We start from the raw sequence: 56,196 nt of genomic DNA, 5'->3' as shown, positions 1-56,196 counted from the left end.
AGAAATTGGAACCAGGCTTATGAAGAATTCGCGTTTATTGCTCGGCTGGGTCGCAGCCGCGGCAGCTGTGTCGCTCACCGGATGCGGGGGAGCCACTCCCACCGCGGCGGTGGCCAAGCCGGAGTCGGTCGTCATTGCGGTCGGCGCCCTCCCGGACAGCCTCACCCCCGCCCCGTGGGGCGGCAGTGCATCACACGTTGTGCTCAGCGGACTCGGTTCCCAGCTGCTGGAGTACAAGACCGGCGCAACTGATGACCAATCATGCTCGACGCCGTCTACTGCGGTGACCGGCCGGCTCGCCGAAAGTGCGGTTGCCGCCCCGGACGGCAAGGGGGTCATCGTCAAGCTGCGGAAGCTGACGAGCCAGTTTGGAAACACCCTCTCGGCCGAGGACGTGAAATGGAGCCTCGCGATCGGGATGGTGCGGCAGCCCGTCATGAAGGGGACGCTCAAGAGCAGCGGATTCAATGTGGACAACCTCGTCACCGTGATCGATGACCGCACTGTTGAACTCAACACCCTCGGCATGACGTCATACACGCTCGAGTCACTGCAGAACAATCTCTTCTACATCCACGACAGCAAGGAAGCGAAACTTCACGTCACGCCGGATGACCCCACGGCCAACAAGTGGCTCTCGAAGAACCTGGCCGATTACAGCGGGTGGAAGCTCGAGGAGTTTACTCCCGGGACGTCCCTGACGGTGACCGCGGACCCGAACTGGGGAGGCGATCGAGGCTCGGTAAAGCGGGTTGTGGTCAAGGCCGTTCCCGACACCGCGACCCGGACCCAATTGGTGAAGACCGGCGAGGCCCAGATTGCCAACGGCTTCGAATATGACCAATACGGCTCCATGACCGGTGTCAGTGGGGTAAGTGTCCTCAAGTGCACCAGCCAGACACGCGACACCATGATGTTCAACACGAAGACCGGTCCGCTGGCAGACGAGAAGGTTCGCCAGGCAGTCTCCATGGCGATCGACCGGGCCGCCCTGGCCAAGGGTGCCTACGCCGGCCTCGCGGACCCGGCGGGCTCGATCTTTCCCGCGGTGAAGGATTCGCCCACCTACAAATATGACCCCGACGGGGCCAAGAAGCTGCTGGCACAGACCCAGTACGCGAACGGATTCCCCCTGACACTCAGCTACAGCGTGAGCCGCCCGGGTCCCGTCGCGAAGAGTTCAGCCGTCCTCATCCAATCCATGCTGGCGAAGGTGGGCATCACGGTGCAGCTGTTGAACGTTGCGAGCCCGACCGACTTCTCCTCGGCGCTCATCGACGGACGTTTCCAGGCCGTCCTGTACTCCGAGCCGATCGTCATCGCAGACCCCGCGTTCTACACCTACGCGTTCTACTCCACGGGAGCTCCGAGCAACAGCACCGGATGGTCCAATCCTGAATTCGATGCCGCCCGGACCCAGCTGGCCGCCACCCCGAGCACGAACACGGACCAGCGGACGGCCCTGCTCAAGAAGATGGCCGGACTGGTGGACCAGGGCGCCCCGATCCTCTCCCTGGTGGAGGTCCGGAACCTGATCGTCAAGCAAGACACCTTGACGGGTGCGGTACCGCTCACCAACGACCAGGTCTATTTCGCCGGTCTGGGCAAGTAGCAAATCCCAAGAAGCACATGGTTCTGGCCGGCGGGGCGACCGCCGGCCAGGACTCACCCGACCCCAGATCCGCTGTGACCCCGGATCCGCTTGAAGGAAGAAACCATGATTGAAATCTGCGGCAAACCCGTCCGCGACACCCTCGAGGAACTGCTCGATCCCGCCACTACTGCACTGGTTGTCATCGACATGCAGGTGGGAGCTGTTTCGCACGGTGGCGCAATAGGGGATTCCGGACATGACATGAGCATGATGCCGTCCGTTGTCGAAAAATGCGGGCGGGCCATCACCGCGGCCCGTGCAAATGGGGTGCCGGTTTTCCACATACGCGTCGAGAACCTTCCCGACGGCGCAAGCTCGCCGGCGGCCTGGCTGCGTGCCCTCTATACCGCAGCGAACGGCCGCCCCATTGACCTCGGCAAGCTCAGTGCCAAAGGCGACCCCGCGACCGAATTCTGCGAACCCTGCACGCCCGAAGACGGGGAAGTCGTGATCACCAAGCGACGCCCCAGCGCATTCATCGCCACCGAACTCGCCCTGCTGTTGCGCAGCCAGGGGATTGAGTCGGTAGCGCTCGTGGGCGTTTCCACCGGTGGCTGCGTCGAAGCGACCCTGCGCGACGCCGTGCACAACGACTTCTATGCCGTGCTGCTCGAGGATGCGGTGGGAGCCTACGACACGGTGGTGCACGACGCCGCGTTGACCGTCATGCGGGCCCGGCACGACGTCTGCACCCTCGACGAAGCTATTGCTGTCTGGGAGACAGCCAGCGCCTCCTGAACCATCCGGATCCAAGGGAAGGAGTGAAAATGGGCGGTTTGCTGAGCGGCCGGATCTACCGGCTCGGCGGGGACATCGAACTGGATGAGCGCGTGAGCTGGTGCCCGCCTGGCGTACAGCGTGCGCAAGCGGTGAACTGCTACTTGATCAAGGGGCCGTCCGGTTCAGTGCTGGTGGACACCGGGATTCGCCTTCACCAGGAAGGCATCATCGAACAGCTCGACCGGCTGCTGTCACCCGGAGAGCCACTATCCATTGTCCTCACCAGGACAGAAATGGAATGCTGCCTCAACATCCCGGCCATCGAGGAACACTTTGCGGTTGGCGCGGTCTGGTACACGGGCGGAATCACAGTGCCCCGTTCGAAGGCCGAATCCAAGCGGATTGCCGTGGATCCGGGGACGTCGATGCGCGTAGAAGTGCAGGACGGCGTCGTCGTCGAACTCGTGTCGCCGCTCCTCCGGCTCCTGCCGACCCTCTGGGTGTTCGATCCGGAATCGGGCGCGCTGCTGACCTCGGATGCGTTCACGCACGGCGGGAGTGCCAAGCCGGAGACCCGCGAGGGGCTCCGGAAATTCCGCTGGTTCACAGGGGCAGATACCGGGCCGATCGCCAGGAACGTTGCCGACATCTTCCGGGACCGCGATGTCCGCGCCGTCGGGCCCGGCTACGGGACACCCTTTGTGGGCAGGGACCTGTGCCTTGAGCAGGCACAGCAGCTGGCGCGGGCAATCGAGGAAATCGGGATCCAGAGAGTGAGAGTCCAGTGAAGCACGATGCAGTCGAACTCCGATGGCTTGCCGACGGAACCTATTGGCTGGGTGGCTGCCTGTCGGCCAACGCCCAGGGGCAGGAAGTCCACTATCACGTCTCCTCCTACCTGGTGGTGGGCTCCAAAGCGACGCTCTTGGTGGACACGGGGGATCCGGCTCACCGCGCCCTCCTTCTCGCCCAGCTTGAATTGGTTCTCGGTGAACGTCCCCTGGATTATGTGTTCCCGACCCATCCCGAGATCCCGCACGCCGGCAACCTGCCTGCCCTGCTGGACAAGTATCCCGGGGCGCTCGTAGTGGGGGATGTCCGTGACTACCACCTGCATTTCCCCGAATACCGCTCCAGGTTCCGGACACAGGCGGCCGGAAGCCGGATCGATCTTGGCAATCGGGAGTTCCGCTTCCTTCCGGCCTTCATCCGGGACCTGGAGAACACTCTCTGGGGCCACGACGACGGCGCCCGGATGATGTTCGTTTCGGACGGCTTCTCCTTTATCCACGATGTCCCCGCAGCGCGCGGAGACGGGGAAGCAGAGGACGACGACGAACCGGTCCACCTTCCCGGCCAATGCCGCCTGTTGTCGGGCGAGATGCCGGAACCTCCCACCGTGGACCAAGCGGCGTATGGCACCGGGAGGGCTCTCTACTGGACGAAGTTCGTGGATGTCAGTGATGCCTTCGAGGCGATCGAAGCGGTACTGGACACGCTTCCCACGAAACTGATCGGCCCGGCCCACGGCAACGTGATCGACGACGTCGACGGAATGCTCAGGACGTCATTGGCCGCGCACAGGAGGGTCTATGCGGAAGGCCGCTGATTGCATAGTGAAGTTCAGTTCAATATAATGAATTCTAGAATTCGACGCTTCGATTGATAGCGACGAACGGCAAGGAGTGAGTCAATGCGAGACCTCATTGGATACGGGGAAAACCCCCCGGTCGTGACGTGGCCGAATGGTGCCAAGGTGGCCATCTCCATGGTCATCAACTACGAGGAAGGCGCGGAGAGCTCCATAGAAGCCGGTGATGAAAGCGACGAAGACGTCACGATTTTCGGTGGTTGGTCCTCGGATCCGCGGCGGCGGAGCTTGATGAAGGAATCCTTCTTCGAGTACGGCAGCAGGGTAGGCATCTGGCGCTTTCTGGCTTTGCTCCGGGACTACAACGTGCCCGCGACATTCATGGCGTGCGGCGCAGCCCTGGAGCGAAACCCGGAGGCCGCCCAGGCGATCGTGCGCGATGGACACGAGATCTGCGCGCACGGCTACAAATGGCGGGGGACCGTTGGAATGACTCCGGCCGAGGAACTGGCCGAAATCCGGGCCTGCGTCGCGGCGATCGAGGGAGTCTCGGGTGTCCGGCCGGTGGGTTGGTACGTCCGCGAAGGAATCACGGAGAACACCCGTGCGATCCTCAAGGACGAGGGCTTTCTCTATGACTCCAATTCCTACGCGGATGACCTGCCGTATTTTGTCTCCGCCGGGGAATCCCGCCACCTTGTGGTCCCTTACTCAGGCGACACGAACGACGCGAGGTTTTGGGGTCCCGGAAGCCTCGGGACAGCGGATGACTTCTTCAATGTACTGAAGGACAGCCTCGACTGCCTTCTGATCGAAGGGGAAACCGTGCCCAGGATGATGTCCGTCGGAGTGCACTTGCGCATCGGTGGGCGGCCCAGCGTGGCCTTGGGCGTCAGGCGCTTCCTGGAGTATGCCCGTACCCGGAACGACGTTTGGTTCGCCACTAGGGAGGAAATTGCCCGGTGGTGGATCGCCAACCCGCCTGCCGCCGGTCAGCTCGAACCAGCGTACGAAGGCCGCGCGTGACGACGTCGATGCCGGGAGGACGGACTCCAATGGCCACGGATATTTCGCGACTTGTCCACAACGTGGACGAGCAAGGCTTCACGACGCTGGAGAAGACGGGACTGCGCGGACAAAAGGACCAGGGGCTCGTCTCTACGCTCATCTCGCGTGGCCTGAGCGGCTCCGACGATCTCTGCGTCAGTTGGGGCAGGATCCTCCCCGGGCAACATCACCTGTGCCATCACCACCCCGATGCCTCCGAGTTCTACGTGGTCATCTCGGGCGAGCCCCTCGTCCATCTGGGCGACACCGAGTACCGGGCCAAGCCTGGCGATGGCATCTACATTCCCCGCGGCACCACCCATGGCATTACCAACGACGGCGACGAAGACGTCAACCTTGTTGTCGGCGTCAGCAAGCCCGCCGACTGGCAGTTCGTGGCGGACGAGTGATGGCGGCGTCGCTGGTCCGGCAGGTCGGACTCATCACGGCCGAGCCGACCCCCACGCTGTTGTCCGTGGTTGCCTACCGAAACCTGGATTTCGTTGTCCTCGACGCAGAGCAGACAACATTGACCTTGCAGCAATGCGCGGATGCGGTCCAGCGACTGTCGGGCGCCAATACCCGGGTGGCCGTCCGTGTCCCCGACCTCGACGACATGACCTTGGTGGCGTTCGCGAACACGGGCGTGGACGAGATTGTGCTCCCCAGGGTGCGGCATCCGAAGGAACTTGAAAGGGCCTATCGGGCGACGAGGTTCAGCCCTTATGGGTTCCGGCCGAAACAGGCTTCGTTCGCCTCGGCGTTTGGTGCGGACTATTCGCTGGAGCCCCGGCTGACGGTCCTTTTTGAGACGGTGGAAGCCGTCGACGCCGTCGAAGACTTCGTCGCGTTGGAGTGTTTCGACGGCGGCTGGGTTGGCCCCACGGACCTGGCCGGCGAACTGATGAAACAGGGGAGGCCCGGGGCGGTCGCTCTTGAGGAGTCTGTCCAGCGCGTCGTCGACGTCCTCGGCGCCGCCGGCCAAAGCGTGGGCCTTCCTGCCGCGGACATTGCCAGTGCCGGCGATGTCCACGCCCGGGGCGCCGATCGCGCCGCGGTGTACTGGGAGCGTGAGCTCGCCTCGATGATCGCCCAGCTGGCTGATGCCGTCGCTCCGGAGACCCGGGTGACGAGGTGCGACTCCCTGTGAAAATGAACCGCGTGGTTCTTCTGCAGCGATGCCGATGCTGGCATGCTGTGACGATGAAGAAGGGCTCGACGCCGGAGGATCCAGCCAGGATTCTTCGTTTAGTTGACGAGTCTTCGATATACTGATGAGTGCTGGAACACTGAGGAGCCGTATTGGGAAGCACGGAAGTGGTTAAAGTCGACGACGATGACACTCTGCACCGCAACCTGTGGATCACCCACTTGGGGGCCATGCTCAAGGAACAGCGTGCCGGGCGATTCACAGTCGAGGAATTGGCGGACCGGGCCGGCGTCAGCGCCGGACTGATCAGCCAGATCGAGCGCGGCATCGGTAATCCGTCATTCGCCACGCTCCTTCGCCTCGCCAATTCCCTCGGTGTGCCGTTGGCGAGCATGTTTACCGACCCCAGCGAGACGCAGAACCACATGCTGGTGCGCCGGGCCGATCGCCGCCGCATCGAGATTCCTTCGCAGGGAATCGTCATGGAACTGATCGTGCCGGATGCGGACCGGAAGCTTGGCGTCATCAACATGACCATCCCCGCGCATTTCGACGGCGCGGAGGTTCCGCATTCGCACGAGGGTGAGGAGTGCGTCGTGGTCCAGACCGGCACGCTCGTGGCGAGTGTTGGCGGGCAGGAGTTCACCTTGGGCGAGGGCGACAGCCTGACCTATGATGCCACGCTGCCGCATTGGTGGAGCAACCTCACGGACACCGCGGCCGTCATGGTGGCGATCTCGACGCCGCCGTCGCTGGGCAAATCGCATTGATCAGCCGCCCGCCCGGCCCGTCGTCCCGTTTGGGAATGCTCGTGCCGTCGTCGAACTCGAACGCGGAGTCCCTGACAGCCGACATCCTGGCCGGATCGCCCGACATCGGCGTCCACTACAGCCGCTTCCGGCTCCCGGCGGACCTCGATGACCGCATCGATGCGACGGTTCTCGGCGACGCGCCGTCACTGCTCAGCCATGCTGAGCTGGATGCCATCGCGTTCCATGGAACGTCGGGATCCTGGACCGGCCTCGAAGGCGACCGGGCACTCGCCGAATCATTGACGCAGGCCACCGGCGCGCCAGCCACCACGGCGTCCCTCGCGCTCGTGGCCGCCCTGGAAGCGCTCGACGCCGGCCGGGTCGCCGTCGTTTTTCCCGGCCCCGCGGGCATCGTGGCACTCATTGAACGTGAGTACGCAGCCAGCGGCCTGGAAGTAGTCCGTTCCTCGGTGCCCGCGACGTCGATGTCCAATCCGGAGATCTCGCGGATGTCCAGCACCGAAATCGGCGCGCTCATGCAGCCCGCCTTTGGTTCCGACGTCGACGCGGTGGTCTGTATCGGGACGAACCTTCGCTCCGCCTATCTTGCGGCCGGCTTCGAATCCGAATTCGGCGTGCCCGTGGTCGACAGCGCAACAGCCACGCTGTGGCATCTCCTCCGGCTGGCCGGAACTGCGCGCCCGATCCCTGGTTGGGGCGCGCTGCTCGCTAGGGCCTAGGGCTCGTCTTCAGCAGCCAGGCCTGGATGATCTGCGATCGCGTCGCAATCCACGCTTGGTTTTTGCCCGCGTGGGACAAGAACGCATCCAGGGCGGCGGCGTAGGCAGGGCGGCCAATGAGGCGCGGGTGCAAGCCCACGTTCATGACGGACGGGCCGTGCCGGCTGTCAGTGAGCATCATGTCGAGCGTGCCGCACAAGTGGCGCGCGAACGCGGTGGCCGTGGGGAACTGCCTGAAGAGGCCCGAGTCGTTGGTGTCACCGGCGTAGGGCAGCACGGGCAACCCCGTTCCGTCCTTCCCCGCCTTGTCCATCCCGGTTCCGGAGTGCGGCAAGTCATCGTTGAAGCTATTGGACTCGTACATGAATCCAGCGGCGGCGAGAATGTCCCGCGTGCCAGGGTTGAGTCCGTCGCGGGAGTACCAGCTGGTCGGCGGAACGCCGGTGCTTCGGGCGATGGAGTCGCGGGAAGCGGTAATGAGCGCGCGCTCCTCCTCGGGAGCGAGCCCGGCGTGGGTATCCCAGTTGTAACCGTGGTCGGCAATTTCGTGGCCGTCCCTGACGAGCGCAGCAGCGATCTGCGGGTTTTGCTCAAGTGCCGTGGCGCAGCAGAAAGCCGTTGCCTTCGCGTCGTGGCGCCTCAGAATGCGCAACACGCGCCAGATGCCTGCCCTTGATCCGTATTCGAAAGCGGATTCCAGCGTGAGGTTCCGGACGGTGGGGTGGGCGGGGTGCTTGATCCAGTGGGCTCCAAGATCGTCCGCTGGGCCCCCGCGGGCGATGCTGCGCTCCGCTCCATCTTCGACATTGATCACCAGGGACACGGCAACGCGTGCATCCCCAGGCCAGCGGAACTCCGGTGGATGCTCGCCGTAGCCCACGAAATCCCGGGAGGTGGAGGGGACTGGCACTGTGGAATCTCCTCTGCGCTTTTTCTCTGTGGTTATAGTGAAGATACTTCGATATCATGAACGTAATCGATAGGGAGTCGAATGTCTACGCTCATCCACGGTGGCACCGTCGTGCCAGGCACAGGCACTACGGTGCTCGAAACGGGAGCAGTGATCCTGCGCCGCGGTCGCGTCGCCGACGTTCTCGAGCGTTGGGATCGCGATCAAGCGTTCGACGGCGAGGTGATCGATGCGAGCGGATGCGTCGTGATGCCTGGTCTCATCAATAGCCACGTCCATGGGGTGACTCCCGGGCCGCTCATGCCCAGCGGCGCCCCCGCGCTGCCCGACGACGAGTGGTTGGCGAATCTTGACCGCCACCTTCTTGCGGGAACCACCACAGTGCTGAACCTTTGCGGTTTCTGCACCATGGACCATGTCCGGGAGGCGGACCGCCGCCATGCGGTCCAGGTCCGCGGAGCAACGACGTACTTGCCCGAGCCTGAGCGGGCCGCACGACTGGCTGACGGCAGGGGACTGCCCGCCCAGTCCGGCCACCGTACGGTGGAGAGGATGCTCGAGGACGGCGCGATCGCGATCGGCGAGCTCGGCGGCGGTCAAACCCTCGGCGGGGGAGGGCAGGACCTGAGCTACATCCCCCGCGCCATCGAAAAGGCGAGCGGCGTGCGCGTGCACTCGGCGCAGGCCCGGCGGATGAAGGAAGCCGTCCTTGGCCGCTTCATCGATCCCGAGGCTTGCGACATGGCCGCACTGCGGGCCGCGGCCGCCGAAGCCGGCTTGGAAGGACAGATCGGCCTCGTCGAATTGCGGAAAATCATCGGGGATTCCGTGTTGCCTTCCATCGGGCCAGCACTCAACGGCATCCGGGAGGGCGTCGAGGCCGCGGCTCGGTTCGGCGTCCCGGCGATTGTGCACAGTGCAGCCGCGACAGCCCGGGTCATGCGCGAACTCATGGACGGGACACCACGGGCCACGGCAGGCGGGTCGAAGGCGAGCGTCATTGCCTCCCACGCCAACCACCCCTCGCACACTCCCGCGGAGGCGCTTGCGCTGGCCAAGCTCGGCAGGGACCACGGTTGGCCGGCCGAAGTCTCGGTTTTCGACCTGCTGCACCGTAAACAGACCGTGACCACGCGGGAGCACTGGGATGCTCTGCTGCAGGAGCCCGGGCTGGTGGACGTCCTCGCCACGGACTACGGCCACGAGGGCCACCACGATGAATTGATCTCCGCCGTGCAGGATGTGGCCGAGCATGGCTACAGATCCTTGGCCGGAGCAGTGGCCATGGCAACATCCGCTGTGACCGGGTTGATTCCGGGGATTGCGCCGAACGGTGGGCGGATTGAAACGGGACGGGATGCCGACGTCGTCGTCGCCAGCGCCGAAGACTTCCGCGACGTACGGTTCGTCTTCGTCGGCGGCGTCTGCGTGGTGCGGGACGGTCGGCTGACTCCGGCGGCGCACCGGTGAACGGGCCCTTGACTCCAGAGCAGTCCGCGCGACTCATCGAGCTGGTTGGCGAGGCCATCCAGCGGGAGGACGAGGCCGCCGTTGAACGCTCATTCAATGACTTTCAGCGCGGCATGGCCGCGTTGAGGGCCGATTTCGACCCCCGACGTTTGCAGGAAGCCCCTGGAGGAGGCGCGAATGACTGAAGCATGGGAACTGGGAATCACGGAGGCGTCCGGGCTACTGCGCCGCGGCGAACTTTCGGCGGCCGAGCTCGTGGAATCCGTCATCGGGCGGCTCGAAGCCACTGAAGATTCAGTGCATGCGTGGGTCCACGTCGACCGGCTAGGCGCCCGAAACGCGGCCCGCGCTGCGGACAATAGCGCGGCGCGCGGAGAGTTTCTTGGACCGCTCCACGGGATTCCGCTTGGCGTGAAGGACGTCATCGACGTGCGCGGGATGCCGGCTGAAGGCGGGTCCCTGGCGCTCAGGGGCCGAGTTGCTTCCGACGACGCCGGTGTGGTGAGGCACTTGCGGCGGAACGGGGCAGTGATCCTGGGCAAGACGGTGACCCATGAGTTCGCCTTCGGACAAGGGACCCCGCCGTCGAAAAATCCCTGGGGTGCGGAGCGCTACGCCGGCGGGTCCAGCATCGGTTCGGGAGTGGCCGTGGCCGTCGGGAGCGCACCGGGCGCCCTGGGCACGGATACCGGTGGATCCGTGCGGAATCCGGCGTCGGTGAACGGGCTGGTGGGCCTCAAAGCCACGGCCGGACTGGTGGACGGTTCGGGCGTTCTCAACGTCAGCCATACTCTTGACCACATCGGTCCGATCACTCGAAGCGTGTCGGATTGTGCGGTGCTGCTCCAAGGCATGCTGGAGCCCGCGACGGCGGCACGCCTTCAGGAGATGGTGCTCCCCGAGGCGATGCCGGCCCCGACCCGGGTGGCGGTGGATCGTGGCGCTTGGGCCGAGTGGGAGGTCACGCCGGAAGTGGCTGCGGTCCTTGAGCAGGCTCTGATGGTTTTGCAAGGACTCGGGGTGGAGCTTGTTGAGGTGTCCCTCCCGGAACTGAAGATGGCCCTGCCGGCGAGCTTGGCGATTTCGCTGTCCGAATCGGTTGAACACCATCGCGAACTATTGGCCGGAAGCGCTGACAAGTATCTCCGCGGAACCCGCGTGATGATCGAAACCGGCGCCTTGGTGCCGCGAGAAGACGTCCAGTTGGCGCATCAAGTGCGCTCGTCTCTTCGCGCCTTCCTGCGGACTGCCATGGACAACGCAGGAGTCCAGGCTTTGGTGTCCCCGACGCTGCCGTCCATCGCGCCGATCGAAGCTGACATGTCCCATTCGCTCACCGGCTCAACGGGGAAGGATTCCCTCTCCAGCGCGCTCATGATGCTCTCGCCGGCCAACCTCACCGGAATGCCCGGACTCAGCATCCCGTGCGGATTTGCCGGAGGACAGCCGGTGGGGATGCATTTCCTGGGACGGGAATTCGCGGAGGCGGATCTCTTGGGCATCGCGCACGTCTATGAGAAACACACCTCGTGGCATGCCAAGGTGCCGGTGCGCCGCTGAGCCGTAGTAGCCGTGAACTTTGTCACATAAGCTACTAGGAGAGTAGGAAGAGGTTGGCAGTGCATCCAGAGTCGCGTGGCTTGCGATTTTTCGGCGCGCGCTGGAAGGCCCGGCCCCTTGCCTCCCAGATTCTGGTGTGGTTGCTCTGCATCCTCTTTGTGACAGTCACTCTGGGCGCGCTTCTTTACACCCAGATCAGCAACCAGACCCTCGAAGACCAGTACAGGCTCCGGGCGCTGGGAATCGCCACGACGGTGGCGCAAATGCCGGAAATCGTGACGTCGCTGGGGAACGGAGATCCCACGCACTCGATTCAGGCGATCGCGAGCAAGGTCCAGTCCCAGGCACAGCCGGACTACGTCGTGGTCACCGATCGGAAAGGTGTCCGGTACTCCCACCCGAATCCAAACCTCATCGGGCAGACCCTGGAAGAACCCGTCGCGGTCCTTGACGGGCAGACCCACGTCGGAATAGACAAAGGCAGCCTTGGCGACTCAGTCAACGCCAAGGCGCCGGTGCGCGCGGCGGACGGGACCGTCGTCGGGCAGGTCTCGGTGGGAATCCTGGAGACCACGGAAAGCAGCGAACTCACCAAGCAGGTGCTGCTGATCGCCGGCTATTCAGCCGTGGTGCTCGTGATCAGTGCCATGGGTTCGGCCCTTCTGGCGCGCCGAATCAAGCGGGTCACCTTCGATCTCGAACCGGTGGAGATTGCGTCCCTCCTGCAAGAGCGCGAAGCCTTGCTGCACGGCATCCGCGAGGCGATGATCGGCTTCGACGACGACGGCCGGGTCACCGTCATCAACTCCGAGGCACGCTCCCTGCTACATCTCGAAGAAAACGTGCTGGGAGAGAAGATCGAGGATCTTCTGCCGCCTGGACGGCTTCGTTCCCTCCTGACGGGTGAGATCAGCGGAACCGACCAGATCGTGATCACCGAGGACGCCTTGCTGGTGGTCAACCGGATGTCCGTTGCCCTGGCTGGAAGGAGCATAGGCTCGGTGGTCACATTGCGTGACCGTACCGAGGTTGAGGGCCTCGTCCGCGACCTTCGCTCGGTCGAAGGCCTGATGGAAGCCTTGCGCGCACAGGAGCATGAGTACGCCAACCGGCTCCACGTGGTGGACGGACTCCTGGAGCTTGGAGATGTGGACCAGGCGCGGAATTTCGTATCGCGGATTTCGGACACCTCGCGCTCACTTGGCGAAGGACTGCGCTCGCGGATCGAGCCGCCGGAGCTCGCGGCGCTGCTGCTCGCGAAAATCACCGTGGCTGCTGAGCAGGATGTGGAAATCTCGGTGACCGACGACTCCCAGCTGCGCCAACCGTTCCTTGAAACGCAAGCACTGCTGACGATCGTCGGGAACCTCCTGGACAACGCCGTCGAGATCCTCGCGGAGCAACCCACACCCCGTGAGGTGACCATCCAACTGGACGACTCCTCGGGTATTTTCATTTGCGTGACCGACAATGGCCCCGGTGTTCCTGCAGAATTGGTGGGCACGATCACCGCGGACGGTTTCACCACCAAAGAACCGCGGCCAGGAATGCGTCGCGGGATAGGCCTTGCGCTGGTGAGCCGGATCGTTCACCGTGCGGGAGGAACCATGGATGTTTTCCCCGGACCCGGGGGACGCTTTGAAATCTGGTTACCGGAACCGCGTTTGGAGTCCGAAACCCCGGTCATGACAGGAAAATCGATCGAATGATCCGCACCTTGGTGGTCGACGACGACTTCCGCGTAGCGCGCATCCACGCCAGCCGCGTGGCCAAAATAGAGGGATACGAATGCGTCGGCGAGGCACACACTGCGGCGGAGGCCAGGGAAGCCGTGCAGCGGCTCAAACCGGACCTTCTTCTGCTGGATGTCTACCTCCCCGATGAAGACGGCATCAGTTTACTGCGGTCCCTTCAGGGGGCCGGCGAAAAGCTCGACGCCGTCATGATCACCGCCGCCCGGGACCTTGAGACGGTACGGGCCGCCATGCGCGGGGGAGCGGTGTACTACCTCGTCAAACCGTTCGGCTTCGAGCAGCTGCAAACCCAGCTCGAGGCCTATCGGCGCTGGCGGCAGGAAGCGGAGTCCCGGACCGTGGCCGACCAGGCGACCGTGGACCAGCTCTTCAGCCTGCGCCGGACGGCTCCCCCTGCGAAAGCACCCCGGCGCCTGCCGCCCACCATGCAAAAGGTCCTCGACATGGTGGTTCACTCCACGGAGCCTTTGGGTGCCTCGGAGATTGCCGGCAGCGTCGGCATCAGCCGCCCGACGGCCCAGCGCTATCTCAGCGAACTGGAACGCAAAGGACTAGTTGACCTGCATTTGGCCTACGGTTCGACCGGCCGCCCGGTCAACACGTATCTGCCGCGCAAGGGGTGAGGGCCGGCGGCGGGATATGCTGCAGACGCGGAGCACGCTCCGCTGAGCCGGCGTCCAGCGCCGTTGTGGGGATTTTGGGGGACGAAAAGTGAAATCTTGGAGCCTGGCCGTCGTGGCCGCGGCGGCATTCGCCTATCTGGGCGCTGTGCCTGCGATGGCGGCACCTTCGGAAGTTCTGGACGTGAGCGGGGTGCCTGTTGGCGTGGTGGTTGGTTCCGACGGCACTGCGTATGTCGGCAACTATGGAGCGGCCGGCGGCATCAGTGTGATACCGCCCGGAGACGCTAAGCCTTCCCGGACTATCACCACGGGAGGATATACCTCCGGCCTGGCATTGGCCCCGGACGGCACCCTGTACGTCGCGGAACGGGACAGCGCCAGCAATCAGTACGACGTGGGCGTTATTCCTGCTGGCGCGAGCGGCGTGGCCCGGAGAATTCCGGTTTCCCCGGGGAGCCATCTGATCGCCGCGGGACCTGATGGGACGATCTATGTTCCGAACCACTCGGAGCACACCGTGTCGGTCATTGCACCGAACGGATCGACCGTGGGCCGGACAGTACCCGTCGGAGCAGGGCCGGTGGAGGTCGCAGTCACGAAGGACGGCACCGCGTTCGTCGCGAACCAAATCGCAGGGACGGTCTCGGTCATTCCTTCCGGAGCGAGCGCCGTCTCACGGACCATTCAGGTTAGTTCGACACCCGGGAACACCGAGAACCCCCACGGGATCGCGGCCGGGCCCGACGGAACAATTTACGTCACCAGCATCAGTTCCGATCGGGTAGCTGTCATCAAGCCGGACACTGACACGGTCGCATACCGTATCTTCGTCCCGGGAGGCCCCCAAGAGGCAGCCGTCGGGCAGGACGGAACCCTGTACGTGACCACTGTCCAGGACCGCGTGCTGTCCGTCGTCCCGCCGGGCGCAGCAGCTGTGGGATCCTCCATCCCAACTGATAAGAACTCCGGCCATCTGGCGGTGGCTCCGGACGGGACGCTCATCGTGACGAGCCCGGGCAAGGGTACCGGCGACGGCTCAGTGTCCCGATACTCCGCCATCGCTCCGGGCGCAACAACCTCTGCAGCCTCGAAGCCCGCGTCTGCGGCCACCACTACCGGAACGCAATCCGACGACGGGACTGTCAGCCCCTGGAGCATCATCACTGCAATCGGCGGCGCCGCCGCGATAGTGGCAATCGCCGTCGCAGTCTTCATCGTGGCCTCGGGACGCCGCAAGAGATCCGCCCTTGGCGACGGCGGCAAGCCTCGATCTGCAACCTAGGGGTTGCTCTTTCTTTAGGTTAATGCAACCCTGTAGTTGCAGTAACTGACTGAAAGGAACAGAATCATGACTATGACTGCAAACCAGGCCTCCGTCGTCGACGCCGGCGAGTTCACCGTGAGGCGCACCATCACCATCGCAGCACCAATCGAGAAGGTTTGGGCCGCGATCACCGAAGCCGAGCACATCGCGCGGTGGTTCGGACAGACCGCCGTCCTCGACGACGTCGCCGTCGGCGCCGGCGGTGTCTTCTCTTTCGAAGGATACGGCGCCTTCCCGGTGCGGATCGAGGAGCTCGACCCACCCCGAATGATTGCCTACCGCTGGAGCAACGACGACGCGCGCGGCACCCAGCCCACCGAGGTCGATCCTGACCGTTCGACCGTTTTCCGCTTCACGCTTGAAGCGCTCGACGGCGGAACGCAGCTCACCGTCGTCGAGACCGGTTTCGACACGACAAGCGATCCGGCGTTCAACATGGAGAGCCACCGCCAGGGCTGGGACTCGGAGTTGGACGAACTGGTCGCGTATGTCGAGGGTGGGTCGTGACCGCGAGCACCCTGGTCCCAGTGTTCGCCGCACTCGGCGACGAGACGAGGTGGAGCATCCTGGCTGCCCTCGGCGAGGGCGACGCATCGGCGTCGGCCCTCGCCGGGCGGCTCCCGGTCACCCGGCAAGCGATCGCCAAGCACCTCGCCGTGCTGCAGGACGCCGGACTCGTTGAATCGCTGCGCGTCGGCCGCGAACTGCGCTACAGGGTGCTCGGCTCGCAGCTGAGCGAAACTGCGCGCAGCCTTGACCGCATCGGCGCTGAGTGGGACCGCCGCCTGGCAGCGATCAAGCGGATCGCGGAGGGGCTGTAATTCTTCGACAACGGGCGCGCCTAAGTTGAGCGTCGGTTGCGCGCTTGGTGCGCCAGTTGGATGAATCCGTAGATGAAGGCGGCCTCGATGAGCACCATCAGTCCGAGCCACAGCAACTCGCCGGTGCCGATGAAGTCGATGATTCCGACGAGGACCAGAACGGTTCCGAGGACCAGCGTGTAGACGGCGAAACCAAAGGCCACCCTTGCGCTCCGCACGCCCGTCTGGAAGCCAAAACCCAAGGGTTCTCCTCCCGGATAGCCCTGGACGCGATCGTGTCCCGCGGGCTTGAGCCTGTCGAACTCATCCCAAGGATCCTGATCCTGATCGGCCATGGTTCCATTATCCCGCGAATGTGGCGGGGTGGCTTGGGGGCTTCGTCACCGTGTCAGGGCGAGGGCCCCACGCGTCACATTCGGGAAACGCTCGGGAAAGCCCTGAACAATGGGGGCCATGATGCCCGAAGAACTCACCGCTAGCCCGCGGGCCAAGGACGCCGTAGCTGCTGGCGATCGACTGCAGAAAGCCGTCGCCCGAGCTTCCGACTCGAAAGTACCCGAGGTGACCGTCTTGTTCTGGGTAGTGAAGATCCTCACTACCGGGATGGGCGAAACCACGTCCGATTTCCTGGTGCACAGCTTTGAGCCCGAGATCGCTCTGGGCCTCGGATTTGCGGCGTTGGTAATTTCGCTGGTCCTCCAGTTCCGCGTCCGCCGCTACATCCCTTGGGTGTACTGGACCGCCGTCGCGATGGTCAGTGTGTTTGGGACCATGGCTGCGGACGCTGTCCACGTCGGACTTGGCGTCCCCTATCTGGCGTCGACCCTCTTCTTCACCGTGGCTCTCGCTGTTGTCTTCCTGCTCTGGCACCGGAACGAGAAGACCCTTTCCATCCATAGCATCACCACCCGGCGTCGGGAGGCTTTCTACTGGGCCGCTGTGCTGACAACCTTCGCCCTCGGCACGGCTACCGGGGACCTGGCCGCCTACTCGCTGGGCCTCGGTTACCTCGCCTCGGGCATCATGTTCGCGGTTGTCATCGCTGTCCCGGCACTGGCCCGCTGGCGTCGCCTGCTGGCGGCGATCCCGGCCTTCTGGTTCGCGTACATCCTGACCCGGCCATTGGGGGCGTCCTTCTCCGACTGGACCGCTGTTTCTCCTGACCGAGGGGGACTCGACTGGGGAACCGGCCCGGTCAGCCTGGCCCTGGCCGCGGCGATAGCGGTCCTGGTCACGTTCCTGACGATCGGTTGGAAGCGAGCCCGCAAGTAGGGCGATCCACTGCAAAATGTTTCGTGCTGTTGTTCGTATGTCCTGACATATTTGCGTTAATTCTTCCTCGGGTTAACCCCGGATTCATGGGCCATGACCCACTCCTTCACCTTGCCCTTGGATGGTAGTTCCTGCCCTTGGGGGACTTTTCGGTTCAAGATGAAGGAACACCATGACCAACCGCTTTCTAGCAGCGGCCGCCGTCGCCGTTGTTGCAGCCACCGCTGTGACCGGCTGCGCTCAAAGCAGCACCGCAACGGCCCAGAACAATGGCGCCAGCGCATCCCCGGACAAGACGATCACCGTTTTCATCAGCGGGGACACGAACGTCCAGAACCTGTGGGAAAAGAGCCTTGTGCCCGCCTTCCAAAAGGCCAATCCGGGCTACAACGTGAAGGTCACCCTCGATCTGCACGGCGAGCACGATTCCCAGACCCTGGCGAAACTGACCAGCGCCACGGAGCAGAACAAGGAACCTGACTTCGACCTCGTCGATGGCGGCTTCGTTTCCAAGGCTTCCGCGGCCAATCTGCTGACCTCCGTGAGTTCCCAGACGATTCCGGCCCTGAACGATGTCCCGCAGGACGTCATCAAGGCCGGCGGCACCGGTGGCATCCCGTACCGCGGCTCCGCGGTGCTCCTCGCATATGACACCAAGACGGTTGCCACTCCGCCGAAGACCCTCGACGATTTGCTCGCCTGGATCAAGGCAAACCCGGGCAAGTTCACCTACAACTCGCCCAAGTCCGGTGGGTCCGGCGGTGCATTCGTTGCCACCGTTTTGGACAAGTTCGTTCCGGCCGACGCCCGCGCCAAGATGACGGTGGGCTACGAGAAGGATCTCGAGAAGTACTGGGACCAGGGCTTCGCGACGTTGAAGGACCTCAACTCGTCCGTTTTCCAGGGCGGCGTCTACCCCAACGGCAACCAGCAGACCCTTGACCTACTCGCCAAGGGACAGATCTCCATGGCTCCGGTGTGGTCTGACCAGTTCATCACCGGCTTGACCAACGGCCAGATCCCGTCCAGCGTGAAGGCCACCCAGATCAGCAACCCGTCGTTCACCGGCGGCGCCGCCTACCTCGGCATTCCCAAGTCCTCGCCCCGTCAGGAAGCGGCGCTGAAGCTTGCAAACTTCGTCCTCTCGCCGGACGCGCAGACCATGATCATCAAGGAAATGTCCGGTTTCCCGGCCATCAGCCTGGACAAACTTCCGGGTGATGTGAAGGACAAGTTCAAGGACGCAGACACCAACAACCTGCGCAAGGGCTACTTCGACCAGATGGGCAAAGACCTGAACAACCTCTGGGACCAGAAGGTTCCCGGCCAGTGACAACCACGCTTCACAAGCCGGCGGAACTGCAGCAAACAGTTCCGCCGGCTCGTACCACGCGCCCCAAGCGCCTGGGCCAGCGCGCCGTCGGGTTCTTCATGGCACTGCCGCCGATCCTGTTGATCGCGATCTTCGTCGGCTTCCCGATCATTCTCGCGTTCGGCTTCAGCATTGGCTTGACCGGCGGGTTGAACCACACCATCGCCACCATTGGCCAGAACGTGCACGAGGCGGACGCCTGGTGGGGAACGCTGGCCGCGTACCAGGAGATGTTCACCAACAAGCGTTTCCTCGGGGACCTCCTGGTCACCGTCATCGTGACGCTGGTCAGCACGGCAACGGTCATCTTCCTGGCCTTGGGCATTGGGCTCTACCTCAAGCTGAAAGGCGGTCGAATGGCCCGCCTCCTTTCCGGACTGGCGATCGTGCCGCTCTTCATCCCGGTGGTCATCGCCTCGTGGGCGATCCTGACCTTCTACTCCGGCACCGGTTTCCTCCGGAGCGTCTTTGCCCTCTTCGGGCTTGACTTCCCCGTGTGGGCCTTCACCATGGTCACGGTCATCATCGGCTCGGTCTGGACTTCCCTGCCTTTCGCGGTGCTCATGGTCTCCTCCGGACTGCAGTCCGTGCCGAACGCCATGATCGAAGCAGCCCGCGACGCCGGTGCCGGGTCCTTGCGCACGATCGTTTCGGTAATCGTTCCGATGGCGGCAGTTCCCATCATCATCGCGACGACGTTTACGGCCATTGGAATTGTTGGATCGTTCACGGTCCCGTACTTCACCGGGCCCAATTCACCGAACATGCTCGGAGTGGACATGTCCAACTACTTCTCTGCCTTCAACCAGCCACAGCAGTCGGCGGTCATGGCTTTCACTGTCTTCCTGATTGCCTCCGGAATCGCCGCGCTCTACGTGTGGGCGAACTTCCGTTCCGCCAAGGAACAGGGGAAAGTCTGATGGCTCTCCCTACCGGATCCCCGGCTGGGTCCCGCACCCGCCGGCCGCTCACGCTGGACTCGATTGTCCGCAGTGCGCTGGTGGGCCTGTTCGTGGTCCTCATGATCGTTTTCATCCTTGGCCCGCTGCTCTGGCTCGGCGTTCGTGCTTTCGCCGGCAACTGGACCTTCCCCAACCTCCTTCCCGATGACTGGACATTGCGCTGGTGGCAGGTGGTGGTCAACGACGGCGCGCTCGGAATCGCGGTGCAGAACTCCTTGTTCTTCGCCCCGCTGACGGTCCTTGTGTCTGCGATCATCTGCTTGCCCGCCGCCTACGCCTTCGCCCGCTTTGATTTTCCCGGACGCCGTTTCTTCCTGATCAGCCTGTTCGCGACCAACGCCTTCCCCAAGATGGGCTTGTTCGTCACCCTCGCTGCGCTCTTCTACGCCTTGAACCTGATGAACACGGTGCTGGGAATCCTCGTGGTGCACGTGCTGGGCACCGTGGTGTTCATGACGTGGATTCCGGCGGCAGCGTTCGCTGCCGTGCCGCGGAACCTTGAGGAAGCAGCGCGCGACGCCGGAGCCTCCACATTGCGCGTGTTCACTTCCGTGACTCTCCCCATGGCACTGCCCGGGATTATCGTCGCGGCCGTGATGTCCTTCCTGGCGTCCTTCGACGAAGCACAAGGAACGTACTTGGTGGGTGCACCGGCCTTCATGACCATGCCAACGCAGATGTACAGCCTGGTGCTGAACTACCCCACCCAGGTGGCTGCCGTCTTCTCGATCCTGCTGGCGATCCCCTCCGTGGCCCTCATGCTCGCGGCGCACAAGCACATCCTCGGCGGCCAGCTCGCCGAAGGCTTCCAGATCAAATAGCGCATCGCGCTCAATGTCAGACAGAGAACCCATGAAAATCCATGAACCATTGACTGAACCACCTGCCAGCACAACAAGGCCGGGCACTCCGGCGTCGGGCGGTGGCCTGACCATCCGCGGCCTCCACAAGATCCTCGGCGGCCGCACCATCATCGACAACCTCGATCTGTCGGTAAAGGAGGGCGAGCTGGTGTCCTTGCTAGGGCCCTCCGGCTGCGGCAAGACAACGACGCTGCGCATGATCGCCGGGTTCCTGGAGCCGGACTCCGGTTCCATTGAGGTGGAAGGCCAGGAGGTCTCGCACCTCGGCGCGGAGAACCGCCCCAGCGCCATGGTGTTCCAGAACTACGCGCTGTGGCCCCACATGACCGTGGCGAAGAACGTCGGCTTCCCGCTGAAGCTCCACAAATTGTCCAAGGCTGAGATCAAGGGCAGGGTGCAAGCCGTCCTGGAGTTGGTCAGCCTTTTGCACCACAGGGATTCCAAACCGGCACGCATCTCCGGCGGCGAGCAGCAACGCGTGGCATTGGCCAGGGCACTCGTCCAGGAGCCGAAGCTCCTGCTCCTTGACGAACCCTTGAGCAACCTGGACGCGAAACTACGTGTCAAAGTGCGCGAAGACATCCGCAAGATCCAGCAGGAACTGGGCATCACCACGGTCATCGTCACGCACGACCAGGAAGAGGCGATGTCCATGTCGGACCGCATCGCCGTCATGAATGCGGGCCGGATCGAGCAATACAGCACCCCGGAAGCGCTCTATGCCCGCCCGGAAACCGAGTTTGTCGCCACCTTCATCGGAAGCATGAATCGCTTGGAAGGCTCTCTCGACGGCGGACTCATCACTGCGGGCCCGGACATTCTCGGGATCCGGCCCGAGGACGTCATCCTGGCAGACGCGCCCTTCGCAGGTGCTGTGCCGGCGATCGTCGAGAGGGTGGTCCCGCGCGGACACTTCCAGGAAGTGTACGTGCGCAGGGCCGACGCCCGGCTCCGCAGCTTTGTCAGCGGAGAGCTCATGCGGCCTGGCCAACAGACGTATGCGGGGATCCGCAAGGCCATGACCTTCCGGGACGGACGCCTGGTAGGAGAGGCAGGTGCCGCACTGTGAGCAACACGATTGACACCAAAAGGACCCGGGCCGCGGCCCATCGGGGCGACTCCAGCAAATATCTGGAGAACACCTTGCCCGCCATCGCGTCAGCCATCGACGCGGGTGCGGACCTCGTGGAAGTGGACGTCCGGGTAACGAAGGACGGGCAGGTGATTCTGCTCCACGATGCCTCGCTGCTCAGGATCTGGAGCCTCGATGCGGACGTTGCAGACGTCGACTATGACCGCATCAGGCAACTGGGCGCCGGTGAGGAACGTATTCCCCTGCTATCCGAAGCCCTTGAGCTCTTTCGCGACAGCCGGTCAACCTTGCTCATCGACATGGACGAGCCCGGCCCCGCGAAGGCGACTGCCGCCGTCGTACGCGAAAGCGGCATCGAAGTGGCCTGGTGCGGGAACCTGGACGGGATGCGGATCATCCGCGCCCTCGATAAGGATGCCCGGATCTGGCTGCCTTGGAGCAAGAGGACTGCCCCGCCGGAGGAGTTGCTGGCCGAACTGGGTCCCGAGTTCGTCAATTCCGAGCACGTGGTCCTCAGCAAGGGCATGGTGGAACAGATCCACGCCGCGGGAGCCAAAGTAGCGTGCTGGACCGTGGACAACCTGGAAACCATGCGCTGGGCATTGGGACTCGGCGTGGACTCGATCACGAGCAACCAACTGGACCTGTTGCAAAGCGCCATCGCCGAAGACCCACAGGCATGGACTTCGGCCCAGGCTCCCGGGGGACTGGCCGGAGACGAGGTCCTTGAGTCCCGGAAAGTCGCGTTGGAGCTGGCCGAATGGGCCGTCGGGTACATGCGCGACGCCGATCGCGGCCTGGTCTCAACCAAGGCGCACCCTGCCGACCTGGTCACGGAAGTCGATGTCGCCGTCGAGCGCCACGTCCGCGAAGTGATTGCGGCCCGCCTTCCCGGCCACACGGTGGTTGGCGAGGAAATGGGCGGAGTCGCCGTGCCCGGCGCACCGTGTTGGTACCTTGATCCCGTCGACGGGACCACCAATTACGTAAACCAGATTCCGTGGACGGCGTTCTCGCTTGCCTTGGCCGTGGACCGCAAGCCCGCGGTCGCCGTCGTCGCAGATCCCTGGCGTGGCGAGATTTTCGAGGGGTGGGCCGGTCACGGTGCGTGGCTCAACGGAAAGCCGCTATCGCTGGCTTCCGCGGGAGTTCCGACGTCGGCCCTGGCCGGAACCGTGGTGGCGACCGAACTCGCGGGGCACCTGCCGTGGCCCGGGATGCTGGAACTGCTCGCGGAGCTGGGCGAGCGGCACAGCATCATGCGGATCATGGGTTCAGCGACCATTACGGTGGTGGGCGTAGCTGCCGGGCGTGGTGCCGGGGCGATCATCGGGTGCTTCAGCCCGATCGACCACTTGGCGGCGACGCTCATTGTTCAGGAGGCCGGTGGCGTCGTCCTCAATTCCGAAGGCGAGATGGACACGTTCCCGGAAACCGGCGGGGTCCTTGCGGCCCGTCCGGAATACGCCGCCGAGCTTTACGAGCTGTGGAGGCAGGCCCATGCCGATGCGGGGGACTGAGCTTCTCGCCGCTCTTTCCGCACTCGACCGGCGGAGCCGCTTCGAACTGGTTGGGGAGATCAGCCTCGACTTTCCGACGCACCACCCGCAGGGCATGGCGTTCGCCAAGGGGCTGACGTTCTTGTCCTCCGTTGAGATCCTCGATGCGCCGCGCCCCGCGGCGGATCCGGCACTACGGACTCCGGGGCGGGGGAGCGGGCACGTGTTCGTCCTCGGGCCGGACGGTGGGCTGCTTCGCGATATTCCCGTGGGCGAGGACGCGGCGTATCACCCCGGGGGTATCGATTTCGACGGCGACCACGTCTGGGTTTCCGTCGCCGAGTACCGGGCCGCGAGCAGAAGCACCATCTATACGATCGATCCGGGCACCTTCGAGGTCCGCGAGCGGTTCCGGGTGGAGGACCACATCGGTTGGATCGTGCGCGATCCCGGAATGGACCTGGTGTTCGGCGGAAGCTGGGGTTCCCGGCAGCTCTACATCTGGGACACGGAAGGCCGGCTGGTGGATCAGTGGGAGAACCCTGGCCACTTCGTCGACTACCAGGATGCCCAGCTCCTCGGTCCGGGACTTCTGCTGTGCAGCGGGATTTCCCTGTTGCCGCAGGTTGATGGTGGTGTCCTTGAACTCGGAGGGCTGGCCCTGGTGGAACCGCTGCGGCAAAGAATCACGTGGGACGTGCCCATCGGCGTGTTCAGCGGCGCCGGTCACGTCATCACCCGCAACCCTGTCACCGTCACTGCGGATGAATCCGGGCTGCTGATTCACGCGGCGCCCGACGACGGCGACGACGACGGCGGCACGCGGATACTGAGCTACAGGATCATTTAACACGGCTGTGACAGAGCGGAAACGGGTCTTGAACCGGGCCTCGATAGCGTGGCCGCATGATCGTATCCATCATGTCCAAGGTGAGCGCCTGGATCGAAGCTGCCTACTTCTACGACGCCGCCGAGCTGGGGGCCTCCGGAGCCACTGAAACCACCCGCTACGGTTGGCTCCCGGCGCTCAGCGGTGTGGCCATTGCCGACGCCCAAGCGCGGAAAATCCGCGTCGTGGAGTAGCGAAAACCCCCGGGATTCCGGGGTTCTTACGTGGCCAAATGTCTTGTTGAACACACTATTCGTTGACGGCGTGTACTATGCCCTAAACTGCTTCACTGAGGTGCCTGAAATGGCACTATGCAGCAACGAAAGTGAACCACACCAATGGCTACCGATTACGACGCCCCACGCAAGACCGAAGAAGAGTCTCCCGCCGAATCGCTCGAGGCCCTTCAGGCATCGCGCGGCTCCGGTGCCCAGACTGCTGTCATCGACATCGACGAGAACGACACAGCCGAGGGCATCGATCTTCCGGGCGCCGATCTGTCCGGCGAAGAACTGACCGTCATCGTTGTCCCGGAGCAGTCCGATGAATTTACGTGTTCATCGTGCTTCCTGGTCCGTCACCGCTCGCAGATCGCGCTGGAAAAGAACGGCCTCAAGTACTGCCGCGACTGCGAAGGCTAAACCCCGCACGCAAATCAGCCCCGCACGACTGGAATCCAGCATCCCCAAACCAGTCGGGCGGGGCTTTTGCATGCGTCGGCCCATCGATTGCTCCGTAACTGTCGTTCTGAGCGTTCAAAACGACAGTTACGGAGCAATCGATGCCGGCCACCGCTCCGACGTCGTTATCCGTGATAACGAACAGAGGCGCGAGACGGCGCCGAAACCCCGGAAAACCGCGGAAAGCAGACCGTTGAATCACGTCCTCGTGACCCTTCGCGAAGCCTGTTAACAGTTGGGCGCCGAAGCGGATACGAAGCTCTCTCAAGGGGCCGGACGCTCCTACGCTTGAGGTATCGGATCGCTCAAGAATTCAAGGGGAGTGGGCCCAAGTGAGAAGGTTTTACGCGTGGTTGGCAGCTTTGGTAGTGGCCGCCGGGCTTGGTCTAGTGGTTCCAGGGGAAGCGTCGGCAGCCCCGTATTGCGGGATCGTGTGGGGATCGTTGGCGAAGTCAAACCCCGCGCTGACCCAAGCGCAAGTGGTGAATGTCCGGACGGGGCAGCAACCGTGCTTTGACCGCCTGGTGATCGACCTGAATGGCGCCGTTGCCGGCTATTCAATCCGCTACGTTCCACAAGTACTCCACGATGGCTCGGGACTTCCCGTCGAGCTGAGGGGCAATGCGTTCCTGCAAGTCACGGTCAACGCCCCCGCCTATAACTCCAGCGGAAATGCCACGTACAACCCGGCCGACAAGAACGAGCTCACGAACGTCTCGGACTACAAGACTTTCCGGCAAGTGGCCTTCGCGGGCAGCTTCGAGGGATACACGAGTCTTGGCCTGGGTGTCCGCGCCCGGCTCCCCTTCAGGGTCTTCACGCTGGCCGGTCCGGGAACGGGATCGCGGCTGGTGATCGACGTCGCGCACATGTGGTGAAGCAACTACAACAGAAGCCCTGCTCTGGGTGATGCCGGAACAGGGCTTCTGCCATGCTGAGAGTTGCTCGGGTTATTCGGGAACCACGAGGGCCGGTGTGTCCTTGCGAAGGGTTTCGCCGCGGAAGAAGCCGGGACGGACGCGGGCCATGATCACCATGACCACCGCTCCGAGGGCCAGGATGCCCACGCCGATGATGAACACGAGGCCGACGCCGAAGATCTCGGAACCGCTGCCGAAGTCGGGGGACCAGCTGTCCACCGCCGTCTGGATGAAGACGAGGGTCAGAACCACGCCGCCGATCACCGGGAAAAGCAGCCGCATGAAGAAGTTGCGGACGCTGCTGAATACGCTATGCCGGAAGTACCAAGCGCAGGCAAAGGCGGTCATTCCGTAGTAGAAGCAGATCATCAAGCCCAGAGCCAGGATGGTGTCGTTGAGGACGTTCTCGCTGACAACCTTCATGATGGCGTAGAACCCGCCGGAGATAGCCCCGGCCATGATGGTTGCGAATCCGGGGGAACCGAAGCGCTTGCTCACGGAGGAGAACTTCTGCGGAAGGGCGCCGTAGTGACCCATGGCGAGAAGGCTTCGGGCGGGAGAGGCCATAGTGGACTGCAGGGACGACGCTGTGCCTGCGAGTACGGCCAAAGACATGAGGATGGCCAAAGGACCCATCACAGGGGACGCCAACGCGGCGAAGATATTGGACTGGTTGTCCGGGTTGTTGAGCCCGATGCCGTCCCCACCAACGCCAGCCACCATCATGGTTGCGACGATTACGGCGACGTAGAGACCCAGCACTGCGATCGCCGTCGTGGTGCCCGCCTTGCCGGCAGTACCCTTGCCGCCCTTGGTCTCTTCGTTGACCGTCAGGCAGACGTCCCAGCCCCAGTAGACGAAGACCGCGAGGGACATGCCGGCAGCGAACTGCTCAAAGCTGCTGATCTTCGTGGGGTCGAACCAGTCCCAACTGAAGGCGATAGCCGTTGGGGTGTCGCCGGAGGAGGCATGGGTGAGGGCCATGACGATGAACACGCCCAAGACCACTACCTGGAATCCCACCATGGCGTACTGCACGAGTTTGGTAGCGTGAAGTCCCCGGTAGCTGACCCAGACAGCCAGTGCCACGAAGGCCAGGCATGTGGCGATGTTCAAGGCTTTGTTGGAAGTGAGGTCGGCAAGATCAGGGTTGCCGAAAACCTGGGCGAGAAAGAGGTAGAAGAAGTCCACCGCGACGCCTGCCAGGTTGGAAAGGACGATGATGTTCGCGGCAAGCAGCCCCCAGCCGCCCATCCATCCGATGAAGGGGCCGAAAGCCTTGGTTGCCCATGTGAAGGTGGTGCCGCTGTCCGGCGAGTCTGCGTTGAGCTCCCGGTAGGCGAACGCCACGAGGATCATCGGGATGAAGGCGACGATGAAGATCGCGGGGAGTTGCAGGCCTACCGCGTTGACCGCCGGGCCCAGTGAGCTGGTCAGGCTGTACGCGGGCGCCACGGAAGAAATACCAAGGACGACGACGGCGAGGAGCCCCAGCTGCCCCGTCTTGAGTCCTTTGCCGCTGATGCCGTGCTCGGTGCCGGCGGGATCGTGGGCCTCCACGGTTTTCCTGGCGCTTGGGCGGGTTATTTGAGTCATGTGCTTGGCTCTTTCTAGATGGGCCGAAGGTTGTTGCTGGGTGTTGCAGTGAAAGCCGTCTGCGGGGTCATCGAAGCTGATGGCGGGCGGCGGAGGTTGGGGCGCCCGGGTAGGTGGTGCAGATCATGATGGCTGTTCTCCGGTGAGACGGGAGTCACTAAATGAATGACGTTCATTTAGTATGGACGGGGAGAAGCCCTGGCGCAAGTAGTTTGACCAAACAATTTTGGTTCGGAGCGGAACTTCTGAGCGAGCGTCTGCCGGAAACGGCCCAAAAGTGAGCGAGCGTCGGCCGGAAACGGCCTAAAAGTGAGCGAGCGTCGGGGAAGGCCAAGCGGGTTTAGCGAGCCGCGATCCCGCGATCCTGGGATCCCCGCGGCTCAAGAAGGGACGCTCGCTCACATATGGGGCCAAAAGCGGTGACGCCCGCTCAGATCATCTGAGCGAGCGTCGGCCGGAAGGGACCCAAAAGTGAGCGAGCGTCCGGGGGAGGCGTGCTGCTTAGGAGCTCAGCTCGGCCCGGAGGGGGTATTCCTTGCTATCGAGGAGAAGCTGCGTGCAGCGTCCGGTTTCCGGGTTCAGCACGATCGGGGCCGCGAGATTTACCGTGGTCTTCTCCGGGCTCGGGTTGACCACCACCAACGTGGTTGCCAGCTCAGCCCGGTCCAGGCCGAGATCGTCCAGTGTCGAGCGGGGGATGGCGGGCGCGTAGCCCGGAACGTACACGACGGCCTCGGCCAGGAACATCCGGATCCGCGGGCTCGCCGACTCCATCGCGTAGAGCCCGGGGGCGCCGTCGATTCCCCGCAAGGCGAAGCCGTCGGAAGCTTCAAGCCCGGGCATGGGCGCGGTGAAGCTCAACGCCCGGGAAGCCTGTGCGGTGCTCACTTCAGGAAATCCATGAGCGTGGGCTGGAGCGTCTTGGCGGTGACCGCAAGGGCAACCTGGTAGTTGGTTTCCTGCAGCTTCAAGTCCATGACGACCTTTCCGATGTCTGCGTCTTCAATTCCGGAGCGCTGTGCGTCCAGCGAGGCCTTTAGTCCGTCGACGGAGTCCTGGGCGCGCATGAGCTTGGTCTGCCTGGCACCGACGTCCGCGCGTCCGTTGACGACCGACTTGATCTTGTCGCCGATCGCCGTCAAGCGCCCGCTGACATCCGCGCCGGAGCGGATATCGGCGACGACGTTGCTCACCAAAGCGAAGACGGAGCCGGCGCCGTCACCGAAGATCGCACCGCCGTCGGCGTCTACCCGCACCGTCTGTGTCGCGTCAATCCGTCGTTCCACTGTGCTGCCTGGCGTTCCGTTGAAGACCGGTGGCGTGGCGTTGCTGAACGCGCCGGCGGAATCGGAACTCCCGGCGAAGACATTGCGGCCCAGGTACTGCGTGTTCGCCTGGGCCAGGAGGTCCTTGTTGAGGCCTTCGATTTCGACGGCGATCGCCTCCTTGGCGTTGCTGTTCAGGGAACCGTTGGCAGCCTGGACCGTGAGGTCACGGACCCGGTTGAGGATGTTGGTGGCCTGCCCGAGGGCGGAATCGGCGGTGGTCAGCCAGCCATTGCCGTCGTCGATGTTGTTCGAATATTGTCCGGCGGCACTGAGCTGGCTTTTCGTGGCGAGCAGGTTCGCCGTGGCCGCGGGATCGTCGGAGGGCCTGGCGATGTTCTTGAGGTGGCTGGCCTTGTCCTGCAGCGCGGCGAGCTTGGCCTGCCCGGCCTGCAGGTTCAGTTGCGCGGCCGCGGACATCGTTTGGTTCGTGACACGGTTCAGCATGGCTTACCTTCCCACCAATCCGGTGTGGTTGATCAGGACGTCGAGGGCTTCATCCACGGCCGTCATGGCCCGGGCAGCCGCCTGGTAGGCGTGCTGGTTGCTCAGGAGGCTGATGTTCTCCTCGTCGAGGCTGACGGACGCGCCGGAGGAACGCTGCCCGACGGCGGCTGTGCTCGCCGCATCGGCGAGCTGCTGATGCTGCTGTGCCGATTGGGACGCCGTGCCGATCCCTGTGACGATTCCGGACCACAAGGCATCAGGGGATCCTTGCCCGGTGCCGATTTGGGCAACGGCGTCGGCGATTTTGCCATCGAGGGCGCCGGAGCCGGGGCTGCCGGTGGCGATTCCCGCGGCGCTCGTCGGGACAACGCTGAGGGACAGGGCCGCCGGGCCGCCAGGGGTGGTTGCGAAGAAATCGAGATTTGAGGTGCCGGTGGTGGACTGCCCGGTGCGGTGCACGGCGTTGACGTCGTTCATGAGTTTGGTGGCGAAGGCGTTGTAGGAAGCGGCGGCCTCGGAGATGGCCCCTCCCGCGCCTCCCGCCGTGGCGGGGGCAAGGAGGGAGACGGCGCCGGCGAGTTTTCCGCCGTCGAGGGAAACCGCCACACCGGGGCGATCGGCCCATTCCAGCTGGACGGGTCCTCCCAACGCCAATGTCGAGCCCGGGGCGCCCATGCTCGCCTGGCCGCCCAGCGTGATCTCGCGGTGCGACGTGCCCGAGACGATGGCGTTGCCGCCCACGAAGACATCCACCGTGCCGTCGGCGTTGTCCCGGACAGTTCCGCCAGCCAAGGAAGCAATGGTTTCAACCACCTTGTTTCGGGCATCGATGATCTCGTTGGCTGAGCCGCCCGAGGCTGTGACGGAACGGATCGTCGCGTTGAAGCCGGCCGCCTGGGCTGCGGCATCGTTCAGGGTTGCGACGGTACTTTGGGCTTCTCCTCGTATCCGGGTCCACTGGGAATCCAAGGCCTTGTATCCCGCCGACACCGCATTGGCAACGGTGGTGCCGGCTTGCAGCAGCACGCCGGCCGGGGCTGCTTCGCCTGGGTGGTTGGAGACTCCCTGCCACGAGGACCAGAAGGTCTGCAACGCCGTCGATATTCCGGCGGGCCCGGGCTCGTTCAGCGAGCCTTCGAGTTGCTGGAGTTGGGTGGACCGATAGCCGGCGTAACCGGCCTGGGCCGCGCTGGAGCGAACCCCGGCATCGAGGAAGCTGTTGCCCAGGCGGGCGATTCCGTCCACCGACACGCCCTGACCGGCCTGGGCACCCGCCGTGAAGAGGCCCGTGCGCGCGGGTGCGCCGACGGCGGATAGCTCGATCCGCTGCCTGGTGTACCCGTCAGTGCCGGCGTTGGCGATGTTCTGTCCGGCAACGTTGATGCCCTGCTGCGCCGCGGTGAGGCCCAGGTAGGCCGTATTGAGTCCGCCGAATGTGCTCACTGCTGTGTCCTTTGGGTGATCCGGGCCTTGAGGTGATCCGGCCTTTGCATGTCCGTCTACGTTTGATGAGTTTCGGTCAGAATTGCTGGTCGAAAAGGCGGGACGGGGTTGAGTCTGCTGTCCCGCTTTGGGAACCGGTCCGCCCGTGGGAGTCGTACGTCCCGGCCGCCGGTTTCAGGTCCGCCATGGTTTCCTGGGTGGAGCGGACGGCGGCGCGAAGGAACTGCTCGTTCGAATCACGCAGCTCCTTGATGGCCGCGGTTTGCTGCTGCATCGCGTTCAGGTGCGCGGACAGGACATCAGCCCAGGCCTCTTCCGGGGCCGCTGTGACCAGCTCGCCCAGTGAAGACTCGGCAGGCAACCCCCATTGCTCTGCCACGGCCGCCACTTCCACCGCCCTTGCAAGCCCGGCCTTGGACAGGTGCCCCAGGACCTGCTCCACTTCCCGGGTGCCATGCGGCAACCAACGGGATTTGCCCGCCGTGAGGAGCAGTTGCTCTTCCTCCAGCTTGAATGTCAGCAGATCCAGTAGCTCACGTTCTCGCCACAGCAGGGCCGACAGTTCATGGATGGCCATGTCGGGTCAACTCCAGTTCCGGGTTGGTTTTTCGGGTGCGTTGCCGCGGGAAAACACTTCCCCTGTGCCTTCGCCGCGCTGAAAACAACTATCGGCTGCCGCGGCCCATGCGTTAGGCGTTGTTTATGCATGATTTATTCGCTTTGTCCAGTCAAGCGACGCGCGGCGGATCTTGAGGCCTGTGGCAAATTTTCCTGCGGCGTTTTGCTAACCAAAGGGGACCGCCGTTCCGATAACCAGAAGTGACAGGCCACGGACGGCCTGGAAGTACCAGCAGACCCAATCATGGAGGAATACATCATGGGCATGGCAATCAACACAAACCTGATGGCGAACAACGCTTACGGCAACCTCAACCGCACGCAGAACGACGTGTCCAAGTCGATGGAGAAGCTTTCCAGCGGCCTGCGCATCAACCGTGCAGCTGACGACGCAGCAGGCCTGGCAATTTCGGAAGGCCTCAAGTCCCAGGTCAGCGGCTCGGCAGTCGCCGCCCGCAACGCCCAGGACGGCATCTCGGTCATCCAGACCACTGAAGGTGCACTGACCGAAGTCCACTCGATCCTCCAGCGCATGCGTGACCTCGCTGTCCAGGGCTCGAACGACACCAACAACACCGCTTCCCGTGCGGCGATCAAGGGTGAAGGCGACTCGCTCGGCAAGGAACTGGACCGCCTCACGCAGTCCACTCAGTTCAACGGCATCGATCTGCTTAAGGGTGCGGCTGGAAACAGCGGCGCGTCCCTGAACATCCAGGTCGGCACCGGCGGCAGCGCCAACGACAAGATCGCCGTCAACCTCGGCGACGTCGCAACCGCCGTCGGAACCGGCGCTACCGGCCTCTCCGGCGCCGCGGGTGCTGCAGGCTTCAAAGTGGACACGAGCGCCAACGCCCAGCTGACCATCGCTGCCGTTGACACGGCCATCGCGGCCGTTTCCGCCCAGCGCGCCGACCTGGGTGCAACCCAGAACCGTCTGGAGCACGCCACGAAGACCCTCCAGGTCTCCGGCGAAAACCTGCAGGCAGCCGAGTCCCGCATCACGGACACGGACATGGCTTCGGAAATGGTCAAGTACACCAAGGCCAACATCATGTCCCAGGCCGGCACCGCAATGCTGGCCCAGGCCAACCAGTCCGGCCAGGGCGTTCTCTCGCTCCTGCGCTAAGACCTTCCGGTAGCTGACCGGTAATCAGCGAATGGCGGCCAGGACGGGAACACACCCCTGGCCGCCATTCGCGTCCGGACCCCGCCGACGTAACCAACACATCCGGAAGGACCAAACGTGGCAAGCTCGATCGACGGCCTCGCCAGCGGCTTGAACACCACCTCCATCATTGATTCGCTCATGGCGGTGGAAGCACAACCGCAGACACTTCTGAAGACGAAGCTTGCGTCGGACCAGACAATGATTTCGACGCTTCAATCGCTGAACTCGAAGCTGTCGTCACTGAAAGACCTCGCAAGCGGCGACTCGGCCGTGAACGCCTTGAACCTGTTTAGCGCCACCACGACTTCCCCGTCGATCACTGCGACGGCGACCACCTCCGCGACCGCGGGCTCAATCGACGTCACCGTCACCCAGCTGGCCCAGAGCCAAGTGGACGTCACCGCGGCCATGAGCAACTCGCCCACCGACGGCTCGGGTGCACCGGCACACCTGACGCTCGTCGACTCCACGGGAAAACAGACTGAAATCACGCCTGCAAGCACCTCCCTTGACGACGTCGTGACGGCGATCAACGCGGCGTCCGGCCCGGCCCGGGCCGTCAAGGTCCCGGCAGGCAACGGAACCTGTCGCCTTCAACTGACCGCGGCCACTTCAGGTGCGGCTGGAGCGTACAGCGTCTACCAGGGCACGGCAGCGCAAGTGAGCGCGGGCACCGCGACCGACCTGATGGCTGACCCCTCCGCCGCCGTCGTCAAGGCCGCCCAGGATGCCAAAGCGACGCTGTATGCGGGGACTCCGGCAGCGCAGACAATCACGTCCGGAACCAACACCTTCACTGATTTGCTTCCCGGTGTGTCAGTGGCGGCCTCCGCCGTCACTGCCGGACCGGTGACCGTGAACATTGCCAGTGACTCCGCAGGCATCACCAAAAAGGCCGGGGATCTGGTGAACGCCGTCAATGACGTCCTCGGCTTCGTCTCCATTTACAGCGCCGTGACCCAGACGACCGACGCCAACGGCGCCTCCGCAGCCAGTGGCGGCATCTTCAGCGGCAACAGCGGCGTCCGCTCGGTCAACGACCAAGTCTTCTCCGCCGTGTCCATGCCCGTGAACGGGAAGTCTCCCTCCGAATACGGAATCAACGTCACCAGGGATGGAAACTTCACGTTTGACGCGGCCAAGCTCCAATCGTCCTTGGCTTCGGATCCCGCCGGGACGCAGGCAGCGCTCCAGACCATTGCATCCCGCGTGTCCGACGCAGCAACCAGCGCTACCGATCCGTTCAGTGGTTCGGTAACCGCCCTGATCAAGGGGCAACAATCCGAAGTGACCGACCTCGGGAGCCAGATCTCCGACTGGGACCAGCGTTTGGCCTCCAGGCGGCAGACCCTGCAAACGACGTACAACGCCATGGAAGTTGCCCTTGGCCAACTCAACGCCCAGCAATCATGGCTCACCGGCCAGATTGCCGGCCTCTCGAGCTCGACGAAGTAAGGAGCGTAACGCATGACCTCCACAGCCCTCCGCGCCAGCCAGCTTTCCCGGTACAACGACGACGCCGTCCTGTCGGCTCCGCCGGCCAGGCTCCTCACGATGCTTTATGACCGGCTGCTCCTGGACCTGAACCGCGCCCAGTTCGCCCAGGAGAATGCCAACTGGGGTGTCGCAAGCGAGAACCTGTTGCATGCCCAGTCGATCGTCACCGAGCTGTCCTCCACCCTGAAGACCGATGTGTGGGACGGGGCATCCGGGCTGCTGAGCATCTACCAGTACGCGATGGAAGCGATGATCGGCGCAAACATCTACCGCGACGTCAACCGGACCAAAGAATGCATTGTGCTCCTGGAACCGCTCCGGCAAGGCTGGCACGACGCCGCTTCGCAGCTGCCTGTCCAGGCGACGGTATCCGGGACGGCACGGACGAACGGCACACTCGGTGTCGGCTGATGCAGTCCAGGCATGGTCCGCAATCCTGGACCGGTTTGAAGCGGACATCGCCTTGGCCGTCTCCGGCGGCGAGCCCGAGGCATGGAATCCGCCCGCCGCGGACGAGGCCGGGCCGCTGCCTGAGGAGCTGGCGGACAAAGCACGCCGGATACGGGACGCGCAGCTGGAGTCCATGGCGATGCTCGGCAAGGTCCGCAACGACGCCCTCGCCCACTTGGACGCGCTCAGCACGGTCCCGGACAGCCAAAGTTCCGCGCTCCCGCTGTTCCTGGATGTGCAGGGCTGAAGAGAAAGTATTGAAAACAATCCCTCATCGGCTAACGGATGCCACATGCTTGCCGATGGTGGAAGTTGAGCAGGGATTGCTCGATGCACGGCCACGGATCGGCCTCTTCATACTATTCGCGAAGGTAGGCCGTCGTGTTCGAGTCAGTGACTTCTGTTGCCCTTGGTAGTGCCCTGGACGGGCTCTCATTGCGCCAGCGCACCATCGCCAACAACATCGCCAACATCAACACACCGAACTACCACGCCAAAAGGGTCCAGTTCGAAGACGCGCTTGCGGCCTCGGTGAGCGCCGGAGACGGGCAGGCCACGGCTTCCGTCACTACGTCCCAGGAACCCACCCAGCTCAACGGCAACAACGTCAACCTGGATACCGAAACCCTCTCGAACGTAGACACCGTCCTGCGCTACCAGTTCGCCTCCCGTGCCATCGGCGAACAATTCACCGCCCTACGCACGGCCCTGAGGACCAGCTGATGACTTTCGACGCGATCGGGATTGCCGGCTCAGCCCTGACTGTCCACCGCAAATGGCTCGATGCAGTCTCGGACAACCTGGCCAACATTAATACCGCCACCCGCACCAGCGGCAAGGCGTTCCAAGCCCGCTACATCGAAGCCGCCGAGGGCAGCGATGGAACCGGCGTGTACGTCAAGAGCACTCCGCAAGGCAGTGCGACCGGCAGGCTCGTGTATCAACCGGACCATCCGCTTGCCGATGCCCAAGGCTATGTCCGTTACCCGGACATCGACCTCGCCGAACAGATGGGTGCCCTGATTGTGGCGCAACGCGGCTACCAGGCCAACGCCCAAGTGGTGGACCGGGCCCGTGAGACGTACCAGGCAGCGCTTGAGATAGGAAAATCCTGATGGCTTTGGACCCGATCGGCGCAATTCAAGGCGGCGGGGGACTTTCCGTGCAGGGCGTCACCGGCACCGACTACCTGGGCGGCGCCGGCAACGTAACCGGAGTCGCGGGAACTTCGGACGGCAACGGCTTTGCGACGGCGCTGACTGGTGCCGTGGACAACCTCCAGTCACTGCAGTCGACGTCGAACCAGCTGGCCGTGTCCGCGGTAACGGGCAACCTTGACGATATCCACAAGGCGACAATCGCTGCCACCCGCGCCCAGATCACCATGGAGCTTGTCTCCACAGTGCGGAACAAGGGCGTTGACGCGTTCAACGAGATCATGAGGATGCAGGCCTGATGCCTCCACAGATTGCCGCCTTCTTCCGCAAGATGGGCGATGGATTCAAGGGGTTCACGGCAGGGCAGCGCACCATCGCCATCATCGGCATCGCCGTCCTGGTGCTCGGCGGAGTGGCCCTGTCAGCATGGTTGGGCAAGCCGTCCAACTCGCCGTTGTTCTCCGGTTTGAAGGACACGGATGCCAACGGGATCGTGGAGCAGCTGCGCAAGGACAATGTCCCGTACGAGCTCAGCAACGGCGGTTCCACCATCCTCGTCCCCGATGACAAGGTCAACGACGAACGGCTGAAAGCCGCCGCGGCCGGTCTTCCGGCGGCCGCGGCCACCGGCTATTCGCTGCTCGACAAGCTCGGCGTAACCTCGTCCGAATTCCAGCAATCGGTTACCTACAAACGCGCGCTCGAGGGTGAACTCGCCACCACCATCCAGGCCATGGACGGCGTGAAGACAGCCGCCGTGCAGTTGGCCCTTCCGGCCAAAACGGTGTTCGTTGACAAGGCTCCGGACGCGACGGCATCCGTGTTCGTGGAAACACAGCCGGGCATCACCCTGTCCGCCGATAAGGTCCAGGCGATCGTGCACTTGACGTCCGCCGCGATCGAAAACCTGAAGCCAACGAACGTGACCGTGGTGGATTCCCAGGGCAACGTCCTCTCCACGGTGGGAGGCGGAGCCACGGGCTCCTCCTCCAAGCAAGCCGCCGACTACCAACAGCGCACCTCCGATTCGGTGAAGGCTGTACTCGATAGGGTTGTGGGACCGGGCAACGCCACCGTCGCCGTCGCGGCCGACGTGACCGCCGAGTCCGCGCAGCAGCGCAGCGAGACGTTCTCCACCGCCAAGGATGCCGCTCCGCTCAGCGAGACCACCAAGACCGAGAAGTACACGGGAACCGGCGGCGGCGCCTCCGGTGTCCTTGGCCCGGACAACATTGCCGTGCCGGGCGGCACCAACGGCAACGGAACGTTCGATTCCAGCGACACCACCAAGAACAACGCCGTCAACAAAGTCACCGAAGACCGCACCATTCCGCAAGGCGCCGTGAAACGCCAGACCATCTCGGTGGCCATCAACCAGTCGGCGGCGGCCGGACTCAACGTCAACTCGGTCAAGGCCCTCGTTACTTCCGCGGCCGGCGTCGATCCCACCCGCGGCGACGTGGTGACAGTCGAAGTGCTGCCCTTCAGTACCTCGGCCGCAGACGCGGCGTCCCAGGCACTGGGCGCGGCCAAATCGCAAGCCGACGCCAAGCAACAGTCGGATTTGATGAACACGCTCATTCTCGCGGGCAGCATCCTGTTGGCAGTCGTAGCGCTGATCGTGCTCGTGCTGATCCTCCTGCGGCGCCGGCAGCACCGCGAACCGGTTGACCTTGGCGAACGCCTTGATTACGAGATGCTGCCTGAAGCGGTCTCCACCCCGGCGATCGAAGGACCGCCCGCCACCTCGGCGATCGAACTGCCGCCGGTTCATCCGGTCCCGGCGTTGCCGATGCCAGGCGCTGAGGCTCTCGACGGCGAACGGCGGCGGGCCCAGATTGAAGCCATGGTTGCCGAGAACCCCGCCCGGACCGCCGATTACCTGCGCGGGCTCATGGATGAAAGGCAGTCCGTATGAGGGTGGGGGAGTTGGACGTAGGAGGCTTGACCGGCGCCCAGAAGGTGGCGGTGGTGCTCATGCAGATGAGCCCTACCAGCGCAGCGTCCGTCATGACCCAGTTCTCCGAATCCGAGGCCGAGGACATCGCCGCCGAGATCGTACGCTTGCGCCGCGTTTCCTCATCCGTGGCAGACCACGTCATGACGGAATTCCACGACCTTGCGGTCAGCGGACGCCGGACGGCCCGCGGCGGCCAGGAATTCGCCGTCGGGCTCCTGGAAGCGTCCTTCGGTGCGGACAAAGCGGCCGGTTTCATGGACCGTCTCGCCTCCACGATGGCCGGGAAGTCCTTCGAATTCCTGGAAATGATGGATTCCGGCCAGCTGTTGGCCCTCATCGACGGCGAGATGCCGCAGACCATCGCCTTGATCCTGGCGCATTTGCGGCCGGGCAAGGCTTCCGCGGTCATGGCCGGCTTGGGCGACGTGCAACGCAGTGAGGTGGCCCGCTGCATAGCCACGATGGGATTGGCTTCGCCGGAGGCCGTGGGCATCGTGGCCGAAACGCTCAAGGTTCGTGCCGGAGCCGTCATGTCGCAAAGGAAGTCGAGCGAGATTGTCGGCGGCATCCAGCCACTCGTCGACATCATCAACCGTTCCGACGTCAACACCGAACGTTCCGTGCTGGAAGGCCTGGAAACCCTCGATCCGGAACTGGCCACGGAAGTGCGCGCCCGGATGCTGACCTTCGTGGACATCGTGAAATTGGAACGGCGCGACATCCAGCAGATCCTTCGTGGCGTCAATGCCGAAGTGCTCGCTGTCGCCATGAAGGGTGCCCCTGCCGTGGTTCTCGACGCCGTGCGCACCAACGTGTCCGGCCGCAACCTCGAAATCCTGGAAGCCGAAATGGCTTCCGCCGGGCCGGTGCGCGCCTCCCAGGTTGAAGAAGCCCGGGCAGAGATTGTCCGTTCCATCCGTGAGCTGGAAGCCGAAGGCGCCATCGTGGTCCGACGCGGCGAGGAAGACGACTATGTCTACTGAGGCTGAATTCCAGAGGGTGGTCTTCCCGGACATCCAACCAGCCGCGAGGTCGCGCAAAGTGGACCGGGGATACACCCAGGGACACGCGGCGGGCTACACGGCCGGGATCCAGGCTGCGGCCGCGGAACAGCGCCGCCTTCGCGAACAATTCGAGGCCGAACACCGCGCAATGCTCGACGCCGGGCAGCTGGCTGTGGAGCAAGCTGTCCGAGCGCTCGAGGCGGCGGCCGCAGTGTCCCGGCAGCACCGCGGTGCCGTGCTGGAGGAAGCGCAGGACGTGTTGGCGGCCAGCGCGATCGAGCTTGCGGAAGCCATTCTGGGTTACGAACTCAACGACGGCGATAATACCGCCCGCGCCGCGTTGGCCCGGGCTCTGGCAACGGTTTCAGACGTGCAAGCGGTGACCACGGTCCGGCTCCACCCCGCGGACCTTGCCGCGCTGGCCGCCGTCGACGTCGGGAGCGTGGCCGGCGTCGAACTCAAGGCCGATCCCGCACTGAACCGCGGCGATGCGATCGCCGAATTTCCGCAGGGTTGGCTCGACGCCCGGCTCAGCACCGCAGTGCACAGGGCCAAGGCAGCCCTGCTGGGGAAAGACGCATGAGCGGCATCAACTACCGGCCGCACGCAGGCCGTTTCCGCTCTGCCCTCGCCGCCGCGGCGCCGCAGCGCGTGGGTACCGTGACGTCCGTCCTCGGCCTTGGCCTGGAGGTCTCCGGCTTGGATTGCGCGGTGGGGGACCTGGTGACCGTGGGCGAGGCACCAGGGCTCGACGCCGAAGTGGTCGCCTCGGTCAGTGGCGCCGTGCGCTGCATGCCGTTGGGACGGTTGACCGGAGTGGCCGCGGGAGACCCGGCACGCTCGAAGGGCGCTCCGATCCTGGTCCCCACCGGCCGTGGCCTCTTCGGACGGGTACTCGATGGGCTCGGGCGTCCGATCGACGGCAAGGGCCAGTTGCCCGCGAGTCCTATGGTCCCTTTGGACAACGAGGCGCCGTCGGCCATGCACCGCGCCCGGGTGGACACTCCGCTCCAGACCGGCGTCCGCGTCCTGGACACCATGGCCACTCTTGGCCGAGGCCAGCGCATGGGGCTGTTCGCGGGCTCGGGGGTCGGCAAGTCCTCGCTGTTGTCCATGATCGCCCGCGGAACGGATGCCGAAGTGTCCGTCATTGCCTTGGTGGGGGAGCGCGGACGTGAAGTTCGCGAGTTCCTGGAAGACGACCTTGGCCCCGAAGGCCTGGCCCGGTCCGTGGTGGTCGTAGCCACGTCCGACGAGCCTGCCCTCATGCGCCTGCGCGCCGCCGTCACTGCCACCAGGATTGCCGAATCGTTCCGCGAAGCTGGCCAGGACGTAGTCCTCATGATGGATTCGCTGACCCGCGTGGCCATGGCCCAGAGGGAAATAGGCCTGTCCGCCGGCGAGCCGCCCGCTACCCGCGGCTACCCGCCGTCAACGTTTTCCGTGCTGGCCCGGCTCCTGGAACGCGCGGGGACCGCTGAAACCGGTTCCGTGACCGGCATCTACACGGTTCTGGTGGACGGCGACGACCACAACGAACCGATCGCCGACGCCGCCCGCTCGATCCTTGACGGACACGTGGTCCTGGACCGGAAGCTCGCCGTCACGGGGCATTTTCCTTCGGTGGACGTGCTTGGTTCGGTGTCCCGCGTGGCATCCAAGGTCAATTCCGCCGATCGCACTGCGCTCGCGGCATCCTTGCGCAGGGTCCTCGCCGCGCGGCGCAGCGCGCAGGACCTGATCGACGTCGGCGCCTACCACCGTGGCAGCAACCCCTTGGTCGACGCAGCCTTGGACCACGAAGCCGCCATCAACGGGTTCCTGCAGCAAAGCATGGTCGAATCCACCCCGTACAGCGAGTCCTGGCCGGAACTCTTCCGGCTCTCAGCAAGCCTCGAAGGAGCCGCGTGAACCGTCAATTCTCCCTGGCCGGGCTGTTGCGCCTACGCCAGACACAGCAGGAGGCCGCCGCCAGTGGACTGGCCCGCGCCAACTCCCGGAGCTCATCCTTGCGATCCCGCCGAGCCACCGCCAGGGAGGAGCTGGCCGAGTCCGCTGGAGCTGCCGGAAGCTCCGCGTCGCTCCTGGCCATCGCGGCCGCCCGGGCGTCCGCGCAAAGCATGTTGGCCGAGCTCGACGCCTTGGCCGCAAGTGCGGAAGCTGAAGCCGCAGAGGCCCGTGCGGAATACACCGAAGCCAAACGCCGTGCGGTAGGACTCGAGAAGCTCGAAACCCGCCATGGAGCCGCCTTCGAGGCTTTCGCGCTGCACGCTGAACAAAGCGTGCTGGACGAGATCGCGTCCTCCGCGTGGCACCGGAAGGCAACCTCGTGAGCATGACCGAGGCGATCGGGCGCATCCACAGCATCGAGTCGATGTTGCAGCAACTCAGCCAGGGGGTCCGCCCTCAGGCATCTTCTGCGAGCACCACCACTTCCGATGCCGCGGGCACGGTCTCTTCCACCGACTCGGCGTCCTTCGCGCAAGCGCTGAGCTCCGCCGTCGGGGGATCGGCGACGCCGGACGTGAGCCAGCTCTCTTCTTCCTTGGGGCTCGGCGGCAGTGCCGCCCTCTCCGGCATCGCGGGCGCGCTTTCGAGTGCCGGTACAGGCACGGCCACCGGCGCTGTCACGGGCGATGCCGTGGTGGCCGACGCCAAGAAATACGTGGGCGTGCCCTACGTCTGGGGCGGCACGAACCCGGCGGTGGGCATGGATTGCTCCGGCTTCGTGCAGCGCGTCTTCAAGGACCTCGGCGTTGATCTGCCGCGCGTCGTCAGCGACCAGATGCGGCAAGGCACTCCCGTGGCATCCTTGGCCCAAGCCAAGCCCGGCGACCTGTTGGTGAGTTTCGGCGGCGAACACATTTCCATCTACCTCGGCAACGGCAAAGCGATCGACGCGCCTGTTCCCGGCCAGACCATCCAGATCCGCAATGCGTGGGAACAGCAGTCCAATCTGACTGCGATCCGCCGGATTGTCCCCGCGGGAGGCTCGTGATGCCGTTGCCACTCTCTGTTGCGGCAGTTCCGCGTCCGGCTGTTCCCGGCTCTTCGCCCGTGCAGCAGTCCGGCGGGGCTGCCGGGTTTGATGCCGTGATGAACGGCGTGCTGGCGTCCGACGCGAAGACCTCGGACGGGACCGCACAACAGACCCCCGACGGCGGCGCCCAGGAAAAGCCTGCCGACGACCGTTCCGTGCCGGTCGCCGGAGCCGCCAAACCGGAACCGTCGAAGGTCGCCAAGGACACGGTTGATGCTGTGGGTGTGGTTGAGGCGGCTGGCGTGGCGGCTGCTGTTGCGGGCGTGGTGGGTGCTGTTGCGGCCGCCGCCGCTGCTGTTGCTGGTGGACTCGCGGCCGGGACCGCTGCTCCGCAGGCGGGCGGCACTGGCGTTACTGTGTCGGCCAAAGACAGTGCCGTTGACAGTACGGTCCCGGCCAAAGCCATTGCAGGCACGTCGGCAGCGGCAAGACTGCCAGTCAGGATGCCCGCGGGCAACGCTCAGGCGGCGCCGGTTGAAACGGGGGTGCGCGCAGCTGTGCCGGCTGCGCTGCCGCTCGGGAGCCTTGGTCAAAGCCCAACCCAGCCTGGTCCGATCCCGGGCAGCCCGTTGCCGGCCGCTGCGCCTGCCAGCCAGATGCCCGGCGCCCTGCCCAGTAGCCCGCCGCCAACCGTCGCGCTACCCGCCGGCCCGCTCCGCGGTAACTCGCTGCCCATCAACCCGCTGACCGCCGGCCTTGAGACCGGGGTCACCGCGACCGCAGCCCAAGCAGGCGAGCCGGGCACCGCCGTCGTACTTCCCGTTGGGAAAGCCGGGACCCAACGGGACTCGCCAGCGGTCCTTGGGCAGGACACGCAGGTCGCCGCGGCACCCGCGCTTCCCTCCGGGATTCAGGCGGGAGCTCCGTTGGTGGGGCAGCCGGCGCCGCCACTTCAGGAGGCACCTACGACAGCCGCTCCCGGCATGGCAACGCCCACTCTCCAGGCAGACCCGGCGAAGCTGCTGTCCCAAGTGTCCGCACCGCTGTTCTCGCTTGCATCGGCGGCGCCCGGCTCCCACGTGATGACCCTGAAGCTCTCCCCGGAAGACCTCGGTCCGGTGACTGTCCGGGCGCATATCGAAGGCGCAGGGGTCCGGATCGAATTGTTCGCTCCCGGAGAAGCCGGCCGTGAGGCCATACGCAGCATCCTGCCGGAACTGCGGCGTGGACTCGGCGAATCGGGCTTCGGCGCGAGCCTCGATCTGTCCGAACACAACGCTCCGGCCGATGCCGGGGCGGGCGGCTCGGACCCCCGTGACCGGCGCCCGGCCGAAAGTCCCGCCTTCCCACGGGGCAGCGACGGCGAGTCGCTCCGCCAGGCGCGGACCGCCGTCGTACTTCCCCGAAGCATTACCAGCAGCCTGGACATTCTCGTCTGATGAAGGAGAGCCAATAGTGACCATCCAAGCCATCGCGGCAAGCAGCGGAGTCCAGCCCGGAACCACCTCAGCCAAACCCGCGCAGACCATGGACTCGAGCATGTTCATGTCCCTCCTGGTGACTCAGCTGAAGAACCAGGACCCGAGCGCTCCCATGGACACCAACCAGATGATGAACCAGACCGTCCAGCTGTCCATGATGGAGAAGATGACGGAACTCACGGCGGACGCCAAAGAGAGTTTTTCGCTCCAGATGCGCAGTGCAGCGGCACAGATCATCGGCCACAACGTCAGCTATGCGCTCGCCGACGGGACAAAGGGCTCCGGCGTCGCGAGTTCGGTTTCCTTCGCGGCCGGAACCCCCACGGTAGCGGTCGGGGGAGCGAACGTTCCGCTCGATTCCATCAGCGGGATGACCGCCGCTGCCACGCCAACCGCCTGACGCTCCGCACCCCTCGAACCACCCGAAGAAAGGCAACACCATGCTTCGTTCGCTGTACTCCGGAATCTCCGGCCTCCGTGCCCATCAGGCCATGCTGGACGTCACGGGAAACAACATCGCCAACGTGAACACGGCCGGCTTCAAGGCCTCCTCCACGCACTTCCAGGACACGCTCTCCCAGATGACCCAGGGCGCCGGCGCCCCGCAAGCCGAGACCGGTGGCACCAACCCCGCCCAGATCGGCCTCGGGGTACGCGTGGCGGGAGTCAGCACCAACTTCAGCCAGGGTTCATCGCAGAACACCGGGCGGGCCACTGACATGATGATCTCCGGCGACGGGTTCTTCATCACCAGCAAGGCCGGACAGCAGCTCTACACCCGCGCGGGCGCCTTCGACATGGACGCGGCTGGCCGTCTGGTGAGCCCCGACGGCGGGATCCTGCAGGGCTGGTCTGCCGCCAACGGCGCCGTGAACTTGGGAGGTCCCGTTGGCCCGATCGCCCTCTCACCCAATACGACGTCGGCCGCCGTCGCCACCACCAAGGCCTCGCTGGACGGCAACCTGCCGTCCGACGCGGCCGTGGGGACCAGCGTGGAGCGCCAGGTCAAGGTGTACGACGCCGACGGCGCCTCCCGCAGCCTGACTCTGACGTTCAGCCGCTCTGCGGGAGGCTGGGATGTGGCCGGGGCCGACGCCAACGGCGCCACGGGGAACTCGACGCTCACGTTCGCGAACGGTGCGCTGACTTCGGGCGGTGCCATGACCGTCGGCGGCATCTCGGTGGACATGTCCACTGTTACCGGATTCGCCGCCATGAGCACACTCACGGTCAGCAGCCAGAACGGATCCGAGGCAGGCAAGCTGGAGTCATTCACCCTCGGCGGCGACGGCTCACTCATCGGCTCGTTCAGCAATGGCAGCAAGCAGGTTCTGGCCCGCGTGGCCCTTGCCCGTTTCACCAACCCCGGCGGCCTCGAGAAATCCGGTAGCTCCACGTATGTGGCTACCGCCAACTCCGGCGCAGCCCAGTTGGGCGCCCCGGGCGACGCCGGACTCGGCACCCTGACTGCCGGGGCCCTTGAGATGTCCAACGTTGACCTCTCCCAGGAATTCACCAACCTGATCGTTGCCCAGCGCGGCTTCCAGGCGAACGCCCGCATCATCACGACGTCGGACGAGGTCCTGCAGGAGCTGACGAACCTGAAGCACTAGTGACACTGCCCGTTCACAGACAGAAGGATGGCCGGCATCCTTGGACGCCGGCCACCCTTCAGGCAGTTACTGCTTTTTAGAGTCCGGCGACCCCGTTCGGAGTGCCGACGCCCGTGGGTCCGTCCCATCCGGTGCCGGAGAGGCACCATTGGCTCGTGGAGCACGTGCCCGTTGAACCCGAGGCGACGTCATTGAATTTCCCGGAGTTCGTGTACGGAAGAGAGTTGGCCAGTGCCGAGGAGCTGCCTGTGTTCCCGGAAAGCGCATACATGGCCGCGATCAGGGGCGAGGAGAGGCTGGTCCCTCCATACTGGGCCCATGACGAGGTGGTGCTGCTGCTCGGCGCGTACACTGCCAGGCCGGTCTGCGGATCTGCGACGGCGGAGACGTCCGCCGAGGCGCGCTTGCTGCACCCAGTGCCGAACGTGGCAGCCGCTGGCAACGCGGCATTGACACTTGAGCATCCGGATCCCGAGCCGGACCAGGCAGATTCGCCCCACCCGCGTGCACTGGAGTTCTTGACCAACGATGTGCCTCCCACGGCGGTGACGTAACTCGAGGAAGCGGGGTAGGACGAGCCGGTATACCCGTTGTCGCCGGTTGACGCTGTCACCGCGATGCCCGGGTGGTTGTAGTACGTGCCGTAGCTGGAGTCTGCTGAATCCCCGCCGCCGTAGCTGTTGGAGATCGCCGCGACGCCGGGCTGTTTTGCGGCCGTTGCCACGGCTGTCCCAAGGTCGCTGAGGCTCGCTGTTGTCGCCTGCACTACCAGGATCTTGCAGTCCGGACACGCTGCAGAGACGGCGTCGACGTCGAGGGCCGTTTCGTCGGCCCATCCGGAATTGAACCTGGGAAGCTTGTTGCCGCCGTTTTGGTCCTTGATGGTCAGGCAGCCGTTGCTGACCGTGCATGCCGGGAGGCCGAACTGTGAGCGGTAAACGCCGAGATCGCGTTCCAGGTTCGGATAGCCGTAGGCATCCACGATTGCGACGGTTCTGCCGCCGGACGCGAGGCCTGTGATGTTGTAGGCGCTCTGGATGTCCGCGGGGGTTTTGCCTGTGGCGGGCGGCGTGCTCGAAGCGGGCTTGGTTTGTCCTCCCGGCGACGCCTTGCCCGGAGTCGTCGAATCATCGACGTACTTGAGCGCAAAACACGACGCACTGCCGGCTGGGACATCGGCGCAGACCTTCTCCGCATGCCAGTTGGCGGACGGAGATGGTTGGGCAACTGCGGCCGGTGCTGTGGCTGAGAACGCACTCAGCAACAGCAACATCGCGCCGGAAACGCTAAGGATCTTCTTCACGAAACCTCCCTGAGGAACAATAAGATCCGACTTGACAGGATAGTCAACTCAGCGTGACAAGCTTCGCACCAAACGCCACTATTGTCACCCATGTCACATCCACCCCTGCGGTCTCATGAATCACCGGGGAGATTTGCGGTTCGATTACTAGTGGTTGGTGAGGTGGGGGCTGTGGATGTGTTCGCGACGGAAACCGAGGCCCACAATGCGGCCCAAGAGGCGTTTGACCAGTGGCGTGTGGCTGATGAGCCGTATGAGTTGGACGGGTGGGTTGTTTTGGGCAAGGCGAGCGAGTTGGCGTGTCTGCTGTCGCTGCAATGCCTGTGCGATCCGTACCGCTGGTTCGCGTCGTCGTTGCACGCGCTGGAGGTCGGCGAAGGCGATGGTGCCCGTGCGCAGTGGTACTGCGAGGTGATTGGCCGTGGCGACGGCGTCGGCGATGGCGTAGTTCACCCCGGCGGCTCCGGCCGGCGACATAGCGTGGGCGGCGTCGCCGATGCATAACAGGCCTGGCTCGCACCAGCGTCTCAACCGATTGGAGCGCACGGACAGCAGCTTGATCTGGTCCCAGTCGGTCAGCGCCGCCAGGCCGGCGGCCAGGAACGGCGCGGCACGTGCCACCCGGTCGCGGAAGGCGGCCAGCCCCGCGGCCTGAACCTGCGGGAGTGTTCCTTTCCCGATGATCGTGCCGCACTGCCAGTAGTCGCCGCGGTCGATGGCCAGCACGATCTGCCCGCCGCCGACATAGCCCAGGGTCGGCGGCGCATCCTCGCTGCGCGGCACGCGGAACCACAGCACGTCGATCGGCATTGCGAACTCCCTTAGCGGCAAGTCCGCGTGTTCCCGGCCAAGGGAGAACCGCCCGTCGCACGCCACCGTGAGATCCGCCCTGATCTCTACTTCGCTCTGGGGAGTGCGCGCCCGTACGCCGATCACTTGCTCACCGTGGCGGAGTAGGCCGGTGGCCTCGGTACTCATTTCCAGTCGGAAGGTGGGGTATTGCATGGCCTGGGTGGCCAAGAAGGTCAGGAAGTCCCACTGCGGCATGAACGCCATGAACTTGCATCGGGAGGGGAGGTGCCGGAAGTCCACCAGCCCGAAGGTCTGTCCGGAGATGCCGAGACGCAGTTCCGGTATCTCCGTGTGCGGCAGGCTCAGAAACTCTTCCAGCAATCCCAGTTCGGCCAGTATGTCGGTAGTCGCAGGATGGATGGTGTCGCCCCGGAAGTCACGGAAGAAATCGGCGTGCTTCTCCAGCACTGTCACCTCGACTCCGGCGCGGGCCAGCAGGTAGCCGAGCATCATGCCAGCCGGTCCACCGCCGACCACGCAACACTGCGTGTCCCAAGAACATGGGCCGAGGCCGGGGCCCGGAACGGGTGTGGTTTCGGATTCGCTGGACATTCCTGGCTCACCTCATCGACCGGCTGAGGCCGTCAAGGATGAGGTTCAGCCCGAAGTCGAACTCGTCCCCGAAGTCGTAGCCGGGTTTGAGGACGTGTTCGGTGGCGATCTCCATCATGTGGGGGTATTGCCCGGTCGAAAAGCGTTCAACGATCGGCGCTGTGATCTCGGCGGCGGTGTCCCTGCCGTCAAAAGGAAGGGCGGCTTCCTGGAGTGCGGATCCGTAGATGTAACTATCGAGCAAGGCATAGGCATGGGCCGTCATCTGGACGGAAAAGCCTGCTGCCCTCAAGGTCGCCAAGGTCGCTTCGTGGTGACGCAGGTTCGCTTCGCCCGGGGCGGAGCGGCTTTCCAGCAGCCCGACCGCCCAAGGATGGCGTTTGAGCGCGCTGCGCACTTCGTGTGCCCGCCGGTGCATTTCCTCCCGCCAGTCGCCCGCGGGGGAGGGTAATGCGATTTCGTGGAAGACCATGTCCACGATGCCATCCAAAATTTCATCCTTGTTGGCCACGTAGTAGTAGAGCGACATGGGCTTGGTTCCCAGGCTCTGGGCGAGCGAGCGGATGGTCAGCGCGGCGATTCCTGACTCGTCAGCGAGATCCACAGCGCAACCGAGCACCCTTTCGCGGCTCAACGGAGGGCGTCGCTGGGGGAGGGGCTGTGCAGTGTCCGGCATCGGGACTCCTTGGACTCTAGTTGGTGCAGTACTCCAGCGATTTAGTGCAGGGGGTCTAGCGGTTTAGTACATTGTACGATAATCTTTTTGGTACAGCGTACGAAAAAGTAGCTGAACACCCCAAATGACTGGAAAGGAACGGCCATGACCGCTGGTCAGCATGCTGCGGAGACTCCGATTTCAGGCGGCTCGCAAAAGCCGGAGGTTACGATGCGGGCCATCGTGCAGGAGGCTTACGGCTCCGCCGACGTCCTGCACCTGACGCAGATCCCCACACCGAAGATTGCCGAGAACGAGGCGCTGGTCCGGGTCCACGCTGCAGGACTGGACCGGGGGACCTGGCATGTAACCCGGGGCCTGCCTTACGCGCTGCGCCTGGCGTTCGGCGTCCGCGCCCCCAAAAATCCTGTGCCCGGGATGGACTTGGCCGGCACGGTCACGGCGGTCGGAGCAGCAGTGACCCGATTCGCCGTCGGGGACGAGGTCTTCGGGGTCGGGAAGGGTTCCTTCGCTGAATATGCGACGGCCCGCGAAAGCCAACTGGCGCTCAAACCGGCGAACATCAGTTTCAAACAAGCCTCGGTGGTCCCGGTTTCTGCCTGCACTGCGCTGCAGGCCCTTCGCGCCGCGGGCCGGATAGCGCCGGGACAGAAGGTTCTGATCCTTGGTGCCTCGGGAGGAGTGGGCAGCTACGCTGTGCAGCTCGCAAAAGCTGCCGGGGCTGAAGTCACGGGCGTGTGCAGTGCCGCCAAAATGGACCTGGTGCGCTCGCTCGGTGCCGATCACGTCCTCGACTACACCACGCAGGACTTCGCCGACGGCACCAAACACTACGATCTGATCCTGGATATTGCCGGGAACCCCACCCTGGCACGCCTCCGCAAGGCGCTCACGCCTACCGGCACGGCCGTTATCACCGGCGGCGAAGAAGGCGGCTCCTGGACGGGCAGTATCGACAGGCAATTCAGGGCCCTCGCGCTGTCCCCGTTCATCGGTCAGCGGCTCACCATGGTCATAGGGACGCAAGGCGTTGCAGACCTCGAATACCTTGCCGGGCTCATCGACGCCGGAACCCTCACCCCGACCGTCGACCGCAGCTATCCGCTGGAGCAGGTTCCGGACGCCATGCGCTATTTCGACGCCGGCAAAGTGCGGGGGAAAATCGCGATCACCATCCAAGAAGCTCAAGGCAGCTGAAACAGGCACTGGCAGTACACGTTATAACAGGCACTCCCACGCGGACACGGGGACTGGTTTTCTTGAATCAGTCCCCGTTTCCCTGCTTGGAAGGCCACCATGTCCGTGACTACCGTCAAATCCTTTCCGGAAGCCGTGGCGCGTCCGCGCGCATCTCTCGCGGTTGCCATGCTCGGATTTTTCGTGGTCGCCTTGGACGCCCAAATTGTCGTCGTGCCTACGGCATCGGTATGATTCTCTTCACCGTTGCCTCGATGGCATGCGGGTTCAGCCCTAGCCTTCCTGCACTCATCGCCGGACGCGTCCTGCAGGGCATCGGTGCGGCAATGATTACCCCTACGTCCCTCGCCCTCATCCGGGAGGCGTTCCACGATCCTGCGCGTCGCGGAAGGGCAATCGTGTACTGGGACTGGAGACTGATCTTCTTCGTCAACCTTCCGGTGGGAGTGGCAGCCCTGCTGGTCCTCTCCCGAGTGGCTCCTAGCCCCCACCTCCTGTTGACGTTCGCCATATGTGTCGCATCCGCAGCCGTATTCGTGGCAGCACAAGCACGGGGAAGCCACCCAATGATCCCGCTCGACTTGTTCCGTTCACGCGCAGTCTCCACGGCCCTGATTGTCGCCGGGGTCACCATGGCGGCGTTCTACGGCGTCGTCTTCCTCCAGAGCCTCTACTTCCAACAGGAACGCGGAGCCAGCGCCCTGGAGACCGGGCTTCTGTTCCTGCCCATGACCGGGCTTGTTGCCCTCCTGAATCCCCTCGTGGCCAGGTTCGCGGAGCGATTCGGGCGCACAGTCGCGATCGTCTCTGGCCAATTGCTGATGGCCGCGGGGCTGGCGAGCCTCTGCCTCCTGCCAGGCAATGCGCCGACCCTGCTCGTCACGTTCCTGATGGTGCCCGTCGGCGTCGGAGGTTCCTTCACGGTTCCGCCGATCATTGCCCTCATCCTGGACCACGTGCCGGCGGAGTTGGCGGGGACCGCCAGCGGCGCGGTCAATACCGCCCGGCAGCTCGGAGGCTCCCTCGGCGTCGCGATTTTCGGTGCCGCACTCGCCGGTCAGGACTTCATGTCAGGATTGCGCATCAACCTGAGTATCACGGCCCTTCTCCTTCTGGTCCTCGTAGCGGTGTCCCTGCCGCTTCGGCACGCACAACAATCTCGGCACTAGCGAAAGGCAGACGCCATGAAACTCGTTCCCCCCACCCCGACCGTCAAAGCCCCTACGGAGAGATTCACGGGAGACGTCTACCTCAATCCGCTCCACAACGGCGAGGCGCCCTCGCGTCTCGTGGCGGCGATGGTCCGCTTCACCCCCGGTGCCCGTACGAACTGGCATTCCCACCCTCTTGGCCAGACCCTGCACTGCACCGATGGCACCGGGTTCGTTGCCACCCGGGACGGCAAGGTGATCCTCATGCGCGCAGGGGACACGGTCCACACGCCCCCCGGCGAGGAACACTGGCACGGCGCCACCCAGGACAACATGATGTGCCACCTGGCCCTGGTGGAGCACGACAACGGGGAGAGCGCCACCTGGCTTGAGCCCGTCAGTGAACAGGACTACCAAGCCGCCCACGCCCAAATCAGCCGATAACCCCCATCCAAGCGAAGGAAACCCATGAACACCGTCACCCTTAACAACGGCGTCGAAATGCCGATCCTCGGCTTCGGCGTCTTCCAGATCCCGGACGAGGAAACCCAGGCCGCGGTGGAAGCCGCGCTCGACGCCGGTTACCGTCACCTGGACACCGCCGCTTCCTACCTGAACGAAGAGGCCGTTGGCCTGGCCATCAAGAACAGCGGCCTCGCCCGCGACGAACTCTTCATCACCACGAAGCTCTGGATCCAGCACGCCCCGGCAGGCAGCGTCCAGGACGACACCAAGCGCGCCTTCGACAACTCACTCCGCCGCCTCGGACTCGACTACGTCGACCTGTACCTGATCCACCAGCCGTTGGGGGACTACTACAGCGAGTGGCGCGCCATGCAGGAACTCCACCAGGACGGCCTCGCCCGCGCGATCGGGGTCTCGAATTTCCACCTCGACCGGCTGGTGGACCTCATCGACCACAACGAGATCGTCCCGGCAGTCAACCAGATCGAAACCCACCCCTTCCACCAGCGCGCGGCCGACCAGGCAATGATGCGCGAACGGTGTGTCCAGATCGAGTCCTGGGGACCCTTCGCCGAAGGCAAGAACAACCTGTTCACCAACCCGCTTCTCAGCTCCATCGCCGATGCGCACGGCAAGTCCGTCGCACAGGTGGTTCTCCGTTGGCTCATCCAGCGCGACGTCGTCGTCATCCCCAAGTCCGTCCGGCCCGAACGCATGGCCCAGAACCTCGACGTCTTCGATTTCACCCTTACCGACGAGCAGATGAGCCGGATCGCCGCCTTGGACACCGGGGCCAGCCTCTTCTTCGACCACCGCGACCCCGCCATGGTCAGCTGGCTCGGCAATCGCAGGATCAACTGAGGCGCCGGGGTTGGACCACTGCCTGACTCCTACCCCATTAGTCCGGCGGAGTTACGGAAGCAGGTGTTCGTGCGCGGCCGCCTCCAGGGCGTCGGCCTCTTCCTTGGCCATGCGGGTCTCTGCCTCGACGTCGATGCGTCGGGTCATTAGCCAATACAGCCCTGCGGAGACCGGGAGCCCGATAAACAGCGAGATGTCGGCGCCGTCCAGGGCGTGGGCGATGAACCCGACGAAGAGCTTGCCGGCCGAGAAGAAGGGAATCATCACCACAAAGCCGACAAGGTAGGAGATGATGCCGGGCCAGCCCCATCGTCCGTAGATCCCATCGGGCTTGAAGATCTCCGCGATGGCGTAGTGGCCTTTGCGGACGATGAAGTAGTCGGTGAGGTTGACAGCCGTCCACGGAATGAAGAAGTACAGGACCAATAGCAGGAAGTCGTTGAAGTTGGCGAGGAAGTCGGCCGAGGCCAGGTTAGCCAGGACCACGGAAATGAGGGCGGTGATGGAAATCGTGATGATCCGGAGCCTTAGCGTTGGCCGGATCTGCCGCACGCTGTCGATGGACGATATCAAGGTCAGCGAACCGCCGTACATGTTCAGGGCCGTCACGGACAGCAAGCCCAGGGCGGCGACGAACAGGGCGATGCCACCGAATCCGCCGAAGAGCTGGTCGGCCGTGGATTTGATCGAGCCGATGGTTTCGAAGTTCTCCCCGGCGGCCGCACCGATGTACGCGCCCAGGAACATCACCCAAATACCGCCGAGCGCGCTGCCCCAGAACGTCCATCTGAAAGTGCCCCGCCCGCTGGCCGGCGGAAGGTAGCGGGAGTAGTCAGAGACGTAGATGGCCCAGGAAATCTGGTAGCCGGCCGCGACCCCCAGCTGGCCCAGGAACGGCACCATGTGGAAGTCAGCCAGGTTGTATGCGCCAGCCGGAATGGCCAGCTTCACGGCTGCAATGGTGAGCAACGCCAGCATGATGATGGTCAGGTACGTCAGGTAGCGCTCAAAGGCGTGAATAAGGTCGTAGCCGAACAGGGCAATGACGACGGCGACAATGGTGACCACCCAGAACCACAAGTTTTGCGACCCGAAGTTGACTGACTCCGAGATCGCTTGGCCGGCCAGGATGGTGTTGAAGATGTTGAAGCCGGCGTACTGGAGGTAGGCGAAGAGCCAAACCAGAAGGGCGCCGATGTAGCCGAACTGCGGCCGGGACTGGATCATCTGTGGCAGGCCGAGCTGGGGGCCCTGCGAGGAGTGCGCGGCCATGAACAGCGTGCCGACGAGTACCCCGATGGCGATCGCGAGCAGCGACCAGATCAAGTTGCCGCCGGTGGTGATGCTGATCAACCCCACTGCCAGGGTGGCGATCTGGGCATTGCTGACGAACCACAGCGGTCCGATGTGCGAGACCTTGCCGTGGCGCTCGTTCAGTGGAACATAGTCGATCGACCGGATCTCCAGCCCTCGGCCCGATCCTTTGTCCGTCGTTGCGCTCATGGTGCATCTCCTTCGGAGCATCGGTGCATCTTGCACTTCGGTTTAGCACAGAGTGGGGCGGCCTAGAAGAGGCCGCGAGATTCCTAGGGGAGCCGGTGGTGCCGCCATGTGGGGAACTGGTCCCTGGCTGCCAAAACGGCATCCGGGGAGAGGTCCAGCGTGGCGGTGGCCGGCTCCGTGTCGAGGCTGTGCAGGACAGTCCCGAGGGGATCCACGAGCATGCTGTAGCCGATGGATACCGGTGGAGTCTGGGAGACCGCCGCCACGTACACGCCGTTCTCTATTGCCCGGGCCTTGGCCAATGTGGCCCATTGCTCGGTCTTTGCGGTACCGGGAACCCACGAAGAACAGACGAGGAGCGCCTCGGCCCCGGCATCGGCCAGGATGCGCGCCAACTCGGGGAAGCGCAGATCGTAGCAGGTCATCAACCCCAACGTCATGCCGCCGCAGGAAAAAGTGACGGGCAATGGTTCCGGCGCCGGTCTGATGTACTCCGATTCGCGGAATCCTTGGCAGTCGAACAGATGGATCTTCCTGTAGCTGGCGAGGAGGGAACCGTCCGGACCGATCGCCACCAAGGTGTTGAATGCCCGGTCCGGTTCTTTGGTTCCGTCTCCGTCACCAGGCGCTTCCAGGAGACCCGCGACGACGGCGATCCCGTAGCGTGCCGCCGTCGCGCAGAGCGTGGAAGCCACAGGGCCGTCAAGGGGTTCGGCCATGTCCACGAAGCTCCGGTCCACCCGGCTTTTCTCGTACGTCGAGTACTCCGGGAACACGATGAGGTCAGAGCCCTCGTAGGCGGCCCGGGCACAGTAATCCGCGATAAGGTCGAGGTTGCGGCCGACGTCCGTGCCGGAATCCAGCTGGGCTAGGGTGATGCGCACGCAGTCCTCGTTTCTCCCCGTTTACTGTGTTCCGTCGTCATACCAGCGCGGCTTCTTTTTCCTCCATCACCATTTCCGGCGGCGCCTTCCGGAACCCCTTGGTGATGATGCCGAGTACCACGACGCCGACGCAGAGCCAGATCAGTCCGAGCGTGATGGCATTCGAATCGAGCTGGGAGAGCAGGAAACCGTCGATGCTGGCTCCGACAGCCGGCATGACCACGTAGAACATTACGCTGAGCCGGTTCCCCGAGCGTCGTTGGCGCAGGTAGTAGGCAATGACCGAGACATTGACGAGGGTGAAGGCGGTGAAGGCACCGAAGTTGATGAACGACGTCGAGGTGGCGACATCCAGGAACATGGCGATGAGTCCCACCGCGCCGGTGATGACCAGGTTCAATACCGGCGTGTGGAAGGATTTGTTCAATGCCCCGAAGACTTTCTTCGGCAGGACGGAATCCCGGCCCATGGCGTAGAGCAATCGTGAGGCGCTGGCTTGCGCCGCGAGTCCGGAGGCAAACTGGGACACCACGAGTCCGGCCAGGAAGACTGCGCCGAAGAACTGTCCGCCGATCTTCAGGGCAATGTCCGACGCCGCCGACGCCGAATCGTCGAACACCCCGCCGGGGTGGATCAGCTGGGTCGTGTAGGACACGACGACGAAGATCGCGCCGCCGATGAGTGCGACGAGCATGATCGCCTTCGGCACGGTCTTTTTCGGCTCGATGGTCTCCTCGGTGAGAGTGGAGACGGCGTCGAAGCCCAGGAACGAGTACGCCGCGATGGCGGCCCCGGCGGTGATCTTGTCGAAGCTCGACGTGTCGTTGAAGAATGGAGCGGAGCTGACCAGGGCACTCGCGCCGGAGGTCGAGACCAAGGTTCCAACGGACAAGGCCACGAAAAGGACTATCACCAGAAGCTGGAATGCCATCAGCAGGTAGTTGGCCTTGTCAGCCACCTTGACGCCAACCACGTTGAGCAGCGTTGTGATCGCGATGAACGCGACAATCCAGACCCCGATGGGAATGTCCGGGAACTGCGCGGTGAGGTACGAGCCGCCGATGAGCCAGATGACCATCGGCAGGAACAGGTAGTCCAGCAGGACAGCCCAACCGGCCAGGAAGCCGATCCGGGAATCGATGGAGCGCCGGATATACGTGTACGCGGAGCCGGCCACCGGATAGGCAACGGCCATGCGTCCGTAGCTCTGCGCGGTGAAGAGCATGGCGACCATGGCCACCAGATAGGCCGACGGGGATGCTCCGCCGGTGGTTTCGGCGATCACGCCGAAAATCGCCAGCACGATGAGCGGGGTCAGGTAGGCCAGCCCGAACAGGACCAACGAGGGCAGTTTCAGGGCGCGCGTGAGGCTCGGTTGCGTTGTCACCGGTGGTTCCTTAGGAGTTGGAGGACCGTGGGGTCCAGGTGGTCGGGTCGATGCGGCCTTGGTAGACAGGCAGCTCGATGGGCGGCTCGCCGGGGTGGAATTGGGACCAGGGGCGGTTGAGGTTTTCGGTCCCGTGCGTGCGGACATGCTCGACGGCGGAGAGGTCCAGTTCCACGGAGAGAAGGGTGGGCGCGTCGTCGTCGGCCTCGGCTATGGTGTTCCCCTCGGGGTCGACGATCAGGCTGAGGCCTTTGCCGGTGGGTCCCGCGCAGTTGACGCTGACCATGAAGACCTGGTTCACAATCGCGTTTGCCTTGGCGAGGACGAGTTCTTGCTTGCGGTCCGGCGTCGTGGTCTTCACGACGTTGAGGATCACTTCGGCGCCCATCCACGCCAACTGGCGGGTCACCTCGGGGAACCAGGCGTCGTAGCAAATGTTCAAGCCCACCCTGCCGATCCCTTCCAGGTCGACGGTGGTGAACCGGTCGCCGGGGTCGTAGGGCTCAAAGGGGCGCCAAGGGAAGACCTTGCGATAGTAGCCGGCGAGCTCGCCTTCGGGGGAAAGGACCAGCTGGGTATTGAACAATTGCCCCTCGGGGCCGCGCTCGCAGACGCTGCCCGGAACCAACCAGATCCCCAGGTCAGCTGCGAGCTGCCGCAGTTCCTTGACGCGCGGACCGTCCAGCGGCTCGGCCGAGTCCTGCAGCACTTCCGTACGCTGCAGGTCCGGGTTGGAATCCCCGAAAAGGTGCAGCTCCGGGAAGACCACGAGCTTGCTGTGCGGTTGGATCGCGACGGCGGCGGCGACTTCGGCGGCGAAGGCCTCGATCGGTTCGCCGATCAGTCGGGGTGCCGCCTGGGCGGCGATGAGGGGAAGGATGCGTTGCACTGGTTTCTCCACGTTGTCGTTGTGACTCGCCTCATATTAGATCATAATGATCAAATAAAAGGAAGGTGGAT

General features: G+C 64.2%; 62 protein-coding genes. 48 read left to right on the top strand and 14 right to left on the bottom strand.

The features are described from left to right. Positions 1-19: 19 nt before the first annotated feature. The 9 genes from VLA65_RS03290 to VLA65_RS03250 all read left to right on the top strand — a co-directional run bounded on the left by VLA65_RS03290 (position 20) and on the right by VLA65_RS03250 (position 7,654). Complete coding sequence (locus VLA65_RS03290; protein WP_332601790.1) at positions 20-1,612, top strand: ABC transporter substrate-binding protein; 1,593 nt, start codon at positions 20-22, stop codon at positions 1,610-1,612. A 105-nt stretch (positions 1,613-1,717) separates the two neighbouring features. Further along, positions 1,718-2,392, top strand: coding sequence for a cysteine hydrolase family protein (locus tag VLA65_RS03285; protein WP_059388284.1), 675 nt, complete (start codon positions 1,718-1,720; stop codon positions 2,390-2,392). Between the two features lie 29 nt (positions 2,393-2,421). Continuing rightward, positions 2,422-3,162 (top strand): hypothetical protein, encoded by a 741-nt coding sequence (locus VLA65_RS03280; RefSeq protein WP_332601789.1) that lies wholly within the window; start codon positions 2,422-2,424, stop codon positions 3,160-3,162. Beyond that, positions 3,159-3,983 (top strand): MBL fold metallo-hydrolase, encoded by an 825-nt coding sequence (locus VLA65_RS03275; RefSeq protein WP_059388282.1) that lies wholly within the window; start codon positions 3,159-3,161, stop codon positions 3,981-3,983. The genes VLA65_RS03280 and VLA65_RS03275 overlap by 4 nt, the downstream gene beginning before the upstream one ends. An 84-nt stretch (positions 3,984-4,067) precedes the next feature. Next, positions 4,068-4,991: a polysaccharide deacetylase family protein gene (locus VLA65_RS03270; protein ID WP_332601788.1), complete on the top strand. Its 924-nt coding sequence runs from the start codon at positions 4,068-4,070 to the stop codon at positions 4,989-4,991. Positions 4,992-5,020: 29 nt separating this feature from the next. Beyond that, a complete protein-coding gene (locus VLA65_RS03265; RefSeq protein WP_332601787.1) occupies positions 5,021-5,422 on the top strand; it encodes a cupin domain-containing protein in 402 nt (133 codons plus the stop codon). Next, positions 5,422-6,162 (top strand): aldolase/citrate lyase family protein, encoded by a 741-nt coding sequence (locus VLA65_RS03260; protein WP_307052702.1) that lies wholly within the window; start codon positions 5,422-5,424, stop codon positions 6,160-6,162. The genes VLA65_RS03265 and VLA65_RS03260 overlap by 1 nt, the downstream gene beginning before the upstream one ends. A 152-nt stretch (positions 6,163-6,314) precedes the next feature. Next, on the top strand, positions 6,315-6,932 hold the full coding sequence (locus VLA65_RS03255) for a helix-turn-helix domain-containing protein (RefSeq protein WP_059388278.1): 618 nt from the start codon (positions 6,315-6,317) through the stop codon (positions 6,930-6,932). Continuing rightward, positions 6,857-7,654: a maleate cis-trans isomerase family protein gene (locus VLA65_RS03250; RefSeq protein WP_332601845.1), complete on the top strand. Its 798-nt coding sequence runs from the start codon at positions 6,857-6,859 to the stop codon at positions 7,652-7,654. The genes VLA65_RS03255 and VLA65_RS03250 overlap by 76 nt, the downstream gene beginning before the upstream one ends. On the opposite strand, the gene VLA65_RS03245 is transcribed toward VLA65_RS03250, so the two are convergent. Further along, positions 7,644-8,564: a polysaccharide deacetylase family protein gene (locus VLA65_RS03245; RefSeq protein WP_332601786.1), complete on the bottom strand. Its 921-nt coding sequence runs from the start codon at positions 8,562-8,564 to the stop codon at positions 7,644-7,646. The genes VLA65_RS03250 and VLA65_RS03245 overlap by 11 nt on opposite strands. An 81-nt stretch (positions 8,565-8,645) precedes the next feature. On the opposite strand from VLA65_RS03245, the gene VLA65_RS03240 reads away from it, so the two are divergent. From VLA65_RS03240 to VLA65_RS03205, 8 genes are all read left to right on the top strand, one after another. Next, complete coding sequence (locus tag VLA65_RS03240; RefSeq protein WP_332601785.1) at positions 8,646-10,034, top strand: amidohydrolase family protein; 1,389 nt, start codon at positions 8,646-8,648, stop codon at positions 10,032-10,034. A gap of 8 nt (positions 10,035-10,042) precedes the next feature. Further along, complete coding sequence (locus VLA65_RS03235; RefSeq protein ID WP_332601784.1) at positions 10,043-10,219, top strand: hypothetical protein; 177 nt, start codon at positions 10,043-10,045, stop codon at positions 10,217-10,219. Beyond that, on the top strand, positions 10,212-11,594 hold the full coding sequence (locus tag VLA65_RS03230) for an amidase (RefSeq protein WP_332601783.1): 1,383 nt from the start codon (positions 10,212-10,214) through the stop codon (positions 11,592-11,594). Before VLA65_RS03235 ends, VLA65_RS03230 begins: the two co-directional genes overlap by 8 nt. An 80-nt stretch (positions 11,595-11,674) precedes the next feature. Next, positions 11,675-13,303 carry an ATP-binding protein gene (locus VLA65_RS03225; protein ID WP_306963824.1) on the top strand — a complete coding sequence of 543 codons (1,629 nt, stop codon included), beginning with the start codon at positions 11,675-11,677 and terminating at the stop codon, positions 13,301-13,303. Beyond that, positions 13,300-13,971, top strand: a complete 672-nt coding sequence (locus VLA65_RS03220) for a response regulator (protein WP_059388273.1) — start codon at positions 13,300-13,302, stop codon at positions 13,969-13,971. The genes VLA65_RS03225 and VLA65_RS03220 overlap by 4 nt, the downstream gene beginning before the upstream one ends. 88 nt (positions 13,972-14,059) lie before the next feature. Further along, complete coding sequence (locus VLA65_RS03215; RefSeq protein WP_332601782.1) at positions 14,060-15,253, top strand: virginiamycin B lyase family protein; 1,194 nt, start codon at positions 14,060-14,062, stop codon at positions 15,251-15,253. 66 nt (positions 15,254-15,319) lie between these two features. Then, the gene (locus VLA65_RS03210; RefSeq protein WP_332601781.1) at positions 15,320-15,802 is read left to right on the top strand and encodes an SRPBCC family protein; all 483 of its coding nucleotides are present in this window, start codon (positions 15,320-15,322) and stop codon (positions 15,800-15,802) included. Further along, positions 15,799-16,116, top strand: coding sequence for an ArsR/SmtB family transcription factor (locus VLA65_RS03205; protein ID WP_332601780.1), 318 nt, complete (start codon positions 15,799-15,801; stop codon positions 16,114-16,116). The genes VLA65_RS03210 and VLA65_RS03205 overlap by 4 nt, the downstream gene beginning before the upstream one ends. A 20-nt stretch (positions 16,117-16,136) precedes the next feature. Here the strand turns inward: VLA65_RS03205 and VLA65_RS03200 are convergent, their stop codons facing one another. After that, positions 16,137-16,451, bottom strand: a complete 315-nt coding sequence (locus tag VLA65_RS03200) for a hypothetical protein (protein ID WP_307052708.1) — start codon at positions 16,449-16,451, stop codon at positions 16,137-16,139. 118 nt (positions 16,452-16,569) lie between these two features. Between VLA65_RS03200 and VLA65_RS03195 the strand changes: the two genes are divergently transcribed. The 10 genes from VLA65_RS03195 to VLA65_RS03150 all read left to right on the top strand — a co-directional run bounded on the left by VLA65_RS03195 (position 16,570) and on the right by VLA65_RS03150 (position 25,624). Next, complete coding sequence (locus tag VLA65_RS03195; RefSeq protein ID WP_332601779.1) at positions 16,570-17,388, top strand: COG4705 family protein; 819 nt, start codon at positions 16,570-16,572, stop codon at positions 17,386-17,388. A gap of 172 nt (positions 17,389-17,560) precedes the next feature. Further along, positions 17,561-18,721, top strand: a complete 1,161-nt coding sequence (locus VLA65_RS03190) for an extracellular solute-binding protein (protein ID WP_332601778.1) — start codon at positions 17,561-17,563, stop codon at positions 18,719-18,721. Next, positions 18,718-19,680 carry an ABC transporter permease gene (locus VLA65_RS03185; protein ID WP_253257217.1) on the top strand — a complete coding sequence of 321 codons (963 nt, stop codon included), beginning with the start codon at positions 18,718-18,720 and terminating at the stop codon, positions 19,678-19,680. Before VLA65_RS03190 ends, VLA65_RS03185 begins: the two co-directional genes overlap by 4 nt. Then, positions 19,680-20,543: an ABC transporter permease gene (locus tag VLA65_RS03180; protein ID WP_284989462.1), complete on the top strand. Its 864-nt coding sequence runs from the start codon at positions 19,680-19,682 to the stop codon at positions 20,541-20,543. Before VLA65_RS03185 ends, VLA65_RS03180 begins: the two co-directional genes overlap by 1 nt. A gap of 49 nt (positions 20,544-20,592) precedes the next feature. Continuing rightward, the gene (locus VLA65_RS03175) at positions 20,593-21,654 is read left to right on the top strand and encodes an ABC transporter ATP-binding protein (protein ID WP_332601777.1); all 1,062 of its coding nucleotides are present in this window, start codon (positions 20,593-20,595) and stop codon (positions 21,652-21,654) included. Further along, on the top strand, positions 21,651-23,198 hold the full coding sequence (locus VLA65_RS03170; RefSeq protein WP_332601776.1) for an inositol monophosphatase family protein: 1,548 nt from the start codon (positions 21,651-21,653) through the stop codon (positions 23,196-23,198). The genes VLA65_RS03175 and VLA65_RS03170 overlap by 4 nt, the downstream gene beginning before the upstream one ends. After that, on the top strand, positions 23,179-24,027 hold the full coding sequence (locus VLA65_RS03165) for a DUF6454 family protein (RefSeq protein ID WP_332601775.1): 849 nt from the start codon (positions 23,179-23,181) through the stop codon (positions 24,025-24,027). The genes VLA65_RS03170 and VLA65_RS03165 overlap by 20 nt, the downstream gene beginning before the upstream one ends. Before the next feature lie 56 nt (positions 24,028-24,083). Further along, the gene (locus tag VLA65_RS03160) at positions 24,084-24,260 is read left to right on the top strand and encodes a hypothetical protein (RefSeq protein ID WP_172465532.1); all 177 of its coding nucleotides are present in this window, start codon (positions 24,084-24,086) and stop codon (positions 24,258-24,260) included. A 144-nt stretch (positions 24,261-24,404) separates the two neighbouring features. Then, the gene (locus tag VLA65_RS03155) at positions 24,405-24,707 is read left to right on the top strand and encodes a DUF4193 domain-containing protein (RefSeq protein ID WP_059388261.1); all 303 of its coding nucleotides are present in this window, start codon (positions 24,405-24,407) and stop codon (positions 24,705-24,707) included. Between the two features lie 371 nt (positions 24,708-25,078). Continuing rightward, positions 25,079-25,624 (top strand): AMIN-like domain-containing (lipo)protein, encoded by a 546-nt coding sequence (locus VLA65_RS03150; protein WP_332601774.1) that lies wholly within the window; start codon positions 25,079-25,081, stop codon positions 25,622-25,624. A 72-nt stretch (positions 25,625-25,696) separates the two neighbouring features. On the opposite strand, the gene VLA65_RS03145 is transcribed toward VLA65_RS03150, so the two are convergent. The 5 genes from VLA65_RS03145 to VLA65_RS03125 form a co-directional block, all read right to left on the bottom strand. Next, complete coding sequence (locus VLA65_RS03145; protein ID WP_284989468.1) at positions 25,697-27,262, bottom strand: APC family permease; 1,566 nt, start codon at positions 27,260-27,262, stop codon at positions 25,697-25,699. A 501-nt stretch (positions 27,263-27,763) separates the two neighbouring features. Then, positions 27,764-28,150 (bottom strand): flagellar assembly protein FliW, encoded by a 387-nt coding sequence (locus VLA65_RS03140; RefSeq protein WP_332601773.1) that lies wholly within the window; start codon positions 28,148-28,150, stop codon positions 27,764-27,766. After that, the gene (gene flgL / locus VLA65_RS03135; RefSeq protein WP_332601772.1) at positions 28,147-29,034 is read right to left on the bottom strand and encodes a flagellar hook-associated protein FlgL; all 888 of its coding nucleotides are present in this window, start codon (positions 29,032-29,034) and stop codon (positions 28,147-28,149) included. The genes VLA65_RS03140 and flgL overlap by 4 nt, the downstream gene beginning before the upstream one ends. 3 nt (positions 29,035-29,037) lie before the next feature. Then, positions 29,038-30,477, bottom strand: a complete 1,440-nt coding sequence (flgK, locus tag VLA65_RS03130) for a flagellar hook-associated protein FlgK (RefSeq protein ID WP_332601771.1) — start codon at positions 30,475-30,477, stop codon at positions 29,038-29,040. A gap of 76 nt (positions 30,478-30,553) precedes the next feature. Then, complete coding sequence (locus VLA65_RS03125) at positions 30,554-31,054, bottom strand: flagellar protein FlgN (protein ID WP_284989472.1); 501 nt, start codon at positions 31,052-31,054, stop codon at positions 30,554-30,556. 300 nt (positions 31,055-31,354) lie between these two features. On the opposite strand from VLA65_RS03125, the gene VLA65_RS03120 reads away from it, so the two are divergent. The 16 genes from VLA65_RS03120 to VLA65_RS03045 all read left to right on the top strand — a co-directional run bounded on the left by VLA65_RS03120 (position 31,355) and on the right by VLA65_RS03045 (position 44,405). Then, the gene (locus tag VLA65_RS03120) at positions 31,355-32,221 is read left to right on the top strand and encodes a flagellin N-terminal helical domain-containing protein (protein WP_284989473.1); all 867 of its coding nucleotides are present in this window, start codon (positions 31,355-31,357) and stop codon (positions 32,219-32,221) included. Positions 32,222-32,338: 117 nt separating this feature from the next. Continuing rightward, entirely contained in the window at positions 32,339-33,718 is a 1,380-nt protein-coding gene (gene fliD / locus VLA65_RS03115) for a flagellar filament capping protein FliD (protein ID WP_332601770.1), read from the top strand. Between the two features lie 12 nt (positions 33,719-33,730). Next, positions 33,731-34,171 (top strand): flagellar export chaperone FliS, encoded by a 441-nt coding sequence (fliS, locus tag VLA65_RS03110; protein WP_234751449.1) that lies wholly within the window; start codon positions 33,731-33,733, stop codon positions 34,169-34,171. Continuing rightward, complete coding sequence (locus tag VLA65_RS03105) at positions 34,161-34,457, top strand: hypothetical protein (protein ID WP_332601769.1); 297 nt, start codon at positions 34,161-34,163, stop codon at positions 34,455-34,457. Before fliS ends, VLA65_RS03105 begins: the two co-directional genes overlap by 11 nt. Positions 34,458-34,591: 134 nt before the next feature. Further along, entirely contained in the window at positions 34,592-34,933 is a 342-nt protein-coding gene (locus tag VLA65_RS03100) for a flagellar basal body rod protein FlgB (RefSeq protein ID WP_284989477.1), read from the top strand. Continuing rightward, positions 34,933-35,325 carry a flagellar basal body rod protein FlgC gene (locus tag VLA65_RS03095; protein WP_059388252.1) on the top strand — a complete coding sequence of 131 codons (393 nt, stop codon included), beginning with the start codon at positions 34,933-34,935 and terminating at the stop codon, positions 35,323-35,325. The genes VLA65_RS03100 and VLA65_RS03095 overlap by 1 nt, the downstream gene beginning before the upstream one ends. Next, on the top strand, positions 35,325-35,666 hold the full coding sequence (fliE, locus tag VLA65_RS03090; RefSeq protein ID WP_332601768.1) for a flagellar hook-basal body complex protein FliE: 342 nt from the start codon (positions 35,325-35,327) through the stop codon (positions 35,664-35,666). Before VLA65_RS03095 ends, fliE begins: the two co-directional genes overlap by 1 nt. Further along, positions 35,666-37,285 carry a flagellar basal-body MS-ring/collar protein FliF gene (fliF, locus tag VLA65_RS03085; protein ID WP_332601767.1) on the top strand — a complete coding sequence of 540 codons (1,620 nt, stop codon included), beginning with the start codon at positions 35,666-35,668 and terminating at the stop codon, positions 37,283-37,285. The genes fliE and fliF overlap by 1 nt, the downstream gene beginning before the upstream one ends. Further along, positions 37,282-38,310, top strand: coding sequence for a flagellar motor switch protein FliG (gene fliG / locus VLA65_RS03080; RefSeq protein ID WP_284989479.1), 1,029 nt, complete (start codon positions 37,282-37,284; stop codon positions 38,308-38,310). The genes fliF and fliG overlap by 4 nt, the downstream gene beginning before the upstream one ends. Next, a complete protein-coding gene (locus tag VLA65_RS03075; RefSeq protein WP_332601766.1) occupies positions 38,300-38,914 on the top strand; it encodes a FliH/SctL family protein in 615 nt (204 codons plus the stop codon). The genes fliG and VLA65_RS03075 overlap by 11 nt, the downstream gene beginning before the upstream one ends. Further along, entirely contained in the window at positions 38,911-40,242 is a 1,332-nt protein-coding gene (locus VLA65_RS03070; protein ID WP_332601765.1) for a FliI/YscN family ATPase, read from the top strand. Before VLA65_RS03075 ends, VLA65_RS03070 begins: the two co-directional genes overlap by 4 nt. Next, positions 40,239-40,664, top strand: a complete 426-nt coding sequence (locus tag VLA65_RS03065) for a flagellar FliJ family protein (RefSeq protein ID WP_332601764.1) — start codon at positions 40,239-40,241, stop codon at positions 40,662-40,664. Before VLA65_RS03070 ends, VLA65_RS03065 begins: the two co-directional genes overlap by 4 nt. Before the next feature lie 2 nt (positions 40,665-40,666). After that, positions 40,667-41,329, top strand: a complete 663-nt coding sequence (locus tag VLA65_RS03060) for a C40 family peptidase (protein WP_332601844.1) — start codon at positions 40,667-40,669, stop codon at positions 41,327-41,329. Beyond that, on the top strand, positions 41,329-42,750 hold the full coding sequence (locus VLA65_RS03055) for a flagellar hook-length control protein FliK (RefSeq protein WP_332601763.1): 1,422 nt from the start codon (positions 41,329-41,331) through the stop codon (positions 42,748-42,750). Before VLA65_RS03060 ends, VLA65_RS03055 begins: the two co-directional genes overlap by 1 nt. Before the next feature lie 16 nt (positions 42,751-42,766). Continuing rightward, positions 42,767-43,192, top strand: a complete 426-nt coding sequence (locus VLA65_RS03050; protein WP_332601762.1) for a flagellar hook assembly protein FlgD — start codon at positions 42,767-42,769, stop codon at positions 43,190-43,192. A 40-nt stretch (positions 43,193-43,232) separates the two neighbouring features. Continuing rightward, a complete protein-coding gene (locus tag VLA65_RS03045) occupies positions 43,233-44,405 on the top strand; it encodes a flagellar hook protein FlgE (protein ID WP_332601761.1) in 1,173 nt (390 codons plus the stop codon). 76 nt (positions 44,406-44,481) lie between these two features. Here VLA65_RS03045 and VLA65_RS03040 read toward each other — a convergent pair whose 3' ends face one another. The 3 genes from VLA65_RS03040 to VLA65_RS03030 form a co-directional block, all read right to left on the bottom strand. Next, complete coding sequence (locus VLA65_RS03040; protein ID WP_332601760.1) at positions 44,482-45,708, bottom strand: S53 family peptidase; 1,227 nt, start codon at positions 45,706-45,708, stop codon at positions 44,482-44,484. 147 nt (positions 45,709-45,855) lie between these two features. Beyond that, positions 45,856-47,112 carry an FAD-dependent oxidoreductase gene (locus VLA65_RS03035; RefSeq protein ID WP_332601759.1) on the bottom strand — a complete coding sequence of 419 codons (1,257 nt, stop codon included), beginning with the start codon at positions 47,110-47,112 and terminating at the stop codon, positions 45,856-45,858. Positions 47,113-47,119: 7 nt separating this feature from the next. Beyond that, positions 47,120-47,788: a TetR/AcrR family transcriptional regulator gene (locus VLA65_RS03030; RefSeq protein WP_332601758.1), complete on the bottom strand. Its 669-nt coding sequence runs from the start codon at positions 47,786-47,788 to the stop codon at positions 47,120-47,122. Positions 47,789-47,932: 144 nt separating this feature from the next. Here VLA65_RS03030 and VLA65_RS03025 point away from each other — a divergent pair, with 144 nt between their 5' ends. The 5 genes from VLA65_RS03025 (at position 47,933) to VLA65_RS03005 (ending at position 51,462) form a co-directional block, all read left to right on the top strand. After that, positions 47,933-48,985: an NAD(P)-dependent alcohol dehydrogenase gene (locus VLA65_RS03025; RefSeq protein WP_332601757.1), complete on the top strand. Its 1,053-nt coding sequence runs from the start codon at positions 47,933-47,935 to the stop codon at positions 48,983-48,985. A gap of 105 nt (positions 48,986-49,090) precedes the next feature. Continuing rightward, the gene (locus VLA65_RS03020) at positions 49,091-49,219 is read left to right on the top strand and encodes a hypothetical protein (protein WP_332601756.1); all 129 of its coding nucleotides are present in this window, start codon (positions 49,091-49,093) and stop codon (positions 49,217-49,219) included. Then, positions 49,216-50,154: an MFS transporter gene (locus tag VLA65_RS03015; protein ID WP_332601755.1), complete on the top strand. Its 939-nt coding sequence runs from the start codon at positions 49,216-49,218 to the stop codon at positions 50,152-50,154. Before VLA65_RS03020 ends, VLA65_RS03015 begins: the two co-directional genes overlap by 4 nt. Positions 50,155-50,169: 15 nt before the next feature. Beyond that, on the top strand, positions 50,170-50,580 hold the full coding sequence (locus VLA65_RS03010) for a (R)-mandelonitrile lyase (RefSeq protein WP_332601754.1): 411 nt from the start codon (positions 50,170-50,172) through the stop codon (positions 50,578-50,580). 24 nt (positions 50,581-50,604) lie between these two features. Next, a complete protein-coding gene (locus tag VLA65_RS03005) occupies positions 50,605-51,462 on the top strand; it encodes an aldo/keto reductase (protein ID WP_332601753.1) in 858 nt (285 codons plus the stop codon). 51 nt (positions 51,463-51,513) lie between these two features. Here VLA65_RS03005 and VLA65_RS03000 read toward each other — a convergent pair whose 3' ends face one another. From VLA65_RS03000 to VLA65_RS02985, 4 genes are all read right to left on the bottom strand, one after another. Further along, the gene (locus VLA65_RS03000) at positions 51,514-52,965 is read right to left on the bottom strand and encodes a purine-cytosine permease family protein (RefSeq protein ID WP_059388243.1); all 1,452 of its coding nucleotides are present in this window, start codon (positions 52,963-52,965) and stop codon (positions 51,514-51,516) included. A gap of 83 nt (positions 52,966-53,048) precedes the next feature. Then, positions 53,049-53,849 (bottom strand): carbon-nitrogen hydrolase family protein, encoded by an 801-nt coding sequence (locus VLA65_RS02995; protein WP_332601752.1) that lies wholly within the window; start codon positions 53,847-53,849, stop codon positions 53,049-53,051. A gap of 37 nt (positions 53,850-53,886) precedes the next feature. Continuing rightward, a complete protein-coding gene (locus VLA65_RS02990) occupies positions 53,887-55,236 on the bottom strand; it encodes an APC family permease (protein ID WP_332601751.1) in 1,350 nt (449 codons plus the stop codon). A 10-nt stretch (positions 55,237-55,246) separates the two neighbouring features. Beyond that, positions 55,247-56,125, bottom strand: coding sequence for a carbon-nitrogen hydrolase family protein (locus VLA65_RS02985; protein WP_332601750.1), 879 nt, complete (start codon positions 56,123-56,125; stop codon positions 55,247-55,249). Positions 56,126-56,196 lie beyond the last annotated feature (71 nt).

Origin of the sequence: Arthrobacter sp. S2(2024), from assembly GCF_036662515.1 — a bacterium.
In the GTDB taxonomy this organism is placed as follows: domain Bacteria; phylum Actinomycetota; class Actinomycetes; order Actinomycetales; family Micrococcaceae; genus Arthrobacter.
This window is presented reverse-complemented; position numbering and strand designations above follow the sequence as displayed.

Excerpts from the sequence above, each read along its gene's own strand:
- VLA65_RS03265 (WP_332601787.1), top strand. The coding sequence starts at position 5,021 with ATGGCCACGGATATTTCGCGACTTGTCCACAACGTGGACGAGCAAGGC.
- VLA65_RS03015 (WP_332601755.1), top strand. The coding sequence starts at position 49,216 with ATGATTCTCTTCACCGTTGCCTCGATGGCATGCGGGTTCAGCCCTAGC.
- VLA65_RS03165 (WP_332601775.1), top strand. The coding sequence starts at position 23,179 with ATGCCGATGCGGGGGACTGAGCTTCTCGCCGCTCTTTCCGCACTCGAC.
- flgL (WP_332601772.1), bottom strand. The coding sequence starts at position 29,034 with ATGCTGAACCGTGTCACGAACCAAACGATGTCCGCGGCCGCGCAACTG.
- VLA65_RS03035 (WP_332601759.1), bottom strand. The coding sequence starts at position 47,112 with ATGTCCAGCGAATCCGAAACCACACCCGTTCCGGGCCCCGGCCTCGGC.
- VLA65_RS03000 (WP_059388243.1), bottom strand. The coding sequence starts at position 52,965 with ATGAGCGCAACGACGGACAAAGGATCGGGCCGAGGGCTGGAGATCCGG.
- VLA65_RS03075 (WP_332601766.1), top strand. The coding sequence starts at position 38,300 with ATGTCTACTGAGGCTGAATTCCAGAGGGTGGTCTTCCCGGACATCCAA.
- VLA65_RS03270 (WP_332601788.1), top strand. The coding sequence starts at position 4,068 with ATGCGAGACCTCATTGGATACGGGGAAAACCCCCCGGTCGTGACGTGG.
- VLA65_RS03210 (WP_332601781.1), top strand. The coding sequence starts at position 15,320 with ATGACTATGACTGCAAACCAGGCCTCCGTCGTCGACGCCGGCGAGTTC.
- VLA65_RS03005 (WP_332601753.1), top strand. The coding sequence starts at position 50,605 with ATGAACACCGTCACCCTTAACAACGGCGTCGAAATGCCGATCCTCGGC.
- VLA65_RS03200 (WP_307052708.1), bottom strand. The coding sequence starts at position 16,451 with ATGGCCGATCAGGATCAGGATCCTTGGGATGAGTTCGACAGGCTCAAG.
- VLA65_RS03190 (WP_332601778.1), top strand. The coding sequence starts at position 17,561 with ATGACCAACCGCTTTCTAGCAGCGGCCGCCGTCGCCGTTGTTGCAGCC.
- VLA65_RS03010 (WP_332601754.1), top strand. The coding sequence starts at position 50,170 with ATGAAACTCGTTCCCCCCACCCCGACCGTCAAAGCCCCTACGGAGAGA.
- VLA65_RS03260 (WP_307052702.1), top strand. The coding sequence starts at position 5,422 with ATGGCGGCGTCGCTGGTCCGGCAGGTCGGACTCATCACGGCCGAGCCG.
- VLA65_RS03220 (WP_059388273.1), top strand. The coding sequence starts at position 13,300 with ATGATCCGCACCTTGGTGGTCGACGACGACTTCCGCGTAGCGCGCATC.
- fliF (WP_332601767.1), top strand. The coding sequence starts at position 35,666 with ATGCCTCCACAGATTGCCGCCTTCTTCCGCAAGATGGGCGATGGATTC.
- VLA65_RS03280 (WP_332601789.1), top strand. The coding sequence starts at position 2,422 with ATGGGCGGTTTGCTGAGCGGCCGGATCTACCGGCTCGGCGGGGACATC.
- VLA65_RS03045 (WP_332601761.1), top strand. The coding sequence starts at position 43,233 with ATGCTTCGTTCGCTGTACTCCGGAATCTCCGGCCTCCGTGCCCATCAG.
- fliG (WP_284989479.1), top strand. The coding sequence starts at position 37,282 with ATGAGGGTGGGGGAGTTGGACGTAGGAGGCTTGACCGGCGCCCAGAAG.
- VLA65_RS03195 (WP_332601779.1), top strand. The coding sequence starts at position 16,570 with ATGATGCCCGAAGAACTCACCGCTAGCCCGCGGGCCAAGGACGCCGTA.
- VLA65_RS03145 (WP_284989468.1), bottom strand. The coding sequence starts at position 27,262 with ATGACTCAAATAACCCGCCCAAGCGCCAGGAAAACCGTGGAGGCCCAC.
- VLA65_RS03180 (WP_284989462.1), top strand. The coding sequence starts at position 19,680 with ATGGCTCTCCCTACCGGATCCCCGGCTGGGTCCCGCACCCGCCGGCCG.
- VLA65_RS03060 (WP_332601844.1), top strand. The coding sequence starts at position 40,667 with ATGACCGAGGCGATCGGGCGCATCCACAGCATCGAGTCGATGTTGCAG.
- VLA65_RS03055 (WP_332601763.1), top strand. The coding sequence starts at position 41,329 with ATGCCGTTGCCACTCTCTGTTGCGGCAGTTCCGCGTCCGGCTGTTCCC.
- VLA65_RS03125 (WP_284989472.1), bottom strand. The coding sequence starts at position 31,054 with ATGGCCATCCATGAACTGTCGGCCCTGCTGTGGCGAGAACGTGAGCTA.
- VLA65_RS03285 (WP_059388284.1), top strand. The coding sequence starts at position 1,718 with ATGATTGAAATCTGCGGCAAACCCGTCCGCGACACCCTCGAGGAACTG.
- VLA65_RS03290 (WP_332601790.1), top strand. The coding sequence starts at position 20 with ATGAAGAATTCGCGTTTATTGCTCGGCTGGGTCGCAGCCGCGGCAGCT.
- VLA65_RS03160 (WP_172465532.1), top strand. The coding sequence starts at position 24,084 with ATGATCGTATCCATCATGTCCAAGGTGAGCGCCTGGATCGAAGCTGCC.
- fliS (WP_234751449.1), top strand. The coding sequence starts at position 33,731 with ATGACCTCCACAGCCCTCCGCGCCAGCCAGCTTTCCCGGTACAACGAC.
- VLA65_RS03030 (WP_332601758.1), bottom strand. The coding sequence starts at position 47,788 with ATGCCGGACACTGCACAGCCCCTCCCCCAGCGACGCCCTCCGTTGAGC.
- VLA65_RS03025 (WP_332601757.1), top strand. The coding sequence starts at position 47,933 with ATGACCGCTGGTCAGCATGCTGCGGAGACTCCGATTTCAGGCGGCTCG.
- VLA65_RS03155 (WP_059388261.1), top strand. The coding sequence starts at position 24,405 with ATGGCTACCGATTACGACGCCCCACGCAAGACCGAAGAAGAGTCTCCC.
- VLA65_RS03070 (WP_332601765.1), top strand. The coding sequence starts at position 38,911 with ATGAGCGGCATCAACTACCGGCCGCACGCAGGCCGTTTCCGCTCTGCC.
- VLA65_RS03240 (WP_332601785.1), top strand. The coding sequence starts at position 8,646 with ATGTCTACGCTCATCCACGGTGGCACCGTCGTGCCAGGCACAGGCACT.
- fliE (WP_332601768.1), top strand. The coding sequence starts at position 35,325 with ATGGCTTTGGACCCGATCGGCGCAATTCAAGGCGGCGGGGGACTTTCC.
- VLA65_RS03230 (WP_332601783.1), top strand. The coding sequence starts at position 10,212 with ATGACTGAAGCATGGGAACTGGGAATCACGGAGGCGTCCGGGCTACTG.
- VLA65_RS03120 (WP_284989473.1), top strand. The coding sequence starts at position 31,355 with ATGGGCATGGCAATCAACACAAACCTGATGGCGAACAACGCTTACGGC.
- VLA65_RS03095 (WP_059388252.1), top strand. The coding sequence starts at position 34,933 with ATGACTTTCGACGCGATCGGGATTGCCGGCTCAGCCCTGACTGTCCAC.